We start from the raw sequence: 56,982 nt of genomic DNA on the forward strand, positions 1-56,982 counted from the left end.
GCCGTTGTCCGTAAAAATCTGGAAAAGCCGGAAAACAGGTGCTCTTTTTGCCCAGCGTCGATTAATTCAACAACGCCACGGTGGGACTGACTTCCTCGCGTTCAATCTTGCTGATCGTGGCCTTCGAGACGCCCGCCCGCTCGGCCAGTTGCGCCAGCGACCAGCCGCGCGCATCGCGCTCGAGCCGTATGCGCTCGGCAATCTGCCTACCTGTTTTGTCGATTGTTTGAATCACCCTTCTACTATAATTGATTCTGCCGCTATTGCCATCGAGGGACGCTCGCCGATCTGCTGGCGCCACATGGCGTAATACAAACCGCGCAGCTCGACCAGGTCGTCATGAGTGCCCTGCTCCACGATGCGACCTTTTTCCAGCACGAAGATCGTGTTCGCGTGCATCACCGTCGACAAACGGTGCGCGATCAGGATCGTGATCTGGCTCTTGCCCTCCGAAATGCTGCGCACGGTGCTCGTCACTTGTTCTTCGGTCAACGAATCAAGGGCCGACGTGGCTTCGTCGAAAATCAGCAGCGGCGGCTTGCGGATCAGCGCGCGCGCAATCGACAGGCGCTGGCGCTCGCCGCCAGACAACTTCATGCCCATTTCGCCGATGACCGTGTCCAGACCTTCGGGCGACTTGTCGAGCAAATAGGCGCAGGCCGCCTGTTGCATCGCCGCGATGATCTCGGCGTCAAGCGCGTCCGGCTTCACAAAACTAATGTTTTCGCGAATCGTGCCGGCGAACAAGTGGGTCTGCTTCGTCACCAGGCCAATCTGCCGGCGCGCCATGTTGTAGCGGAAATCGTCGGTCGATATATCGTTGTAAAACACGCCGGCGCCATCCGGCGTGTACAAGCCCACCAGCAATTTGACCAGCGTCGACTTGCCCGATCCGGAAGGCCCGACAAAGGCAATCGTATCGCCCAGCGTGGCGCCAAAGGACACGCCACGGACGGCATCGTCATGCGCTCCCTTGTGGCGAAAGGTCACGTTGTCAAGGCGCACCGTGGTCACCGCGCCGATATCGACCGGCTCGGCCGGGCGCCGCTCGACCGGTTTGGCCATCAGAACCGCAAAATTGTTCAGCGACGCGTCAGCCTCGCGGTAAGCGATGATGATATTGCCCAGCTCTTGCAGCGGCGCAAAAATCGCAACGGAAATAAACTGCATCGCGATCAGTTCGCCGGTGCTGAGCACATTGCGGAAAATGAGCCACAGCAATGCAAACAGAATCGACAACTTCAACAGGCTCAGCGTAGTGCCCTGCAAGAACGACAGCATGCGGATGCGCCGCACTTTCTGCATTTCCAGCTCAAAAATTGCCTCGGTCTGCGCCTGCAGGCGGCGAATTTCCGGATACGTCAATCCCAGGCTCTTGATCAGTTCCACATTACGAAACGATTCCGTGATAAAGCCGGCATTGCGATTGGTCTCGCGCATGATCGAGCGCTGCTGCCCCTTGATTTCGCGGCTAAGCATGCCGGTCAGTCCGCCCATGACCAGCACCCCGACCAGGAACACCGGCACCAGCAACCAGTGGCGCGCCAGCGCATACCAGATCAAAAAACTGATGCCCACCAGCGCCGCGAACAAGGTGTTGATAAAGGCATTGATGACCCGTTCGCAATCGGCGCGCACCTTTTGCAGCAGCGACAGCGTCTCGCCGCTGCGCAAATCCTCGAATTCCTGGAACTTGAGCCGCGGCACCTGGCGCACGCCGTCATTGAACATTTGCGTGCCCAGCTTTTGCACCATCAGGCGCGTCACGTATTCCTGCACGGCCTTGGCCAGGCGCGAGAGCACCGCCACCAGCACCGCCAGGCCCAGCAAACGCAGCACGCCATGCACGAGCACGTCGTCGCTCTTGTTGCCGCGCCCGATCGCGTAGTTGTCGATGATATTACCGAAAATGATAGGGTCAACCAGCGCCAGCACCTGACTCGCGCACGCGAGCAACAAGGCGAGCACACCAAGGCGCCAATGCGGCCGTAAATAGGTCCAGAGAATGTGCATGTCGCCGCCGCAGAAATAATGTGTCTGAAATTTTTTTGATGTTATCAAATAACTTTCCCATCCATCACACGCGACGGCGCAAGTGTTAACATGGCAAAGTTGCCCTTTTCCGGAGTTTGCATGTCTTCAACCCAAGCATTTTCGCCTGACGAATGGTCCTTCCTCTCCACGCTGCTCGCACTGGTCGCCGAGCAATTTTCGTACAAGTCGTGCAGCAACTATCCGCTCGACGCAACGGCCGAGAACAAGGCACTGGCCGCGGCCGTCATTGAACGCGCGGGCCTGTCCGGCGACTGGGGCGACGAAGACGCCAGCTGGGAAGACTACGTGGCCGACGTCATGGCGCAAGAAGACCAGATCGTCACCTTCATGGACTGGGTGGCGGCCCATCTTGCCGCCCGCTGCCGCCAGCTGGCCGACGGTACCGGCCAGATAATGACGGGCGCTGAACAGGCGGCCATGGCCGACCTGCTCGGCGTGGCGCTCGACGACCATGACGAAGCCGAAGCAATCGGCATCGTCCCCTACGCGATCGACATGGACGCGGACAACCGCGCCGTGCTGGCGCACGTCTCGCCCGAGGCGACACGAGCGCCGGAACAAGCGGCGAGCGTGCCGCTCAAAGCCGTACTCATTCATTTTGCGCAGCGCGCCGCAGCGGCGTAACGCGCTCCAACCAGGATATTCATCATGCCCCATTCGATCATCTGCACCTCGCTGCGCCTGTCCGTCATTGCCGCCGCCCTGCTGGCCGGCGCCGTGCACGCGGCCCCCGCTCCCGCCACGCCAGAGCCGCTTGCCAGCACCCCCGCACCAGCCCAAAAACAGCTCGACCAGCTGGCCGCCGCTTTTTATCACGAGCGCTCCAGCTTTGATCCCATGTACGCCACCGCCAACGGCGACGGGCGTTACAACGACCAGATCGGCATGATGATCTCGCCCAAGCGCCGCGCGGCCCACTTCGCGGCCTACCGCAAGCTGCAACAGCAGCTCGCAGCCCTGCCGCGCCAGCGCCTCTCGCCCGCCGACGCGCTCACCTACGACATGCTGGCCTTTGAATTTGACAGCGGCCTGGCGCTGGCGAGCTTTCCCGAACACCTGCTGCCGCTCAATCACTTTGAGCACATCCCCGGCCTCTTGGCCAATTACGCCAGCGGCACGGCGTCGCAGCCGCTGGCCACCGTCAAGCAGCAGTACGACTACCTGGCGCGGCTCAATGCGCTGCCGGCGTGGATCGACCAGGCGATCGTCAACATGAAGGAAGGCGTGCGCACCGGGGTGGTTCAACCGCGGCCCATCATCGCGGCGATGCTGCCCCAGTTCAAGCAGCTGCGCAGCGACACGCTTGAGGCGAGCATCTACTATTCGCCCGTGAGGAACTTCCCGGCCTCGTTCTCAAGCGCGGACAAGCAAAAGCTCACCGCCGCCTACCGCGCCACCGTCGCCAACAAGCTGATGCCCGCGCTCGACCGCCTGGCGCGCTACCTCGAAAACGCGTATCTGCCGGCCGGACGCACCAGCACCGGCCTGTCCGCGCTGCCCAATGGCGCCGCCTGGTACCAGGCCCTGGTCAAGGACCGCACCACGCTCTCGCTCACGCCCGACCAGATCCACGCCAACGGCTTGCGGGAAGTGGCGCGCATCGAGCAGGAATGGGTGACGCTCGGCCCCAAGCTGGGCTACACGGGCGCGCCGAACCTGCTGGCGCAGTGGGTCACGGCGCAGCCCAAATTCAAGTCCTTCACGACCGAAGCCGAGGTACTCGACGCCTACCGCGCGATCGACGCCAAGGTCAAGACGCGCCTGCCGGCGATGTTCTCGCTGCTGCCCAAGGCGCAGATCGAACTGCAGCTCGAACCGGAACTGACGCGCGCCAGCGCGTCGGACCACTACACGCCGCCGGCGGCCGACGGCTCGCATCCGGGCGTGTTCTGGGCGGTGGTCAACGACCCCAAGGCGTACAGCCGCACCGGCATGGTCACGCTGTTTTTGCATGAAGGCCAGCCCGGCCACCACTTGCATGCAGCGCTGCTCAAGGAACTGGACTTGCCCGACTTTCGCAAGTTCAACAGCGAAAACCTGAACATCGCGGCCTACACCGAAGGCTGGGCGCTGTACGCCGAAACGCTGGGCCACGAAATGGGATTGTTCGACGACCCGGAAGCGTATTTCGGCCACCTGAACGCGGAGCTGATGCGCGCCGTGCGGCTGGTGGTCGACACCGGCATCCACGCCAAAGGCTGGACGCGCGAGCAAGCCATCGCCTACATGGCCAAGGAGCTTGGCTGGAGCGAGGCGCGCGCCAGAAACCAGATCGAACGCTACATGGTCTGGCCAGCGCAGGCGCTGTCGTACAAGAGCGGCTCGCTCAAGATCCTCGAGCTGCGCGCGCGCGCCCGCAGCGCATTGGGCGAAAAATTCACGCTGACCAAATTCCATGAAGTTGTGCTGGGCGACGGCACCTTGCCGCTATCGATACTCGAGCGGCGCGTGGACGCGTGGATCGCTTCGGCGAAGTAAGTGCCTGGCCGCTCTGCCAAGGTGCGCTCAGGTGCCAGGCACCGCATTGGCGCACGGCGTGCCATTCACGTAGCAGGCCAGGTTGCCCAAGGTGGTCTGGGCGATCTCGCGCATCGCCTCCACGGTAAAAAATCCCTGGTGCCCGGTCACGAGTACATTGGGAAACGTGAGCAGGCGCTGGAATACATCGTCGCCGATGATCTCGGCCGAGTGATCGTGGAAGAACAGTTCGCTTTCCTGTTCATACACGTCGATGGCCAGGCTGCCCAACTGGCGCGACTTGAGCGCGTCGATCACGGCGCAGGTATCGATCAGGGCGCCGCGCGAGGTATTGACCAGCATCGCGCCCGGCTTCATGACGCTCAATGCCGCAGCATCGATCATGTGCAGCGTTGACGCCATTAACGGGCAGTGCAGCGAGACGATGTCGGAGCGCGGCAGCAACGCTGCCAGCGGCGTCAGCTCGCCCATGGCGGCAAACTCCGGCGGCGGGGCAGGGTCGCTCCCCAGCACATGGCACCCGAAGCCCTTGAATATGCGCACGGCCGCCATGCCGATTTTCCCCAGTCCCACCACGCCGACCGTCTTGCCATGCAGGTTGCTGCCCAACAGACCATCGAGCGCGAAGTTGCCTTCCCTGATGCGCGCGTGGGCGCGGTGGGTGTTGCGGTTCAAGGTGAGAATGAGCGCCAGAGTGTGCTCGGCGACCGCCTCGGGCGAATACGCCGGCACGCGCGCAACGAACAGGCCAAGCCTGGCCGCGGCCGCGATATCGAGATTGTTAAAGCCGGCGCAGCGCAGCAGCACGGCGCGCACGCCCAGCCGCGCCAGCGCGTCGAGAACCGGCGCGTCCAGCACATCGTTGACGAACACGCATACAGCCTGGCAGCCATGCGCCAGCACGGTCGCGTTGAGCGAGAGCGCCTCGGTGAAATACACCAGCTCGATGGCGCCGTGCTTGCTGCTCTCGGCGTCAAGAAAACGCCGGTCGTACGGCTGGGCGCTAAAGACGGCGATTTTCACGGCGCTTCCTCAAGCGTCAGGCGGGCCGCACGGGCGTGCTTGCCGCGTCGCCGACCACGGTGTTCCATTGCCGCACGCGGTAGGCCGTCACCAAACCATGCGTGACATACGGATCAGCCTTGGCGAAACGCTGCGCCGCATCGGACGAGTCGCCCTGGAACACCAGCAGCGCCCCATCGGCAGGATCGGACAGCGCGCCGGCCAGCAGCAGCTCGCCCCGTTCCTGCGCCGCCCACGCCAGCGCCAGGTGCTCGTCGCGCCACTCGCCGCGGCGTTCCAGGTAGTCGGCGGCCAGATCATAAGACAATAGATAATGCATGCAAATTCCTGAAAATATTATTTGCGCAGCACGACAGTGCCGGCCAAAAAATCGTGCAAGGCGCGCCGCTTGTCATTTGCCAGCACCGTGATCAGGTTGCCCCATACCCAAACCTGCATCAGGGCGCCGACCCAGAAAATGTACGGCGATTGCTCACTGAGCGCCACCGAGCGTTCAGTATACGACAGCGCCGCGTAGTCCGCCTCGGACATGCCCATCGCCGCACTGAGCGTCATGGCCGCCGACGCCAGGCCAAACACCCACAGCACGCTGTAGCGCAGCGCGGCCTCTTTCAAGGTCGCGGGGGAGCCGTCGAGCTTGGCAATGCGCAAGCCAACCAGCATTTTCCCGGGCGAGCCGCCGTGCTTGACCACCATGTACACATGCATGGTCAGGGTCAATATCTGTACCGGCACCAGCAAGTACAGCTGGAACAAGCGCGTTTCGCCGCCGAAGAAAAAGTTCAGGCCCATCAACGGCAGCGCGATCAAAAAATCGATCAGCGCCGCGCCGACCCGGTCCCAAAAACGGGAATAGCGCTGGCCGCTATCCTTGGCGTACTGCTCGGAAGGGGTCAGACCGCCCAGGGAGGATTGGGGCGGCGAATACGGATCGGTTTGGGACATGCGGTTCTCAATCTACATTGTGAAGTGAAGATTTATTATAAATTGAGCAACGCTGTAAAGCTAGAAATAAAGCCAGCGAACCCTACAAAAACCGGTCCAGTATCAGCCGCGTCTTTTTATCGATCGTATACATATCGCGAATCAGAAAATTGATCCCGTGATTGTCCGACACCAGCAGCGACGTGGCGCCGATGCGGCGAATGTCTTCTTCGCCCTTGAGCGTAAATTCAGTGTCGCCGCGGTCGGTTGCCACATACCAGGTGCATGGCGTGGCAAAGCTGCTCACGTCCTTGACGCTCAAAATCTCGGGCATGAATTCGCGCCCTTCCAGTTCATCCATCACCAGCTCGCGCACCTGCAGCGGCAGGCCGGCAATGTCGTCGATCCAGCCAACTTCCTTGCCGTCGCCCAGCACCATCGAAATACCCTTGTCCGGCGACTGGATCGGGAACGCGCGCACCGGCGAGACGCCCTCGTGCACGTCGCCCTCGTGCGTGGTCAAAACCAGTTTGCCGAAGCTGTTGCGGCTCAGTTGAAATTGCGTGCTTGCCATGGCTTAGTCCCCGTCCTTGTCATCCATGTCGGTGTCGACATTGCGCGCCTGCGCTTCGTACAGGCGGAAGTAGGCGCCTTCGCGCGCCATCAATTCATCGTGACTGCCCTCTTCCATCACCACGCCACGGTCGAGCACCACCAGCCGGTCGGCGCGGTGCAGCGTCGAGAGGCGGTGCGCGATGGCGATCGTGGTGCGGCCCTGGACCAGGTTGTCGAGCGCCTTCTGGATCTCTTTCTCGGTTTCCGAGTCGACCGAGGACGTGGCCTCGTCCATGATCAGGATGCGCGGGTCGATCAGTAGCGCGCGCGCGATCGAGATGCGCTGGCGCTCGCCGCCCGACAAACCCTGCCCCCGTTCGCCCACCATCGAGTCGTAGCCGTGCGGCAGGCGCAGGATGAATTCGTGGGCATGCGCGGCGCGCGCCGAGGCGATGATGTCTTCACGCGAGGCGTCCGGCTTGCCGTAGGCGATGTTCTCGGCGATCGTCCCGAAGAACAGGAACGGCTCTTGCAGCACCAGGCCGATATTGCGGCGGTAGTCGGCAATGGCGAACGAGCGGATGTCCACGCCGTCGAGCAAAATCGCGCCTTCCGTCACGTCATAAAAGCGGCAGATCAGGTTCACCAGCGTGCTCTTGCCCGAGCCGCTGTGACCGACCAGGCCGACGAATTCACCGGCCTTGATATTGAGCGTGATGCCGCGGTTGACAGCCCGGTTGCCGTACCTGAAACCGACTTCGCGCAGGTCGATGCGTCCTTCGATTTTATCCAGGCTGACCGGGTTGGCCGGTTCCGGCACGCTCGATACGTGATCCAGGATGTCGAAAATGCGCTTGGTCGCCGATGCCGTTTTCTGCGTGACCGACACGATCCGGCTCATCGAATCGAGCCTGCCGTAAAAGCGCGCGCTGTAGGTAATGAACAAGGTCAGTGTGCCGACCGAGATCTGCCCGCGCGACACCTGCCAGATGCCAAACACCCACACCACCAACAGACCGAGTTCGGTCAGGAACGACACCGTCGGCGAGAAAATCGACCACACTTTATTGAGCTTGTCATTGGCCGCCAGGTTGTGCCGGTTGGCCTCGCGAAAACGGGCCGCCTCGCGCTTTTCCTGGGCAAATGCCTTGACCACCCGCACGCCGGGAATAGTATCGGCCAGCACGTTGGTCACTTCGCCCCACACGCGGTCGATCTTTTCAAAGCCCGTGCGCAGGCGGTCGCGCACGATGTGGATGGTCCAGGCGATGAAAGGCAGCGGCCCCAGGGTGATCAGGGCCAGCATCGCGTCTTCGCGCACCAGGATGATGCCGGTGATGATGATCATCAGGACGTCGGAGGCAAAATCGAGCAGGTGCAGCGACAGGTACACGCAAATGCGGTCGCTGCCGCTGCCGATGCGCGACATCAGGTCGCCGGTGCGTTTGCCGCCGAAAAACTCGAGCGAGAGCTTCATCAAGTGTTCGTATGTAGCCGAGCGCAGGTCGGCGCCCATGCGCTCGGAGATCAAGGCCAGCACATAGGTCTTCCACCAGCCCAGCACATAGGCAAGCAAGGCGGCGCCGAGCAGGCCCGTCATGTACAGCCACACCAGGCTGGTGTCGACCGCCTTTTTGTTCTGGAACGGGATCAGCACGTTGTCCATCAGCGGCTTGGTCAGGTACGGCGGGATCATGTGCGCGCAGGTACTGGCCAGCATCAGGAAAAAGCCCAGCGCCAGTTCGCCCCGGTACGGCTTGGCAAAGCGCCACAGCCGAAACAGCGTCCAGGTGGACGGCGGCGTGTACAGCACCTTGGTGCAGATCGGGCACTCGTCCTGGTCCGGCTCCAGCGGCGCCTTGCAGCTCGGGCAGATATTGTGTTCGGCGCCCAGCACCGGCTGGCCACTCAGGTGGCTTTCCAACTGCTCGCGGAAATGGTCCATCACGCGGATCGCGTGCAGGTTCTGGCCCAGCGTAAAACGCCAGGCGCCCAGGCGCCCCTGCTCGTCGAACAGTTCCAGGTGGCCCACGCCCGCATGGTCATGATGGCGCAGCACCAGGCCGGGCCGGTAGCTAAAGCTGCGCCACGCATTGTCTTCCGGCGCGCGCACCAGCAAACGGCGCCCAGTCACCGCGACCATGCCTTTTTTGAAACGCAGGCGCGCATCCAGGTCAACCTCGACGCCCGCCAGAACGTTTTCCCCGGTGGCAAGTTGTTTCTCTACCTCACCTTGCCACGCGCCAGGTAATGAAATTGCCGGGGCGGCAAATATCGGTTGAGAAGGAAGTTGTGTAGAAGTCATTGTAGAGGGAAAAGTAAGCCGGGTTCTCGATAGAGGTTTCGAAGAATCGAGACTGGCAGAAATCGGTTTGGCGCGGTAAGCTTCGGTAGGGCAAGTATACAACATGATAGGCTGCAATTTGGCCTCGCCAGGATCGTCAGGCGTTTTCAACGCCTGGCCTGGTACTCAGCAATTATGCAAGAAACGATGAAATGACAAAGAAAAGAGCAATCGATTTTCTCCGCGTAACGCACCTGCGTGGGCCGAACATCTGGACCTATCGCCCCGTGATCGAAGCGTGGCTCGATATCGGTGCGCTTGAAGAGTTCCCATCGAACACCCTGCCCGGCCTGTACGAACGCTTGCTGGCCTGGCTTCCCGGCCTGGTCGAGCACCGCTGCGGCGTGGGCGAACGCGGCGGCTTTCTGGAGCGCCTGCGCGAAGGCACCTGGTCCGGCCACATCCTCGAGCATGTCGTGCTCGAACTGCAAAACCTGGCCGGCATGCGCACCGGCTTTGGCAAAACCCGTTCCACCGGCCAGGTCGGCGTCTACAAGATGGCTTTTCGCACCCGCCAGGAACAGGTCGGCCTGGCCGCGCTGGACACCGGGCGCGCCCTGCTGATGGCCGCCATCGACGACACGCCCTTTGACCTGGCCGCGGCGGTTGCCGCCCTCAAGGACATCGTCGACGAACACTGCCTCGGGCCCTCCACCGCGCACATCGTGGAAGCGGCCACGGAGCGCAAGATACCCCACATTCGTCTCACCGACGGCAACCTGGTGCAGCTTGGCCATGGCGCCGCGCAGCGCCGCATCTGGACCGCCGAAACCGACCGCACCAGCGCGATCGCCGAGAGCATCGCCAGCGACAAGGACTTGACCAAATCGCTGCTGCAGTCGTGCGGCGTGCCGGTGCCGGAAGGCGCGCTGGTCAAAAGCGCGGCCGAGGCCTGGGAAGAAGCGCAGGACATCGGCCTGCCGGTCGTGGTCAAACCATACGACGGCAATCACGGGCGCGGCGTCTCGCTCAACCTGATGACCCAGGCCGACGTTGAAGCGGCCTATCACCTGGCCAGCCGCAAGGGCGACAGCGAAAGCGTGCTGGTCGAGCGCTACATCACCGGCGACGAGCATCGCCTGCTGATCGTCGGCACCCAGCTCGTGGCCGCCGCCAAGGGCGAGTCGCTGTGGGTCACCGGCGACGGCGTTGCCAACGTCATCGCCCTGGTCGACAGCCAGATCAACACCGACCCGCGCCGCGGCACCGGCGAAGACTCGCCGCTCAATGCGCTGGCGCCTGAAAACGGCGCCGAAATCATCCTCGAACTTGAACGCCAGGGCATGACGGCGTACTCGGTCCCGCTGGCCGGCCAGAAGGTGCTGATCCAGCCCAACGGCAACGTCGCCTTTGACGTCACCGACAAGGTCCATCCATCGGTGGCGCACGCCGCCGCGCTGGCTGCGCGCGTGGTCGGCCTCGATATCGCCGGCGTCGACCTGGTGTGCGAAGACATATCGCGTCCGCTCGACGAGCAGCGCGGCGCCATCATTGAAGTGAACGCCAGCCCGGGCCTGCTGGCCCACCTGAAACCGGCCGACGGCCAGGCGCGCCCGGTTGGCACAGCCATCGTCAATCACCTGTTCGGCGCCCTTGAGACTGGCCGCATTCCGATTGTCGGCGTGACCGGCTCCAAAGGCGCGAGCCTGGTTGCCAGGCTGGTCGGCTGCCTGCTGCACCTGACCGGCAAGCATACTGGCGTGGTCAGCTCCGAAGGGTTGTTCCTCGACCAGCGCCTGGTCTCCGGCGCCAATGCCGTCACCTGGGAGGCGGGCCAGCGCCTGCTGATCAACCGCACCGTGCAAGCTGCCGTTTTCGAGAGCAATGCACGCATGATCCTGACCGACGGCCTGGCCTACGACAAGTGCGCCGTCGGCGTGGTCACGGACATGGACGGCCATGAGGGATTGGGCGAGTTCCACATCAACGGCCTTGATGCCATGGCCAACGTGGTGCGCACGCAGGTGGACGTCATCCTACCCGACGGCGTGGCGGTGCTCAACGCGGCCAACCCGGCGGTGGCGGAGTTGGCCGAGCTGTGCGACGGCGAAGTGATTTTTTACGGGCTCGATCCGTCGCAGGACGTCATTGCCAACCATCTGGCGGCCGGCAAGCGCGCCGTCGTCATGCGCGGCGGGAAAATCGTGATGGCCGAAGGCAGCATGGAAAATACCTTCTTGAGCGTGGCCGCCCTCAAGGCCGGTGCCGGCGACGACCCGGAAAGCCTGCTCGCCGCCGTCGCCGCAACCTGGGCCCTGGGTCTGCCGGCCGACCTGATAGGCGCGGGCCTGCGAGCATTCGATCCACGGCCCAAACGGCCGACGCATTGATCACGACTAACTGACAGCGACTCATTGATAACAGCGCGCACGGCCACTATCGCCGTGCGTTGCGCCCTACCCTCTTAGGATGAACGGTTTATGGAAGTATCTCGCATACGCGCCCTGCGTGGTCCCAATCTCTGGAGCCACCACACGTCGGTCGAAGCGATCGTCACCTGCACGCCGATCGAGAGCTGCGTCGGCAACATGCCCGGTTTCGAGGCGCGCCTGCGCGCCCTGTTCCCGGAAATGAGCCCGTTCCAGCCCACCGGCCACGACGACAAGATCCCGATGGCGCACGTGCTCGAACTGGCCGCGCTCGGCTTGCAGGCGCAGGCCGGCTGCCCCGTCACCTTCAGCCGCACCACCGCCACGCTGGAAGAAGGCGTGTACCAGGTTGTCGTTGAATACTCCGAAGAAGAAGTCGGCCGCCTGGCCATGGTGTTGGCGAGCCAACTGTGCGCCGCCGCCGCGCTGGACGCCGCCTTCGACTTGCCCGCCGCCTTGCTCGCCTTGCGCGAGCTGGACGAAGACGTGCGCCTGGGTCCTTCGACCGGCGCCATCGTGCAGGCCGCCGTAGCGCGCAATATCCCGTTTCGGCGCCTGACCCAGGGCAGCCTGGTGATGTTCGGCTGGGGCAGCCGCCAGCGCAAGATCCAGGCGGCCGAAATCGACAGCACGGGCGCGATTGCCGAAGCCATCGCGCAGGACAAGGAGCTGACCAAAAAGCTGCTGCATGCGGCCGGCGTGCCGGTGCCGATGGGTCGCGTGGTGGCCGATCAGGACGACGCCTGGGCTGCGGCCCAGGAAATCGGCCTGCCGGTCGTGATCAAGCCGAAGGACGGCAACCAGGGCAAGGGCGTGACGGTCAACATCACCACCCGCGAACAGCTCGACGCCGGCTACCTGGCCGCGGCCGAATTTCGCGACGATATTCTGGTCGAGCGCTATTTACCCGGCAATGACTTCCGCCTGCTCGTGATCGGCAACAAGCTCGTTGCCGCCGCGCGGCGCGACCCGCCGATCGTGGTCGGCGACGGCGTGCACAGCGTGCGTGAACTGGTCGAACTGGTCAACCTCGATCCGCGCCGCGGCAACGGGCACGCCACGCCGTTGACCAAGATCCGCTTCGACGACATTGCGCTGGCCAGCCTGGCCAACCAGGGTTACATGGCCGAATCGGTCCCGCCCAAGGGCCAGCGCGTCATTTTGCGCAATAACGCCAACCTGTCGACCGGGGGCGCGGCCACCGACGTCACCGACGACGTGCATCCGGAAGTGGCGGCACGCGCAATTGCCGCCGCCCACATGGTGGGGCTGGACATTTGCGGCGTCGACCTGGTGTGCGACAGCGTATTGAAGCCGATCGAAGAACAGAACGGCGGCATCGTTGAAGTGAACGCCGCGCCGGGCCTGCGCATGCACCTGTCGCCCTCGTTCGGCAAGGGCCGCGCGGTGGGCGAGGCGATCGTCGCGTCGCTGTTCGGGGACGACGACGACGGCCGCATCCCGGTGGTGGCCGTCACCGGCACCAACGGCAAGACCACCACCGTGCGCCTGATCGCCCACCTGCTCACCGCCGGCGGCCTGCGCACCGGCATGACCAATACCGACGGCGTGTACATCGAAGGCCGGCGCATCGACAGCGGCGACTGCAGCGGCCCGCGCAGCGCGCGCAATGTGCTGCTCCATCCGGACGTCGACGCCGCCGTCTTTGAAACGGCGCGCGGCGGCATGCTGCGCGAAGGACTGGCCTTTGACCGCTGCCAGGTGGCGGTGGTGACCAACATCGGCTCGGGCGACCACCTGGGACTGAACTACATCACCACGCTGGAAGACCTGGCCGTGCTCAAGCGCGTGATCGTGCAAAACGTGGCCGTAGGCGGCACGGCGGTGCTCAATGCCGCCGACCCTATCGTCGCGGCCATGGCGCACAACTGCCGCGGCAGCGTCACCTTCTTTGCGCTCGACGTCGAGCACCCCGTCATGTCCACCCACCGCGCCCAGGGGCAGCGCGTGGTGTACGTCGAAGACGGCATGCTCGTGGCCTCCCAGGGCAAGACCCGCCACAGCGTCGCGCTGGCCGACATTCCCGTCACCCGCGGCGGGGCGATCGGCTTCCAGGTCGAGAACGTGATGGCCTCGGTCGCTGCCGCGTGGGCGGTCGGCACCGCGTGGGAGCGCATCTGCGCCGGCCTGCAATCGTTCATGGGCGAGAGCGACAATGCGCCTGGCCGCTTCAATGTGTTCAACTATCGCGGCGCAACCGTGATCGCCGACTACGGGCACAATCCGGATGCGATTCTGGCCCTGGTTGGCGCGGTGGAGAACATGCCGGCCAAGCGCCGCTCGGTCGTCATCAGCGGCGCCGGCGACCGGCGCGACATCGACATCACGCAGCAGACCGAGATCCTGGGCGCCGCGTTCGACGACGTGCTGCTGTACCAGGACCAGTGCCAGCGCGGACGGGCCGACGGTGAAGTGGTCGGCCTGCTGCGGCGCGGCTTGAGCGGCGCCCGGCGCACCACCCATATCGACGAGATCAACGGCGAATTTTTGGCCATCGACACGGCGCTCGCGCGCCTGGGCGAAGGCGACCTGTGCCTGATCCTGATCGACCAGGTCGAGGAAGCGCTGGCCCATATCGCCCGGCGCGTCGCGGAAAACTGACCGGCCGGGGCTGCAATTGCCGCCATTGTGCATGGAGTGCGCAATGGCGGCAATTGCCCGCAGTCCATCGTGCTTCTCTCGAAACCGGGTTGGCGGAATCGACGTTCCCCCAGGGAAATCCGTATCCCATCGATCACTTGCTGGACGCCCGCTTTTTCCCCTGACCGAACGTTAGCCAATCAGGTGTCGCAGGCGCTCTACGGACACGACCTCGATACAGCGATACCCCAGCTCGATCATCCCTTCGTCAGCGAGCAAGCGCAATTGCGTCGACAAAGTCTGGCGCGTCATCCCCAGCATCATCGCCAATCCTTCCTGCGACACCGGCACGCGCGCACGCGGACCGGGCGACAGCGCCGCGTCGCCCCGGGCCAGCAACAGCAAGCGGCGCGCCACGCGGGCGCGCGTCGAGCGCAGCGTCGCGTCTTCCACGATGCCGTATAAAAGCCGGATGCGCGCTGCCAGCAGCGCGGCGATGGCACCCGCAAAATCGGCGCGCTGCATCAGCGTGTCGAACACACTGCGCGGCAGCAGCAGCGCCTCCACCTTGCCAACGGCCGTGGCGTCATGGGTGCGCGGCTGGTCGTCGATCAGCGAAATCTCGCCGAACCAGACGCCCGCTTCGATCACCGCCAGAATCGCCTCCTTGCCGTCTTCGCGCAGCGTGGACATCTTGAGCGTGCCGGCAACCAGGGCATACAAACCGGACGCCGCATCGCCCTGGCGAAACAGCATCTCCCCGCGCCGCAGGCGGACCGGCTCGGCCTGACCAACCATGTGCGCGCGCACCTCGACCGGCAGCGAGGCGAACCACGGATTGACCGACAAGGCGGCCAGCAAGGCTGGGCAATCGTGCATGACTATCTCACCAATTGTAAAAATTTTGACAGTTTCCATTGTAGTCCCGCGCTATCGTCTACGACAACAACACAAGGAGACACGCACATGAATATCCCTTCCCTCAAGGACGTCGTCAACGCCGACGAGTGGCAGACCCGCATCGACCTGGCCGCCTGCTACCGGCTGGTGGCCATGTACGGCTGGAGCGACCTGGTGTTCACCCACATCAGCGCCCGCGTTCCCGGCCCCGAGCACCACTTCCTGATCAACCCTTACGGCTTGATGTTCGATGAGATCACCGCCTCGTCGCTGGTCAAGGTCGACCAGCAGTGCAACAAGGTGATCGACTCGCCGTTCCCGGTGAACCCGGCCGGCTTCGTGATCCACAGCGCAGTGCACCAAGCGCGCGCTGACGCGCAGTGCGTGATCCACACGCATACGCGCGCCGGGGTGGCGGTGAGCGCGCAAAAGTGCGGCGTTCTGCCCATTTCGCAGCAGTCCACCTTCGTGCTCGCGTCGCTCGCCTATCACGGCTATGAGGGCGTGGCCTTTCGCGACGACGAAAAGCCGCGCCTGCAGGCCGACCTGGGACAGGCCACGTTCATGGTGCTGCGCAATCACGGCTTGCTGGTGGCCAGCCGCAGCATCCCTGACGCCTTTCTCTCGATGTACACGTTTGAAGCGGCCTGCCAAATCCAGCTCGCCGCGCAGGCCGGGGGCGAACTGATCGAAGTCGATCCGCGCATCGTGCAAGGCGTGGGCGAAGCAATGCGGGTGCAGACGGGCGGCATGGGCGGCGCCTTTGCCTGGCCGGCGCTGATGCGCAAACTCGACAAGCTCGATCCGGGCTATGCCGCTTGAGCGGACCAGCTGCAGGCGGGCGCAGGCGCGTGCAGGCAAAAAGGTTAACATTGCCGATTAATTAAAAAGCAACTACACTGGGGCCGCCTACATCTCGAGAAACGCCGCACGCATGATGGACCACGCATGACACATCCCGACGAGTCGGACCGCAGGCCGATCACTGTGCGCAGCGCCAACTGGGCGCAAGGGCTGGCCCGCTCGCTGGCCGGCATGGGCATCACCCCCAACCAAATTTCGGTCCTGAGCATTGTTTTTGCCGCACTGGGCGCGGGGGCCTTGTACCTGGGCGGCTGGTACCTGATCGGCGCGGCGCTGTGCATCCAGGGCCGGCTGCTGTGCAATCTGTTTGACGGCATGGTCGCCGTTGAACACAAGCAGGCCACCGCGCTCGGACCGGTCTACAACGAGTTTCCCGACCGGATTGCCGACTCGCTGCTGCTGGTGGCGGCCGGCTATGCGTGCGTCAGGCCCGAACTGGGCTGGCTGGCCGCCCTGGCCGCCGCGTTGACCGCGTACGTGCGGGTGTATGGCGCCTCGTGCGGACTCGGTCACGATTTTCGCGGGCCGATGGCCAAGCAGCACCGCATGGCGGTACTGACGGTCGCCTGCGTGGCCACGCCCTTGCTGCCGTTCGGGCTCATGCCGCTGGCCATTGCGATGGCGATCATCGCAGCACTCAGTCTGGTCACCTGCGCCACCCGCACGCTGGCGCTGTGCCGCCTGCTCCAGCAAAAGGACATGCCATGAACGCCTTTTACCGTATGCAGCGCGACGCGCTGCTGGGCTTGCAGCGGCTGATCGTCGGCGGCGCCGCCTTCTTTGACGTGCCGCCCGCGCATCCGTGCATCTTTTTTGCCAATCACACCAGCCACCTCGACACCACGGGCCTGCTGGCCGCGCTGCCGGGAACCATGCGCGAGCGCACGCGGCCGGTGGCGGGCGCCGACTACTGGGGCGCCTCGGCCACCCGCCGCTACATTGCGCACAAGCTGCTCAACGTCGTCATGGTCGACCGCGCCAAGGGCGGCGCCGACGCGCTCATTCCGCTGGCCGCCGCGCTCGACCGGCAGGACTCGCTGATTGTTTTCCCGGAAGGGACGCGCAACGCCGCCAAGCTGCCCAGCGCCTTCAAGTCCGGCCTGTATTACCTGACCAAAGAGCGCCCCACGCTGGCCCTGGTCCCGGTGTACCAGGAAAACCTGCACCGCGCGCTTCCCAAGGGCGCCCCGGTCCCGCTGCCGCTGCTGTGCCGCGCGCACTTCGGCGCGCCGATTTTCAATGACCGCGGCGAAGACAAGGAAACGTTTTTGATCCGCGCCAACCAGGCCGTGTGCGACCTGGCCGACACCTTCTGACAGCGGCGCATTGATGACACCCCAATTTCTCCTCACCGGTCGCATCCTGCTGGCGATCCTGGTCGCCGCGTCCCTGACCGGCTTCGTGCTGAAGCTGAAAAACCCGGCCAGCGACACCATCCATAACCTGAACGCGCGCATCAAGGCCTGGTGGGTCATGGTGTTCGTGCTGTTTTCCGCCTTTGTGCTGGGCCCTTACGCGACCATTGTCGTCTTCGGCTTCGCGTCGCTCATGGCGCTGCGCGAATTTCTCACGCTCACGCCGACGCGCAAGAGCGACTACTGGCCGCTGTTCATCGCTTTTTTCATTGCGCTGCCGGTGCAGTACTGGCTGCTGGCGATCAAATGGTATGGGCTGTTTTCGATCATGATCCCGGTCTACATCTTCTTCCTGATCTCGGCGGCCAGCGCCATGAGCCAGGACACCGACGACTTCTTGTCGCGCAATGCGCGCATCATTTTTGCGGTGATGATCTGCGTGTATGGCGTGAGCCACGCACCGGCGCTGCTGATGCTGGAGATTCCGAATTTTGAAGGGCACAATGCGCAGCTGCTGTTCTTCTTTACCTTCATTGTGCAGATCAGCGACGTGCTGCAGTACGTGTTTGGCAAACTGTTCGGCAAACACAAGATGGCGCCCAAGCTCAGCCCGGCCAAGACCTGGGAAGGCTTGATCGGCGGCGGCCTTGCCACCATGCTCATTGGCGGTACGCTGGCGTTCGTCACGCCCTTCAATGCTTACGAAGCGGCCGGCATGTCGGCGCTGATCGTGATCTGCGGCGCCTTGGGCGGGCTGGTAATGTCGGGCGTGAAGCGCTCGCTCGGCGCCAAGGACTGGGGCACCGGCATTGCAGGACACGGCGGCTACATGGACCGGCTCGACTCGCTCGGCTTTGCCGCGCCCGTGTTCTTCCATATCGTGCGCTGGCACTGGACGCCGTAAGCGGGCCTGCCGGTGCCGACCATCATCACCCATGCCGCGATCCCGCTGGCCATCGGCCTGGGACTGGGCTCAAGCGTCGTTTCACGGCGCCTGCTGCTGGCCGGCGTGGCTGCGTCGATGCTGCCCGACGCCGACGTACTCGGGTTTCATCTGGGGGTCCCCTACGGTCACGCGCTCGGTCACCGCGGTGTTAGCCACGCCCTCGTGTCCGCCGTGCTGATGGGCTTGACGGCAGCGCTGGGTGCGCCCTGGATCAAGAGCACGCGCTTGAAGGCGTTCCTGTTCGTTGCCATCTGCATGGCATCGCACGGGGTACTCGACATGCTGACCGATGGCGGCAAAGGCGTCGCCCTTTTCTGGCCCTTCAGCGAGCAGCGCCACTTCTTTCCCTGGCGCCCGGTCGCAGTATCGCCCCTGGGGCTGGACCGGATCCTGAGCCGGCGCGGCCTCGAGGTTGCCTTGTCCGAACTGCGCTGGGTCTGGCTGCCCGCACTGACCGCCTGCGCGACCATGTACTTCGGGGTCAGACCACTTTCGCGAAATAGTTTTTTAATTGGGGTCAGACCTCAAGATCCTGGCAATTAAGTTCGTCGCAGCAACGATTGTGGCGTTTCGGACGCCTTTCGCCACTGCGGTTCCGCCCGCCCCCTCCGTTTATCAAAAAAAACACCGTGTTATTGCCACTTCACCGAGGTCTGACCCCAGTTTTGCAATTATTTTTAAATGGAGGTTTGACCCCGGTGTATTTACTCTCAGTCCTTATTGCCAAAGAGAAAATGTATATTTAGGAGAAACAGAGAAAAGAGAAAATGATGTGTAGTAATATTACATGCAGGGGATCTTCATTCCCAGCGGCGGCGTCACAAAAACGATGAATTAAGGACAGGGCGCCGTTCGCCAATCACTCTTCCAGGAGTCGCATATGCGTAGTCTACGTAGTATTACTTCACATCTGAAGCTAGCCGTTGCCATGGCTACAGGTGCAGCTTTTCTTTCCGCTTGCGGTGGCAATGCCGCCGATTCTTCCTCACCTCCACCTAAGCAGCAGCCGCGTGTCATGGCAACGTTCGCCGCGTCGGTCCAGGCACCGGCCAGCGTGCGTATGCACTTCCGGCGCGCACAGCACGATGAAGCCCAATGGGGCGTCTATTCGTGGTGGGGTCCCGTCAATCCGAGTCCGGCCTGGATCAGCGGCCGCTTCATGCTGACGGGCACCGACAACTTCGGCGGCTTCGTCGATATTCCCATCGACACCGCCAAGACCAGCATCTGGTTCCTGGTTACCGACGGCGACGGCAACAAGAACTGCGGGAACGACCAGGGCCTCGATTTCGCCGCCGATATCGCCACCAAAGGCCAGCAGATGTGGATGCTCGAAGGCGACTGCAAAATCTACAGCACACAGCCTGCCATCACCCTGGGCAACCTGGGCGAGGCCAAAGCGCACTGGCTCGCGCCGAACACGCTGGTCTGGCCGGGCACGCCCGCCACCGGCAGCTACAAGCTGTATTACGCGGCCAACGGCGGCCTGAGCTCGTCCCCTGAGGGCGTGACGGGCGCCGATGGCAGCATCGATCTGCTCACGGCAGGCAAGCTCTCGCCGGCGCTGGCCGCCAAGTTCCCGCATCTGGCGTCGAACACCGCGCTGGTCATGGCGCAAAGCGCCGTCGCGAGCCTGCCGGCAAAGGTCAGCAGTCAGTTCGCCATCGCCCAGTTCAACGCCGCCGGCGCCCTGGTGCAGGTAACGTCGCTGCAATCGGCCGGCATGCTCGACGCGCTCTTCGCCAGTGCAGCGGCAAGCGCCAAGCTGGGGCCGAGTTTTAACGCGGCCGGCGTGCCGACCTTCCGCGTCTGGGCGCCGACGGCCAAATCGGTCGCGCTCAATGTGTATGCCGATGCGGCAGCGAGCACGACGACCAGCGTACCGATGACGCGCGACGCGGCCAGCGGCGTGTGGTCGTACGCTGCGCCCGACGCCAGCTGGACCAACCGCGCCTACTATACCTACACGGTCAAGGTGCTCTCGCGCTGGGCCGCCAATGGCGTGGTGAGTAATGTCGTCACCGACCCCTACTCGCTCAGCCTGGACACCAATAGCGCGCGCAGCTTCGTCGCCAACCTCGACAGCGCAGCGCTCAAGCCAGCAGGCTGGGACCGCCACGACATTCCCAAGCTCGAGCACCCGACCGATATCTCGCTTTACGAACTGCAGGTGCGCGATTTTAGCGTGGCCGACCTGACCGTGCCGCTTGAGCACCGCGGCAAGTTCATGGCCTTTACCGATGTTGAATCGAACAGCATGCGCCACCTGCGCGCGCTGCAAAAAGCGGGCCTGAGCCACATCCACCTGCTGCCAAGCTTTGACACGGCCAGCGTGAATGAAGCGGGCTGCAGCAACCCGATCATCCCTGCCGATGGACCGAATTCGCCAACCCAGCAAGCCGCCGTGGCCGCGTCCGAAAACAGCGACTGCTTCAACTGGGGCTACGATCCGGTCCACTACAGCGCTCCCGATGGCAGCTTTTCCAGCAACGCGGCCGACGGCGCCGTGCGCGTGCGCGAATTTCGCTCCATGGTCCAGTCGCTGCACGAAAACGGCTTGCGCGTCGTGATGGACGTGGTCTACAACCACACCACGTCGGCAGCGCAAAATCCGCTGTCGGTGCTCGACAAGATCGTGCCGACCTATTACTACCGCCTTAACAACAGCGGCGGCATCACCAACGACAGCTGCTGCGTCGACACCGCCGCCGAAAACGCGATGATGGCCAAGCTGATGATCGACTCGGTCTCGACCTGGGCGCGCGACTACAAGGTGGACAGCTTCCGCTTCGACATCATGGGCATGGCGCCGCTGGCGGTAATCACCCAGCTCAAGGCCGACGTGGCCAAGGCGGCCGGGCGCGACATCTACCTGTATGGCGAAGCCTGGAACTTCGGCGTCGTCGCCAACGACGCGCGCTTCGTCCAGGCGCGCCAGGCCAATATGTTCGGCACCGGCGTAGGTTCGTTCAACGACCGCCTGCGCGACACCATCCGCGGCGGCGGCTGCTGCGACAGCGGCCCTTCACTGATCAGCGAGCAGGGCTTCATCAACGGCGCCTGGTTCGACCCGAGCGCCACCAGCAAGCAGACCAAGGACGACCTGCTGCGCCTGGGCGACCTGGTCAAGGTGGGCCTGTCGGGCACCCTGCGCGACTACAGCTTCACCGACCGTTTCGGCGCGCTGCGCAAGAACGCGCAGATCGATTACTTCGGTCAGCAAGCCGGCTTTGCCGCCAGCCCGCAGGAAACCATCAACTACGTGGAAGCGCACGACAACCAGACCCTGTTCGACCTGAACGCCTTCAAGCTGCCGCAGTCGACCAGCCTGGCCGACCGGGTGCGCGTGCAAAACCTGGGCGCGGCAATCAACATGTTCTCGCAGGGCGTGCCGTTTTTCCACGCGGGCCAGGAAATCCTGCGCTCCAAATCGATGGACCGCGACAGCTACAACGCCGGCGACTGGTTCAACAAGCTCGATTACACCTACCAGTCGAACAACTTCGGCGTGGGCTTGCCGATGCAGGGCGTGAACGGCAGTAACTGGGCTCTGATGTCGCCGATCCTGGCCAATCCGCTGATCAAGCCAGATCGCGCGGCAATCGTCAGCGCGCGCGACTACTTCCTGGACCTGCTCGAGATCCGCGCCGACTCGTCGCTGTTCCGCCTGCGCACCGCCCAAGACGTGATTGAGCGCGTCAAGTTTCATAACACCGGGCCCCAGCAAGTGGCCGGCGTGATCGCCATGACCATCGACGGGCGCGGCTACCAGCACGCCAAGTACAGCAAGCTGGCCGTGTTCTTCAACGTCGACAAACTGGCGCGCGAGGTCAACGTGGACGAGCTGAAAGGGCACAATCTGTCGATTCACAAGGTACAGCGCAAATCGTCCAGCGATGCGCTGGCGAAAACGGCGACCTTCGATCGCGCCAGCGGTGTCTTTACCATTCCGCCGCGCAGCACCGTGGTGTTCGTGGAGCAGTCGGCGGCGGCGGCCAACGCCAACTGAGAATTTGCAGAGCAGCAAGCGAAGCCACCCGCCATCCGGGTGGCTTTTTTTATGGCGTAAAACCAACACTACTGCCCTGCGTTTGCATACATCGCGGCAGGACACTGTTACCATAAGTCAACATTTGTGTTCATAAGCGCTTGTTTTCATGTGACATGTGCCCTACAAGCCCCCTAAACGCGTTGTGACATATCAAAATAAATATCGGTATGCCGAAAAACATGATTGGAGCGTTTTGTGATGTCCACCTACCATTTGCTGGTGGTTGCGAAAGAGTTACAACACATACTTCAAAAAAATAGATCGGAGACTTATGGAACATCATCAAATTGAGCGCGGCTACTCCCGGCAAGTGCGTCCGGTAGTCCTCAAGGCCCTGGTTGCATCGCTGATCGGCGCCGGCGTGATCAGTGCCGCACCCGTATCAGCACAGGAAGCGCAAACCGTGACCGTGACCGGACAGCGCAAGGCTGCGCAAAGTGCCCAGACGCTTAAGAAAAATGCGGACCAAGTGGTCGACTCGATCGTCGCCGATGACATCGGCAAATTCCCTGATAAAAACGTCGCCGAGATCCTCCAGCGCGTCACCGGCGTGCAAGTCATCCGCGGCGGCGGCGAAGCCGGCACCGTCATCATCCGCGGCCTGGGCGGCATTACCACGCTGCTGAACGGCCGTGAATTTTTCTCCGATTCCGGCCGCAGCCTGTACCTGTCGGACGTGCCGGCCACGATGCTGCAGCGGATCGACGTCTACAAGACCCAGGGCGGCGACCTGCCGGAAGGCGGCACCGCCGGCGTGATCGACGTGCGCACCAACCGTCCATTCGACTTCAAGGGCGCCACCTTCAATGCCAACGCCCGCGTTGAAAACCGAGACAAGGCCGGCACCAACAATCCCGACGTCAGCGCCATGGCCAGCAACCGCTGGAAAACCAGCATCGGCGAAGTGGGCGCCTTAGTCGGCCTGTCCTACCAGCGCGGGCGCTATGCCGATGAAGTGGCGTTCGCAGGCGAACCGGCGGTAATCGACAGAGGCATTATCGGCACCAATTTCTTTGGCCGCTTCATGGGCAATGGCGACCGCAAGCGCGAGGCGCTCAATTTCGCATTGCAGTGGCGTCCAAACTCCGCGCTCAGCCTGTATGCCGAGGGCTTTCGCACCAATATCGACCATCGCTTTCAGAACAACTTCATGCTGGGCTTTCCGCCCAACTTCCGCGGCGCGGCCATCACCACCAAGTCAGGCACCAATTACCTCGACACCATCACGCTGCTGAACCAGGACCACGGCGGCTTCACCTCGACCCAGGCTTTCCAGCACGACGTCACCAACCAGCAGTACGCCCTTGGCGGTGCGTGGGACGTGACGCCGACAGTGCGGGTGACGAGTGAACTGGCCAGCACCAAGTCCGACTTCGCCGAACGCCGCGTGATCGTCGACTTCGACTACACCGCCCACGGCTTTTCGGGCGCGGTGCGCTCCGGCGGCGGCTATGTCGACTTCCCCGGCACGAACATGCAAGACCCGGTCAATGCCAACTTCCGTATCGCCGGCGGCAAAGATATCGCCGACACCCGCGGCGGCAAGTCGACCGACTGGCGCGCCGACGTGATCTGGGATACCAGCGACAATGGTGTGGCCAGCTTTATCGAGGAAGTCTCAGGCGGAGTCCGCCTGGCCGAACGCAAGGCCTACTCCCAGGCCAACCGCGACATGTGGTGGAATTTCGGCCCCAACCAAGGCCGCAACGTCAGTAACTTCCCTGGCCTGTACACCCTGTCGGCACCGACCGCCGGCAACTACGGCGTGAACCAATACATCGTCGCCGACAAGAACTACCTGCTGGACCACACGGCCGACGTGCGCAATATCCTGACCGGCTCCAGCGCCGCGCTGGGCGCCGATCCACTGAGCTATTACGACGACGTCGAGAAAACGTCCGCCATCTACCTCAAGACCAAGTTCAAGTTCCAGGCGGGCGTGCCGATCAGCGGCGTGCTGTCGAGCCGTCTGGTGCGCACCGAGCAGGTCCTGTCGGGCAACTCGCGCATTGGCACAGTGGTCGCGCCGCTGACGGTCGATACCAGCCGCACTGACGTGCTGCCAAGCCTGGCGCTGCGTGCCGACTTCACGCCGAAACTGGTGGGCCGCCTGATCGCGGGCAAGGCCATCGAACGGCCGGCCTTCACCGACTACAATCCGGCGCTGCGGCTTGACAATGGCACCCAGGTCGAAGGCCAGACCGGCGGCGTGCCAGGTTCCGGCACGGCAGGCAACCCCTTGCTGCGCCCTACCCGCTCGAAGAATATCGACATCGCGCTGGAATGGTATTTTGCGCCGACAGGCTCGGTGACCGGGACTATCTTCCAGCACAAGTTCACCGACCGCCTGGCCGACAAGAGCAATCTGGAGGTGATCAACGGCCGAACCTACAACGTCACCCGCCGCTACAACCTGAGCAAGGCGAACCTGGAAGGCGCAGAACTAAGCTACCGCCAGTTCTACGACGGCCTGCCCGGGCTGCTCGGCGGGCTTGGGCTGGAAGCAAACTTCACCTACATGACCGGTACCCAGGTCAACCCGGATGGCAGCGAATCGCCGTTCCTTGGCCAGTCGAAAACCTCGTATAACCTGGTCGGCTTGTATGAACGCGGTCCCGTGTCGGCGCGCCTGGCCTACAACTGGCGCTCGAAGTTCTTGGCCGAGGCCAAGTACCGCGGCAATGCGAACCTGGACTTGTATGTGGCGCCGTTGAAGTCGCTGGACGGCTCGATATCGTATCGGATCAACAAGCAGATCACGGTTACCCTGGACGGCAACAACCTGCTGGACCAGCCATACCATGACTACTTCAACCAGGATACGGGCCTGGTGCGCGACACGCGCCGCTATGACCGGGCGATCGGGGTGGCGATGCACTACAAGTACTGATCGGGGAAACTTTCTCGAAACACCGCCCTCGCGCAAGCGTGGGCGGTTTTTTGCATCTGGGCGGCGTGATTGTGCAGTCATTGTGTACTGATTGTGTACCGATTGTGTCGCGATTGATGAACTGCCTGTCGCCCAGGCACAAGACCGGGTTCGGACGCGATGATAAGCTTGCGTTTTCCTTTCCAAGCTGAGCGCGCCATGAAACAGAACTATATCAACGGGGCCTGGGTCGACGGCGCCTCGTCGTCCGCCAACATCAACCCATCGAACACCGCCGACATCGTCGGCCACTACGCGCAGGCCGACGCGCAGCAGGCGCTGCTCGCGATCGCCGCCGCCGCCGCCGCCGCGCCCGCGTGGGCGCTGTCGAACATCCAGCTGCGCGCCGATGCGCTGGACAAAATCGGCACCGAAATCATCGCGCGCAAGGAAGAACTGGGCACGCTGCTCTCGCGCGAAGAAGGCAAGACGCGCGTCGAAGGCATCGGCGAAGCGGCACGCGCCGGCGCCATCTTCAAGTATTTTGCGCAGGAGTGCCTGCGCCTGCGCGGCGACAAGCTCGCCTCGGTGCGGCCCAACCTGGACGTGGAAGTCACGCGCGAGCCGGTCGGCGTGGTCGGCATCATCACGCCGTGGAACTTCCCGATTGCAATCCCGGCCTGGAAGATCGCCCCGGCCCTCGCCTACGGCAACTGCGTGCTGATCAAACCGGCCGAACTGGTGCCGGCCAGCGCCTGGGCGCTGGCCGAAATCATCAGCCGCGCCGGCCTGCCGAACGGCGTATTCAACCTAGTCATGGGGCGCGGCAGCGTCGTCGGCCAGGCCTTCCTGAACGACCGGCGCGTGAACGCCATCAGTTTTACCGGCTCGGTGAGCACCGGCGCCAAGGTGGCGCAGGCGGCCATCGGGCGCATGGCCAAGGTGCAAATTGAAATGGGCGGCAAGAACCCGCTGGTGATCCTGGGCGACGCCGACCTGGCCACCGCCGTCAACTGCGCCGTGCAAGGCTCGTTCTTTTCCACCGGCCAGCGCTGCACGGCGTCGAGCCGGATCATTGTGGAAAAGGCGATTTATCCGGCATTCGTGGCGGCAGTGCGCGAAAAGCTGGCCACGCTGACGGTCGGCGACGCGCTCGGCGCGGGGGTCGACATTGGGCCCGTGGTCGACCAGAACCAGCTGGACCAGGATCTGGACTACATCCGCATCGGGCAGGACGAAGGCGCCACGCTCGCTTTCGGCGGCCAGCGCGTGCGCTGCGCCACCGAAGGCTTCTTTTTGCAGCCGGCGCTGTTTACCGATTGCAGCAACGACATGCGCATCAGCCGCGAAGAGATCTTCGGGCCCGTGGCCAGCGTGATCCCGGCCGACAGTTACGAGCACGCGCTGGCGCTGGCCAACGATAGCGAGTTTGGCTTGTCGAGCGGGATCGTGACCACGTCGCTCAAGTTTGCGACGCACTTCAAGCGTCATGCGCAGGCGGGCATGGTCATGGTCAACGTGCCGACGGCGGGCGTGGATTATCACGTGCCGTTCGGCGGCAGCAAGGGCTCGAGCTACGGGTCGCGCGAACAGGGTGCGTATGCGGCCGAATTTTTCACGACGGTGAAGACGGCTTATTGCGCGGTGTAAGCACGCCGCCCCCGTCGCCACAACTTTCTTCAGGGCTCCAGCAGCGCCAGCAAGCGCGCCTCGATGAGCGCGTACTGCTCGCCAAGCGCCGCGCTCGCCAAGCGGATGGCCGCCCCGTCGCCGTTCAGCGACGCCTTCTCCAGCGCCTTGCACCGATCCGACATGGCCAGCGCCCCCACGGCGCTGGCACTGCCGGCCAGTGTGTGCGAAATCTCGGCCAGCCTGGCGCCATCGGCCGTGTTTAACGCTGCGGCCAGCGCCGCCATCCGGGGTGGCGTGTCGTCCAAAAACAGACGCGCCAATTCGGCAAATTTTTCGCCAAAAAGCCTTCTCGCCGCCTCCACCGGGTCGCCCTCGACCGCTTCGTCACCAGCGTCGCACGGACCAGCGCCAGGCGTGAGCCAGCACGCCAGCTTGTCGCGCAGCGCCGCCGCGCGCAGCGGCTTGGTCAAAAAATCATCCATGCCGGCGTTGATGCACTTTTCGCGTTCGCCTTCGAGCGCGTGCGCCGTCAGCGCAATGACAGGGATGCGGCGCTGTCCGGTGGGCCCTTGCGCGGTCACCATCGCGCTTTCCAGGTGGCGAATTTCGGCCACCGCCTGGTAGCCGTCCAGTTCGGGCATCTGGCAGTCCATCAGGATCGCCGCATACGGCTTGGCCAGGAACATGTGCACGGCAATGCGCCCGTTCTCGGCCAGGTCAACCTCGGCGCCCAGGCGTTCGAGCATGTGGCTGACCACCTGCAGGTTGACCGGGTTGTCGTCCACCGCCAGGATGCGGTGACCGGCCAGGGGCGGCGGCGCCGCCGGCGCGACGGCAATGACCGCCGGCGGGCTGCTGAAGTTCATGAACGGCAGCGCAATGCCGATCGAGAGCGAGGTACGCAGCGCCTTGAGCGTGTCGATCAAGGCTTGCTGCGGCACCGGTTTGGAGAGCAACGCCGCATAGCCCGCATGCGCGTAGCGGCCACTGTCGGCAGCGTCCGACAGCGCGCCGACAATCACCAGCAGCGCGTTCGAATAGCGCCGGTCGGCCTTGATCATCGCACCCAGCGTTTCGGGATCGATGTCCGGCTGCTGATGGTCGATCAGCACCACCGCATACGGCTGCTGGGCGGCGGCGGCGATCGCCAGCGCATCGAGGCCGGCGCGTCCGCTGTCGACGCTGTCGGCCAGGATGCCGTGCTCGACGAACTGCTCGCGCCGCGCCGCGCACTGGGCGTCGTGGCTGTCGATGCACAGCACGCGCAGGCCCGCCAGCGAGCCTGGTTCAATGGCAGGACGCGTCACGCCCGCCAGCGCCAGGTCGAGCTCGAACCAGAAGGTGCTGCCCTTGCCCTGCGCGCTGTGGGCGCCGATCGTCCCGCCCATCATCTCGACCAGCAGTTTGCAGATCGACAGCCCCAGCCCGGTGCCGCCGAAGCGGCGCGTGGTGCTGGGGTCAGCCTGGGTAAATTTGTCGAAGATGGTCTCCAGGTGTTCGTTCGCCAGCCCGATCCCGGTATCGGTGACGGCGATGCGCAGGCGGCAGTGCTGCGGCCATTGGCCAACCAGGCGCACGTCCAGCAGCACATAGCCGGCCGCCGTGAACTTGATGGCGTTGCTGAGCAGGTTGGCCACCACCTGGCCGATGCGGCACGGGTCGCCCACCAGCATCTGCGGCAGGTGCGCCGGATAATTGACCACCAGGTCCAACCCGCGCGCTTGCGCCGCCAGCGCCTGGCCGCTGGCGAGCGTTTCAAGTTCATGCAGCAGATCGAAGGGAATCGCTTCAAGATCGAGCTTGCCCGCCTCGATCTTGGAAAAGTCGAGGATGTCGTTGATCAGCGACAGCAGGCTCTCGGCGCTGGTGTGGGCCACGCTGGCGAACTGGCGCTGGCTTTCCGCCAACTCGGTGTCGAGCAGCAGCTCGAGCATGCCGATCACGCCATTCATCGGGGTGCGGATCTCGTGGCTCATGTTGGCCAGGAAGGTGCCTTTGGCCACGTTCGATTCGTCGGCCATGACCTTGGCGCGCACCGCTTCGTTGCGCTCGGCCTCGCGCTGGCGCAGCGCCACGATGGTGGTGCCGATGGCGTCGCGGATGGTGGCCACTTCGCGGTCGGCCGGGCCGTCGCCGACGCTGGCGTCAAAGTCGCCCTCGGCGATGCGGGCCAGCGCTTCTTGCAAGTTGTGCAGCGGACGCAGCGCGTTGCGCATGCGCCCGATGATGGCCGACATAGCGGCCAGCAGCACCAGCGACAGCACGCCCAGCGTCACCAGGGCGCCCCCATACACGGCGTTGCGCGACGGCGCAAAGTCCATGCCGATTTCGATGAAGCCGACCGTCTCGCTGGTTTCGGCGTGCGGCGCCATGCCGTAGTCGAGCAGCTCGCTGCGCTGGATCACCTGGCGAATTGGCGCGAACGCCTGGATCGAGCGGCCCACGCCAAGCAAGCGCTCGACGCGGCTGATGGCCGCGCCGTGCGCGCTCATGCTGGCGGCGCGAGCGGGATCGAGCCGCTCAAAGGCGGGCGAGCCGCTCTTGTGATATTCGGCCAGCACCGCCAGGTTGCGCCGGTCGTACACGCGCACCAGGCCAATGTCCGGGATGCGCGCGGCGTAGCTGCTGATGCGCGAACGCGCGCTGCTCTCGGGCGAGAGCAGCACCTGCACCGAGAGGTCGTCGAACATCGGCAACAGCTGGCGCGCCTGCTGGTCGAGGTTACGCTCGATCAGATAATTGGCGCCTGCCACCATCGACACCAGCGTGATGACATACGCCAGCACCGCGGCGAACCACAGCATGGCGGCCATGCGCCGCACCAGGCTTGGCCGCTGCATGGCGTCACTGGACATTGACCTGCTCCTTGAGCTTGGGCGTAATGGTCAGGCCAAAGCGCGCTGCGGCGGCTGCGTTGATGGTGATGTGCGCTTCTCCCAGCGCTTCGAGCGGCTCCCCGGCAACCTCGCTGGCGCTTGAGCGGCGCAGCCGTTCGAGCGTGACGCTGGCAATTTCGCCGGTGTCGGCGGTGGCCGAGAGCAGCGCGCCCTCGCGCAGCAGCGCCGGCGAAAAGGCCAGCACCGGCAGGTTGTGGCGCACGCTGAAGGCCATCACGTCGAAGATGGTGCGCTGGCTGAGGATGGTGCTGTCGGGCGCCAGCCACAGGCCCTGGATGCGCCGCTCGCGCAGCTCCTGCAGCGCCGGCAGCACGGCGCGGTCGGAAGCAACGGCCACGTGGTCCAGTTCCAGGCCCAGGCTGCGCGCCGCCATCTGCGCCTCGGCCACCATGTAGCTCGCGTGGCGCCCGGTGATCAGGCCGATCTTGCGCAGTCCCGGGTCAAGCGCCTTCCAGGCGGCGAACTGCTTGGTCAGCGAAGGAATGCCGCTCACCCCCTTCATCCAGGGCGCAATCAGTGAAAATTCCTCAACATTGAGCACCTGGCAAAACACCACCTGCTTTTCGTCCAGGCGCCGGCGCGCCACCTGCGCGGCCAGCAGCCCCACGGCCACCACCTGGCGCACCGGGGAGGCGTTGATGGCCTTGACGACGTCGGTTTCGCGCGCGCGGCTGCCGCCCAGGTTATAGGTCGTGATGCGGGCGCCGTAGGCCGCCTGCAGCGCGCCGGTCGCCGCCGCCACCGCGCCCTTGTCGTCGGAGGCGAGCACGATGATGTCGGCGCGCGCCAGCGGCGCGAGCAGCAGCGCCAGCAGCGACAGCAGCAGCGATAGCAGCACTGGGAGCAGGCGCATGGCAGGCGCCATTAAAAGTCGCGCTGCAGTTGGAGGGAAAAGCGGCGAGCGTCGGCAGGCACCCGTTTGAGCGGGTGCAGTTCGCGCGAGGCGACGGTTGCGTAATGGCGGTCGAGCAGGTTGTCGATGCGCAGCGAGGCGCGCCAGCCGTCGCCCAGGCGCGCGGCATTGAACACCGCTCCCACCAGCAGGGCCGACGGTACGCGGTCGCGCACGGCGCTGTCGTCATCGAACCGGCCCAGCACGCTGCTGGTGTATTGCGTCTCGAGCGCGGCGTCGACGTCGGGCCATGGCAGCTCGCGGCTGATGCCGGCCTTGAACTGCTGGCGCGGTGAACTGGTCAGGTCGCCCAGTTTGTCGCTGCCGCGCTGCAGCACCAGCGAGGCATAGAAGTCGCCGCGGTCGCCCTGGCGCACCCGCACGGCCACTTCGGCCCCGGCCACGCTTTGCGGCGGCAGCGCATTGCGGTACTGGATGCAGCCTGTGGGGCCAAGCCCGCAGTCGATGCCCTGGTACTGCGGGGTCGCCACCTGCACCGGGGTGTCGCGCAGATTCTTGAAAAAGGCCGACAGGCGCCACTGCACGCCGCTGGCGGACTGCGCGATGAGCAGCGCTTCGAGTGAGCGCGACCATTCCGGGCGCAGCGCCCCATTGGCCCAGATGGTGGAAGCGGCCGGCATGCCGTCCTGGTAGCGCGATTCATAGACCGTCGGCGCGCGGTAGGCTTCGCCGTAAATGAGTTTGGCGCTCACGCCGGGCGCCAGTTCCTGCACGTAGGCCACGCGCGGCGACAGGCGCGAGCTGACACCGTCCGAAAAGCCGTGGTAGCTGTCCAGGCGCGCACCGAGGAACATGGTGCCGGGGCCCAAGCGCATCTCGTCCTGCGCGAACAGGGCCCACTGCATGTAGCTCTCGTGGCGGTCGACGCTGAACACGCCGCTGCGCTGCGTGCCCGGCTGGTCGCCGACCTGGTGGGTGAAACCGATATGCTTCATTTCGATCCCGGCCAGCAGGTGGTGGCCGCGCGCGATGAAGCGGTCATAGCGCAATTCGGCGCCCAGCTGGCGGCTGGCCAGGTCGGAGACGTTGATGTACACCGGCGTTGCGCCACGCTCGCCGGCGCGCGCATATGGATAGTCGCCCCGTTCGGTGGCGGTGAACGAATAGACGCGCGCATTGAGCTGGCCGCCCACGCCCAGCTCGCGCGTAAAGCCAGCTTCAAGCGCGGCGAGCGACTCGCGCAGCATCAGGCGGCCATTGAAGGCCGACGCATAGCTGGCCAGCGGATCGCGCTTGCTGCCGGCCACCAGCAGCGCCTGCAGCCAGGCCGGCCCGGACGTCATGCGGGCGAACAGGCGCGCCGTGCGCGCCGCGTCGTTGCCGGACGAGACGCCCTTGAAGCGCGCGCTATTGAAGGCGGGGGTGTCCAGCTCCGGCAGGTACAGGTCGCGCCCCGCGCTATAGGCGGCGCTGGCGGCGACAAAACTGTTGACGCGCGCCCCGGCCGCGCCGCGCGTGAAATACAGCTTGGCCGCGCGGTGGCTGGCCGCTACCAGGCCGGCGCTGGCGGCGGCGCCCTCCTTGTCGCTGTGGGTGATCAGGTTGACCAGTCCCATGACCGCGCCGCTGCCGTACAGCGCCGAACCGGGTCCCTTGACAAACTCGATGCGCTCGATGCTTTCGATATCGAGGTACTCGAGGAAGAAGCCGCCGTAGGTCGGCTCGTAGACCGGCATGCCATTGACCAGGTACAGGATGCGCGAGCCGAAGTCGCCCGGCACTGCCACCCCGGACACGCCCAGCGCCGGCCACTGGCTGGCCGCGTCGTAGACACCGGGCAGCGACTTGAGCGCGTCGGCCACGCTGCGGTAGCCGTAACGGCGGATGTCGTCGCGGCTGATGACCGAGACATTGGCCGGCGTTTCGGCAATCGTCTGCGCATAGCGCGCGGCCGAGTACACGATGTTTTCCTGGGCCAGCAAGTCCAGTTCATCGGCCGCCGACGGCGCTGCCTGCGCGCGCACCGCGCCGCTGGCAAGCAAAGCCGCCATGGCGATTATCCGGCAGGCCTGCCTTGTCGTTGCTGCGCTCATGTCCCCAATCGTGATCGTACTTACAATTTTTCCTGCAAGTATCCCTGAATTTGAGGAATCAATCAATTGGGCCTGCGATTGCTACAACAGTGGCGTGCGCCGCACTTGACTATCGTGCAAACTTGCCAGCCGTTTCAGACAATCGGGTCAGGCAAGCAGTGTCAGGCGAACGCAATGTGCTTGTTGAGCGGCAGCTCGCGAATGCGCTGGCCTGTGGCGTGAAAGATGGCGTTGGCCAGGGCCGGCGCCGCCGGCGGCACGCCGGTCTCGCCCACGCCGCGAATCGGCCCGCCGCCCTCGAGCACGCGCACCGTGATCTGCGGCGACTGCGCCATGCGCAGCGCCTGGTACTGGTGAAAGTTGGTTTGCTGGGCGGCGCCCCCGGCAAAAGTGACTTGCCCGAACATAGCCGCGCTCAGCGCGAAAATAAGCGCCGACTGCAGCTGCGCCTCGACATTGCGCGGGTCGAGCGCGGTGCCGACGTCGGCGGCGATAAAGGCGCGCTCGAGCGTGATGCCATCCTTGCCCATCGTGACCTCGAGCACATGCGCGGTCGGCACGCCGAACGAATCGTGAAAGGCCACGCCGCCGCCCCTTTCTGAGCGTCTGGACCTTCTGCTTGGGGTCCGCCTCGCTCAGCGCCTTGGCGATGGCGGTAGCTTCTCCTTGTCCACATCGGGCCAAGCCGCGAGCGCCTCGACGGCGGCGGGCTCGGTCGCCGCCGACAATCCGGCGAGCAGCGTTCCGACCTTGGTCTTCGTCTTCGCCAGTTCGCCGAACGGCGCGATGTCGGGGACGCTGTCGCCATGCTCCTTGACGGCCTTGGTCTTCAATTCGCCACAAACCTCCACCAGCCGCTTCAAGACGTCCAAGCCGGCGGGGACATAGGCGAAGTCGCCATGGTTGTCCACGTAGGCGCGGGCGCAGTGCCAGTCAAAGATCGAGACGGCTGATAACTGCTCGGGGGCGACCTTGCCCGACAGCCAATGAACGTCCTGCGCGGCGCCATCGACCATCAACTCAAATTCGGCCCGCGCTGGGCCGGCCTTGCCGGGCTCCTCGTTGGCGTTGGGGTGGATGGACTCGCGCTGGTCGCGCGCGCGGCACGCCTGCTTGAAGACGCGGGTGTAGCCGGACTTTCCCGAGCCATTTCCCCCAAAGATGCCCGTGAGGCCGGCAAAAAATGATGGGACCGACGGCAACTCCGTTTGAGTCCTGTGGGAATTTGCCGACTATAATCGACCGCTCTTCAATGATCCATCCGAGGAATCGCAAGGGCTCCTTTTCAAGGAGCCCTTGCGATTCGAGTCCGTTCGTAACGGGAACGCTTCATCCACAAAGAGATGAACGGCCGCCCACAAGGTCCACGTCGCGACGAACATCGCCGAGGCCGCAGCCACGGCATGGGGGAACGCCGCGGCGTCCTCGCCAAAAATCCCGTTCACTTCGACGACCGCCCTTCCGTGCGCGACATAAGTTCCCAAGGCGAACAACCCCGCGGCGAAAAGCTTGGCGGATCGGAATTCCGCGAAGTGCCGGTCGAGGAATCGGGTGGCTTGGGTGGCCAGCACGAGCATGCCCAACGCCGCCCCGGTCAGCAGCGCGGCGACAGTGGCCGCAGGCGAGAGCAATCCATATGACGAGAGCAACGCGTTGCCGGACACGATGAAGACGTGGCGAGGGACATGCCGATCAGCTTGGTTCGCAATCGAAAATGGCGGACCTTCGAAAGGTGGCGCAGCCGCAAGCGCTGCGCACGCAAGCGCGCCCGCGATCGCAATGTCGCCCGCCGCCGACGCGGGTCCTCGCCGCATTCCAAAAGGTTCATATCGCGCCCTCTTTCGGATCACCCCGGTTTGATCGCGTGCGTGTTGCATCTCGCGCCAATACATCGCAAAGCATTGATCTAGCGCAAACCGTTCGATTGACAGATTTCGACACCGCAATCACCATTTGGCAACATTACGAAATAGGAACGCCCATGCAGCCATTCATCGTGCAAGGCGACAAGACGAGCCATGGCGGCACGGTCCTCACCGGATCGCCCTTTTCCGACTGCGACGGCAAGCCGATCGCGCGAGTCGGTGACATGTGCTCGTGCCCGAAATGCAAAGGGATATTTCCCATCGCGCAAGGGGATCAATCGAACATCATCGACGGCGCGCCGGTCGCCTACCACGGCTGCAAGACGGCGTGCGGAGCCTCGCTGGTATCGAGCCAGATCCGAACGCTGACGGAGCCATCGTCCGGCGCGGCGCCGGGAGCGGGCGACGGCGGCGCCGATGGCGAAGTCTCCAATGGATTCGGATCGGTCGGCGCGGGCATGGCGGCCGCCTATCAAGACGAGCCGCACGAGTCCGATTCAGAGCGCTTCCAAGGCCGTTTCCGACTGGTGAGCGTCGACACTGGCGAGCCCATTGCCGGAAGGGCGGTCCGCGTTCGGTCCACTGGCGGACAATATTTGACGGCCACGACCGACGAGCAGGGATACACGCAGTGGGTCGAACGAGAAGCCGCGGAATCCTTGGCCTTCGACCTCCAGGAGCAGTCCGCGTGAGCGCCCCTCCCCCGCTGGCCACAGGAGGGATGTCGCCCGGTGGCACGACCACGGTCGTCCGCATCAATGGCGTGAAGATCGACCCCGTGGACAAGAAAATTCTCTGCTCGGCGATGTGCAAGTGCGACAAGCAGCCGAACATCGGCAAGGACGGAAAGCAACTGAAACAGGGCTGCGTCAGCGCGCATCTAAAGGGGCTCGACAATGCTCTCGATTTTCGCTCGAATTTCAAGCAGGAGCTCAACTACGATATGACCCAGACCCCTCCGTCCCCCATCACGGACAGCGGCGTGGACACGAAGGGTCATGATTTTCTGCCGGGCTGGATTGGAAAATATTGGGGCTCCAAGCCCGAGCATTCGCCAACCTACAAGGCCGGCATTGGACTCATACGCCGGCCAGACGTCGTTGTCGTAAAAGATGCCTCAAAACCCCCGACGCAGGACAACATCAAGCAGATCGTGGAGATGAAATTTCCCCCCGACACTCTCAAAACCGAGCAGAGAGACGCCTACATTAGAATAGCCGGGGACGAAAAGAAACTGGCGAAGCTGGAACCGGGCGACTGCGACTGCCAGAGCGAGGAGCCCAAAGGGCCCAACATACCCGTCGAGGAGCTTGGCGCCGCTGCTGCGGTCGCGGCATGGGTCGCGTATATTCTGTCGCGAGGCAAAATGCCGCGCCCGCCGTTGAGACCGATCCCCGGCCTTGTCCCCGCTTTTTGAGAGAATAGAACAATGGCAAAACCAAATGCGGACGCTTTCATGGCCGAGTGGACCAAGACACACGGTCCTCTCGACATGCCTGGGGCGATGCTGATGAAATATGGCCCCGAGGATTACGTCGGGGCGACGATCGCGGTCAGAGGCACGCTTTATTTCAAAGGCTCGCATACGCCCGAAGGTCGAGAAGCGTTGTGCAAGTGCTTCGACGCCTACAAGGCGATCGCGAACGATCATTTGAAGTGGCTATGGCGCGACGAACCGCCATCCGGGCCGGACAAATACCCCTACGCCAAGGCTCCGCAACTTCGCGAGATGGTCAAAAAAATGGACGAGGAAGACCATTTCGGGTTCACTTATACCGGAGGCGAGAAGCCGCACGACGCGAGCGCGTGGATGTTCAGCACTTTCGGGCGTCGCGCATGGCAAGCCAGAATGGGAACGTGGGGTCCGGACTCCCTTATTTTTTCCGTTCCCAAAGAGGTCGTGGAGGCGAATCCGACACTTTTCCAGAAGCTCTTTGTCGAGTTTTGCAAGCTTCTCAAAGCAGAGCATGGCCATGGCGGGTTCGCGCTAAATCTTTCGGCCGTGCGCGGGGAACCGAACGAGCCCACCGAGGCAGTCATGGTTTCGAAGATGGCGGGATTGGACGCCGGCACTGGCCACTTGATCGGAGGGCTTCCCGGCAGGGACGTCGAGCACCATCTAGTGACCGTGGGGTGGCTGACCGCCATCAACCATGCGATGGTGGAGAAAGTGGGCGGACTCTCTTCGCTCCGCTCCGAACTGCCCGCGAGCTGGTTCGCGAAATACGACTACGGCAATGGCATCGTCATCCAAGCAGGACCCGAGCCGGAAATCGCCCCGGTGGAACTTGATCCAAAACCTGCCATCTACGTGCTGCCTGCGATAGCATTGAAGGAAGTGCGGTTGATGGCCGATCTCTCGCTCCACTACGGCTCAAAAGATGGCGAGCCGAGGCTCACCGGCCTGGCGGCGAAGGAATGGCTTACCCGCTTCGACGTGCCGGAGGATGAACTGATGCGCTACAAGACGAAGCTCTTGAATGAACCGAAGCTGTCCAAGGAAACAACGCTCCCCGACAGTTTGTGACGAGCCACATTAGGCCCGCAAGACATCGAGCGCAACGCCCGCCGCCAACGCCTTTCTGAACCAAGCGGGTCGTGGGCCGATGCTGGCCCAAGTGTTCGCCGGGTCGGACGGGTCCCGATACTTTTGCCTCTCGCGGCGCGGTTTCGCAGGCTTTACCCCACGCGCATCGAAAATCCTGTTCAACGGCATCCCCAATCCATAGGCGACGGCATAGATTTCCTCGATGGCGGCCTCGCGGCGCTTCGATTCTTCCCGAGATATCTACCCTTGGCGCCAAACCAAGCTGCGTCGCGGCTTCATGACTACGTTTTTGGCGGCCGAGGACGCGCCGGCCTAGCGGATGAAGCGTCCGTTTGCTCAATACCGGCGCCGTTCGCTCTCCAAGCACTTTACGAAATTATTGAATGCAGCCTCAACGAGGCCTTCATGCGTGGGCGAAGAGAAGAAAGCCGCCGCCAGGCTGTGGCACGAATTGGACGACCCAGCCGTCCTGCGTTCGATAGTCTTGGCGATCTGGTAGAGGTTGTTGCGTCGCCGCTTGCTGTCCGCCGCCTGGTGGACGATCAGCGACGACAGCGAGATGGTCGCCACAAGGATCGAAAGCGAGATCGCCCCCTCGCCAGCCTTGCGGACGGCCATGAAGTAGAGCCAGCAGACGAGGCTCGCGACAAAGATCGGAGCGAGCGCCAGCCACAAGGCCCATGTCGCGACGAACATCGCCGAGGCCGCAGCCACGGCATGGGGGAACGCCGCGGCGTCCTCCCCAAATATCCCATTCACCTCGACGAGCGCCCTTCCATGCGCCACGTAGGTTCCCAAGGCGAACAATCCCGCGGCGAAAAGCTTGGCGGATCGAAATTGCGCCAAATGCCGGTCGAGGAATTGGTTGGCCTGGGTTGCCAGCACCAGCATTCCCAACGCCGCCCCGATCAGCATCCCGGCGACGGTGGCCGATGGCGATAGCAATCCATATGACGAGAAGAGCGCGGTGCCGGCCATGACGACGACGCTCGCGCCGGACACGGCGATCAGCTTCGACCGCAGGCCCAAGGCGCGAGGCTTGAAGACAGCGCGCAGCTTTGGACGCAACAAGCGCATGCGCGCGCGCAGTGGCGGCCTTCCGGCCCGCTCCTCCGTATCCCGATTTCGTTCGCCTGTGTCCATGCCGCGCTCCCCTCCCATTGATCGACACCGTTGGAGTGGGCGCGACGGGAGAAGTGCGGCGGTGACTTGCGAGGGTTGAGCGAGCGCAATGAAGTCGATTGGCATTTTTTCAACGCGGCAGACTAGAAGTCCGCTCCGTTGACCAGACAGGGAACGGGCATACATCGATCCTGGCAAGCAGCCGTCGTAGCCTCAGTGCGCCCTTCGATGAGCGAGGCCGATGCGCCCTAGGCGAGGCGAAGCGTAAGGCGTTTGAATCACCAGACGACGGGAAACGCCACCGAACTGAGCCGCGCGGCTGTTATCTGCCCGCGGCTTTCGCGTCGGCAGGCCGCGAATCAATCGCCGAAGTCCGTTGAAGCGACTTGGGCCGGACACCCGTCGACCACGCCGGCCCCAAGAACGAGCCGTCGAGATCGCCCGTCCAGGCGCATCGCTATCGGCATTCAACAATCTGAAATTCGGTCGGGACTTGGACCTGGGGCACGAGCGAGCTGAATCCTCCCCGGCTCAAAATGTCGACTCTTGGAGGCGCGACGATCGCCCGCTTTTGGTCCGGCCCGATGAAGACCACGCCCTCCGACGCCGCGGGCACTCCCTCGCAATTCGAGCGCTTGTTGAAGTCCATGGCCAACGCGATCCGGTAGATATTGCTTTGCCGGCGGACGTCCGGAGCGGCTTGGTGGCCCACGACCGCGCTCCAAGTCACGCCGGCGAAAAAAATGGCCGCCGTGATCGTGGCGTCGCCCCATCGCAACGCCGACGCGCATCGGATCAGCCAGGCGCCGCTCGCGACGGTTGCAGGAATCAAGACCGCCCAAAAGAGCCACGCGCCGATTGCCATCGCCGAAGCCGCCGTGGTCGCGTGCGGCAGCGACGACGCGTCGATGTGGAAGATGTTGTTCACCTCGCCGACCGCTTGGCCGTGGGCGACAAAAGTCGCCAGCGCGAACAATCCGAAACCGAAGAGCTTCGCCGACTTGAAGCGCGAGAAGTGCCGATCCAAAAACCGATGGGCGACCGCGCCGAGCACAAGCGCGCCCAACACGGCCCCGGCCAAGACAAGAACCCAAGCCCATCCGCTGATCGAGGACGCCCCGTTTCCAAGAGCCCGGGCCAGCAAGACGCAAGCCGCGCTTGCTCCCGACATGGCGATGACTTTGAAGCGGAAGGAAAATTGGGAGCGGACGGAAAGCGGGGGGTGGCGCCGAAAGCGGCTCTTGCGTCGCCGCCCCCATGGCAAGAGGGCTCGCGACGCGGCGAAGCCATCAAAGGCCGAAAGTTTTTTCTTGTTCATGATCGCCCTTGATCGGCAAGCAGGGGGAGCCCAAGCGGCCGCCTACCTGGCGGCTCGCGATTCCAAGAAGGCATGCGGAGACTTGGCTCATTTGACGACGGGAACAAGGGCGGGGTCGCGCTTTTTCTTTTCCTCGAGCAGGCGCCACTTCTCGGCGACCTCCGGCTCGAACAACGGGACGAACACGACCCAAACGCGCGCGTATTTTTTTGCCACCGAGCGCCTGCAGAACACTTCCACGCCGGGCTGGTCATGCTCGACCGACTTGCGCGCCCAACGGGCCCTCAGTGGGACGACGCATCGGGGAACGGCGACCCGAATATCCGGATCCATCGCCTCGTAAGCCGCTTTCCTCCCGACGCTTTCCTTGATCAAAAACGCTCTGGCCGCCTCGCGAACTTCGTAAAGGCCATGGAATTGGGCGTTCCCCCGATATCCCAAAAGCGGATCTCCGTGAGCGTCCGGCTCCGCGGCCGCGGCGATGGAAAAGATCAGCGCGAGGCCGGCCGCGGCGGCGACTCTACTCGATCGTGACGGTTCCCACATATTTCCCCTCCTTGTCGGACCTGTTCTTGATCAAATACGCGTAGAGCGAGTTCCACATGGACAGCTCATACATCGTCACGCAACCTTCCGAAATATTCCCCACATGGACAAAATTGCTGTTGAGCGTCGCGGCATATTCGATCGGGAACCAGACCGTATCATATTTCAAGTCCGGGTAACCGCCCGGGTTGGTGGCGTAGAAGCCAGTGCTCTCGGGGCTCTTGGGGTTTTGCGGCGCCAAGATTCGGTATGTCCCCTTGGGCAAAGGTTTGGAATGCTTCATTTTTTTGTAATCGGGACTGGCGACGTTGGTCTCCGGATAGTCGACATCCGAATCCAAGGAAATCGTCGCGGTTTTTCCGTCGAAGGACAGCGTGGCCATCAACTGGTTGTGGCTGTCGCCGCCATGGGGTATGGACATCAGCCATTTTCGGCCTATCTGCTTGGCGACGAGCTTCGCGCCGTTGCCGCGCGTCGCGGCGATCAAGCACTTGGCCGCGTTGGCTTTGGACAGGCTGGCTTTGAGCCCCTTGTTGGTGCCTTCGAGGATGAGGAAATGCGTCCTTTCGCCCTCGTCCGAGATGGCCACCTTGACGAACTCGCACAGGTAGCCGCTCTCGCCGGACGGCTCCAGCTTCACCCGCAGCCAGCCCGTGGTGTCGGCGGACTTCGTGTAGCGGATCTTCACGTCGATCGGGTGGACGCTTCCGGGCCTCGGGTTAGTCGGGGCGACTGCGATGGGTTGGCTCATGCTTGGCGATGCCCCAAATAGACTTCGATCGGTTGCGCGCCGTCGGTGGCGTAGCGCTTGGTGCAGCCTTCCGCGTCGGTGACGCCCTGCTCGTAGGCACCCGATTGCAGCTTGACCGTGTAGGGGATGTCGGGCATGGGTTGCTTCTGGTCGTCGAGGAGCGCGAACTGCTCGTCGAAGGCCGCGTCCTTCGCAGGCGAGGCTGCTTTGCTCAATCCCCCCGCCGCGGAGGCCGCCGCGGACGCAGCTTCCGCCGCGACGAGGGCCTTAGCCGCCTTGGCCGCGGTCGTGGCGCCCGCGCTTCCCGAGCTCCACTCCACGGTGTCCGTGAACTGAGTGGCGACCAGCGTCGCGCCGCACGCCGTCTTCATGCCGGCGACGGCCACCCCTTTGCCATAGAACGTCGTCGTGAGGACGCCCTCGATGATGGGGAACGCTCCTTTGCACTGCGGGCATTGGACCTTGTGGCCGATGTAGGCGATGGGCTGCCCCATGCAAATGTCCGTCAACGAGCCTTCCAACACGACGCCGCCGTGGCTGGTCGGATCGCCCTTCCTGATGATTTCGCCCGCCATGCGCGCCCCCCGATTTTAAGTTTTTCACAACATTGTAACTTAAATATTCGAGGGCGCGCTGCGCATTCTCTATCTCCGATTATGCGCGCAGAATTTCATTACGCGAGGGGCGCTCGCATACAAGAAACTGGCGGCGAGCAACGCCTGCCAAATTGTTCGACCAATTCATAAATATCTTGATAGCCAGCCGCCGGCGCTCCTGCCGCCTCGCTCCGCGAGCTTAGGGAGTCGGCCGTGAATGGCGGCCGTGTGGAGCGAGGCGAGCGGGAACAAAGGGGACGAGGCGTCAGTTTGACTTCGCGACCGTGGCGGCCTTAGCGTCTCCTTCATAGTGGACGATCATCTCGTCGTGGTCGGCGATCTGGCCCACCGCGATTTTGATGTTGTTCGCCAGCAGGGTCATGCTATGCAGGCCAAACGCGTTGCCGGTCACGCCGGGGAAAACCACGCGGTAGTCGCGTCGAGAATTCCTGGGCATGTTGAACTTGGTCGACACCTTCCTCACAAACGACAAAGCCTCCCCATCCATATAGATGCGCGAGATGTCGGGATCTGCCGTCGCCACGAGATCCCGGCGGTTGAGGTAGAACCATCCGGTGGCTGGGCTTGGGTCGAAAGCGACCGTTTTCCGCACGTCGCACGCGTTGCTAAAGAAGGCCAAGTGCTGGGCCAGGCCACCACCTAGGGAATGCCCCACCAAGTCAATGGGCGCTTGGGAGTCTTTGGCACGCCCGGGGATCTTCGAACAGGTTGCCGAGTTTGGCACTTTGGGCAGGACCCGGGCGAGCCCGATGATTAATCGGGAACCTTCCGTTCGCGCATCGGCGAATTGCGGATTGTCCCCCAGGCCAAAGTCGACATTGCTGAAATTGGCGATCCAATCGTCTGCCCATTGGTATTTGGTGTTTTCGGTGCCACGGAAGGAGATCGCGGCTTGTATCGGGGATCCCAAGTCGTCGAGCTGGACATAGGTTTCGTAGTCGAGCCCCTTCCCGCTCCGGCAAGGAATGAGCGGGGCGCCCGCGCGCTCGCCGCTCTCCAGGCCAAGCTTGTCGATCAGCGCTCGGTCGAGTCGGCGCCAACCCACTGGAAGTCCAAGACGCAGAATCGAATCGGAACCGGACGACACATAGTCGCATCCATGCTTCATCCGATCCTTGGGGTTTTTGTTGAAATCGCGACGATATACTGATTCCGCCATGTCGGCATAGGACGACACGTCGCGCATCAACGCCGCGACTTCCTCCTGCGACAAAGTTTTATCTTGGACCCCGTCGCTTGTGCGCGCGGATTCGAAGATCATCGGCGTGCGGACAGTTGCGCAAGCGGCTAGCAACCCTGTGGCGGAAAGCAAGGTGGCGTATTTGATAATGTTCATCTGGTCTCCGGAAAAGTGAATAGGTCCAATCAAACGTCGCCAAGGCCGCGTGGCGCCGCCTATCGCGGGACCTTCTTTCCATCGATCCCTGCCCGAGATTACCACGCCGGAAATGTCGTCTTGAAATGTTTTTTTGACATTTTGACGGATGCGTTTAATTCCACTCAATCGGATCGGAGGTCGGCGAGGCTTGCGGCGCTTGCCCCACCCGGAAGTCGCTGAGGATCGCGCCTCCATCCGAGGGAGACGACGCGCATCCGAGAGAGTCCTTGGGTTCGGCGCATCTATTTTTCGAGCGCCTTCTGACCGCCAATAGTCCGCGATCGGCCCAGCACGTCGACGCCAATGGCGTCGATACGCTGGCTACAACGTTTTGTCGAGGTTGCGGCCCTTCCGCCTTGGCTTGCGAACTTCAGAGTAAGCCGAGGCATCGCGTCTGTAAAGTTTGGCCCTGGCGCGCAGCTCAACCACCGATTTGATATTGACCTCCACGATGGGAACGTGTCCGTCCGCCATCGAAGTGAATATGATTCGGAACGGCTGGCGGGCCTCCTCGCCTTCCGGGGACACCATCGAAAAGGTCGCGGACACCACTTGTCTATCATCGAACCTTTCTATCGCCTTCCTGCGCAATTCTTCAAGCGGCATGCCGCGCGCTGGCTCGAAGCGATGGAAGCAGACGATCGAAGTTGCGAAATCCAAAGCGGCTCGGACGGTATTTCCATGGGGCGAGTAGGCGCGGTTAATTCGTTTGTATTTTTGGATGTCCATCGAACAACTCCAAGATGAAAGTCTGGATTTTACTAAAGTCGACGCGGGCGCCTCGCAATCGAAGGGGCCGCCGCAGAATCTAATTCGGCACGCTCCAATTCGCTGACGGCTTGCGCGAGGATGGCCGCGGTCTCGGGGGAGCATTGGTCGAAGCAGTCGCGCCATGGCCGACCCGACTCCATGACGGCCCTGGGATTGAATGTCTTGGATGCGAGAAGATGCGCGAGCACGACTTGATCGCACGGGTCCAGCACTGCGCACAAGATCGCGTCTTCGGTGATCAGGGCGCCAGCCGCTTCCAACACCTTGAGGCATTCCAACTGGCCACGCCTGGCGGCCGTCTCGATCAAAGTCCAAGGGCCGGGACCCTCGCTTCTATGGTGGAACATGGAATCCGGATTCAATCCGGAAGCCAAATGCCGCCGCAATGTGTTGGCGTGGCCACGTTCGATCGCGTAGCTCGCCAAGCGAGCCAGCCGATCGGCCTCGGCCGCCGCGCCGCCGCGGGCTCCCCTGTGGCCATTGTTGATCTTTCCGCTGGACTGCATTCCTTGATCATCTCAAAAACGCAATGGCCACTCAAGCCGCCAGTCGAGAAACGGATGGCGTGGTTGGACCCATGCGCGGCGCCGATGCAAGCGCCGCTATGTCTGTTGTTGCCGTGTCGCCACGCTGCTCAGTCTTTATCGCGAGTATCCGAATTATCACTTGCGCAATAAAGTTGAATCATGTTTATATATAAATATAACAATATAATGATTCTCCCTTACCTGAAAGGTCCACATGAACCAAATCGCCATGCTCGCCTTGATTTCTTTATTCGCACTGTCCGGATGCGCTGAGATGAGAGAGCGCACCATGCCGCCCGAGAAGAATTTGCTAAGCGGCGCTGGGATCATCATGCAGCGCGAGAATGCGGAACAGATCGACGTGGAGAAGCTCATAAAGGAAATGGATTTGGCCAATGCAACCGTCATCGAAAAAGAAGGACCCGTTTCGGAAATGTGGAAATACCGACGCAACGAATTGCAGAGCAAGCTCATCATGGCGTCCAACCAACGATGCGGACTCTACTTGCGCGAAATCACCGCGGCCAAAGCGCAGACTAACATGGCGTGGGGTGGCCTATCCCTGCTTCTGACCGGCGCTGCCACCGTCGTGACCCACGTGCCCACCGTCAAGGCCCTGGCTGCCGGAGCCGGCGCGGCAACCGCGACGAATGCGCTTTACGATCAAAGCTATTTCAACAACCTCGCCGTGGGAGTCATCTCGGCGGGCATCGCGAAGCAGCGGGAAGGAATTCTCATCCAAATGGGAAACAAGAGCAAAATGAGCTTGGTAGAATATCCGGTGCATCGCGCAGTCGCCGACGCGCTGCAGTATCACTCGGCATGCAACGTAATCAGCGGATTGGAAACCGCCGCCGTCGCCACGAAACTCGCGCCGACGCAACCGCGTGTCGACAGTAGCGTTCCCCCGGCGACGCCGCCAGTGGCGCCTCCGGTGGCGCCACCTCAAGTCGCTCCTCAGATCTAACGGCGCGAACGGACGAGCAGTAGCCGTCAGAGGTCATGGCATCTCAGATGCCGACGCGGCCAAGCGGCGACATAGCCAAAGGCCTGGCCATCGCAATCACGAGCGCCGCCGGGAACTCGGGCGACAGGGTCGAAAAAAATGCCGCGGATTTCGCGGCATTTTCCGTTGGATCCGAACTGAGTTAGTTCGTCGCGTCCTTGATGGCTTCCTTTAGATCGCCGACCTTTTCTTGCGTCTTGCCTTCGACCTGGTTCGCCAGGCCTTTGGCCTGCTGCTTGTCGCTGCCGACGACCTTGCCGGCCTCTTCCTGAATTTTGCCGCCGATGTCTTGCAGCTTGCCTTCGACTTGGTCTTTGTTCATGGTGATCTCCCTTGATGCGCAGGCCGGATGGCCATGTCGTGCAAGCATGATGCGCTGCGGAAGCTTGGCGGTCTGTTCGGCGCCGCACGAAAGCAACGGCAAGGCCGCTCAGTCGGCCGGCCCCTTCGCAGGCCGCACCCTCCGCATCGATTTGGCTATCCACGACGACGCAACCGACGTTGAAGTCCTCGCCTAAAAAGGGTCTGCCAAGTGTCGCGCGCATCTCTCGTCGTCAGCGGCTCTGTGGAAATGGCAGCGGTGGGACTGCCGTTCGCTCGTGGCCTGGTCCGCTGCGTGGCGGGAGCCAAGGCCGAAAGTATGCGGACACAACATTGCCATCCCTTGATATTTCGCAAATAGGAGGTTCGTTGCGCCAATCACCATCGTGAAACATTGACGAAAATTGAAACGCCATGCAGCCGTTCATTGTTCAAGGCGACAGGACAAGCCATGGGGGGATGGTCCTGGCGGGATCCCCGTTCTCCGACTGCGACGGCAAGCCGATTGCCCGCTTGGGCGACATGTGCTCGTGCCCAAAGTGCAAAGGCGTGTTCCCGATCGCTCAGGGGGACCAGTCCAACATCATCGACGGCGCGCCAGTGGCATACCACGGGTGCAAGACCGCCTGCGGCGCCTCGCTGATATCGAGCCAGATCCGCACGCTGACGGAGCCATCCTCCGGCGCCGCGCCGGGATCCAGAGATGGCGGCGCAGATGGACAGGCCGCCGACGGATTCGGATCCGTAGGCGCGGGCATGGCCGCCGCCTACCACGACGAGCCCCACCAGTCGGATTCTGAGCGCTTCCAAGGCCGCTTCCAGCTGGTGAGAATCGACACTGGCGAACCCATCGCGGGAAAGGCCGTCCGCGTGCGCTCGACAAGTGGCCAATACTTGACTGGCTCGACCGACGCGGAAGGCTTCACGCAGTGGGTGGAGCGCGAAGCCTCCGAGGCTCTGGCTTTCGATCTGGTGGAGGGCAAGGCGTGAGCAGCGTTCCCCCACTGGCGACAGGGGGCATGTCGCGCGAGGGCACCACGACCGTCGTGCGGCTCAACCGGGTAAAAGTTGATCCGGTGGACAAAAAAGTTCTGTGCGCGGCGATGTGCCAGTGCGACAAGACCCCGAACATTGGAAAGGACGGCAAAGAACTGAAGCAAGTGTGTGTTGCTGAAAATCTCAAGTCCTTCGACAAGCTGCTCGGGCATAAAAGTTTTTACAAAGAAGAGCTCAACTTTGATATGACGCAGACGCCGCCGTCTCCCATCATGGATAGCGGTATTATCACCAAGGGCCATGAGTATTTAAAGGGATGGATCAACAAATACTGGGGCACGAAACCCGAGCACGGACCGACCTTCGTGCCGCGATCGGGACTGATTCGCCGTCCCGACGTGGTGATCGTCCATGACCCGTCGAAGCCCCCGACGCAAGACAACAACAAGCAGATCGTGGAGATGAAATTCCCGCCCGACTCAATCAGCGATGAGCAGGAAAGGGCATACGTCGATATCGCCGGGGGCGCGTCCAAACTTGCAGTCCTGGAACCGGGCGACTGCGATTGCGACGCGCCGGAACCCGACGGACCACGCATTCCGATCAAGGAGCTTGGGTTCGCGGCGGGCGTCGCGGCTTGGCTCGCGTTTATTCTGACAAGAGGGAAGACGCCGCGTCCACCCCTCGTCCCCGTTTTTTAAGAAAGCTGAATGATGGAAAAACCAGATACGGACGAATTTATGGCGGAGTGGAGCAAGACCCACAGCCACTTTGAAATGCCCGGCGCGATGTTGACGAAGAATGGGCCGCAGCCCTATGTAGGCGCCACTCTAGCGGTGAGGGGAACTCTCTTCTATCGGGGAGCTTCCACCCCGGAAGTTCGCGAGGCGCTGTGCAAATGCTTCGACGCCTATGCGGCCGTCGCGGGCGATCACTTGCAATGGCTTTGGCGCGACTCGCCGCCGTCGGGACCGGACAAGTTCGCGTTTGCGAAAGCCCCCGAGCTTCGCTCGATGGTCAAGAAGATGGGCGCGGACGACCACTTCGGCTTTTCATATATCGGGGGAGACCAGCCACATGATGCGAGCCCGTGGTATTTCAACACCTTCGGCCTGCGCGGCTGGGCGGCGCGGATCGGAACGAAAGGGCTCGACACCCTCCGGTTCTCTCTTCCCAAAGAAGTGGTCGAGCAAAACCCAACGCTGTTTCAAAAGCTCTTCGTCGAGTTCTGCAGGCTCTTGAAAGCGGAGCATGGGCACGGCGGCTTTGCGATGAACCTTTCGGCGCCACGTCGCAAACCCAACGAGCCGATGGAGGCCTACATGGTCTCCAAATTTGCGGGGCTCGATGCTGGATCGGCCCACTTGATTGCGGGATGGCCCGGCAAGGACGTTGACCACCATGTCGTCAACGTAGGCTGGCTGACGGCGATTAATCATGCGATGGTCGAAAAGGTTGGCGGCATATCGGCCCTTCGGTCAGAACTCCCCGCATCTTGGTTTGCGAAATACGACTACGGCAATGGCCTGGTCATTCAGGCGGGGCCAGAGCCGGAAATTGCCCCTTTCGAGTTGGACCCGAAGCCGGCGATGTATGTGCTGCCCGCGATGGCGCTGAAGGACGTTCGGCTCTTCGACACCGACGATCTTCACTACGGATCCAAAGACGGCGAGCCAAGGCTGACCGGGTTGGCGGCGAAAGAATGGTTCACCCGCTTCGATGTGCCCGAGGAAGAATTGATGCGCTACAAGACAAAGCTATTGAACGAGCCCAAATTGACGAAGGAAACGACACTGCCCGGCGGGCTATGAGTCCGCGTCGGGGTTGCGATTGGAGGTCGATTCACAATCGCATTCCAACAACCGGCGGCCCGCGGCACCCACCTGCTGGAGTTCGCGCGCTAGCTCTGGGAGCGCCGGCCGACGATCCCGCCGCCCTCTGGGCATCCCGAGCTTGGCGAAGCGCCCGCAAGGCGCCTCTTTGGGATTCCATGCCCGTGTTCGAAGGCAGTTTCGCGGCCACGGCAACGGACGGCAAGCCGGCCATCGCGCTGGCCGGGATCGCGTTGCCGTCGAGCGACCCGGGCCATTTCGAGCTAGGCTAGGCGTTAAGGCGCTGGCCGGCCCGCATTTCCATCGCGTGGCGAACGGCGTTCCTTCCGCTCCTCTTCGCCTCGAACAGCGCCGCGTCCGCCGCCTCCACCATGGCCGTCATGTCGGAATCCCGGGTCGGGGACAGCGACGCCACCCCGAACGACATCGTGACGGGCGACCTGAGCCCGGACGAGCTTTCGCCTTGGGCAAGGCCCTCCACGCGCATGCGGCACCCCTCGGCGACGAGCAGCGCCCCCGCCTGGTCGGTGTCGGGGAGGATGATCGCGAACTCCTCGCCGCCATAGCGGGACAGCTTGTCCGACGGCCTCCGGAGTTGCTCGGTGAGCGCCGCGGCGATCCTCTTGATGCAAAAATCCCCCGCCACGTGCCCAAACGCGTCGTTGTATCGCTTGAATAGGTCGATGTCGCACATCACCAGCGACAGCGGCTTGGACTGCCGCTGCGCGCGGCTCCACTCGGCCGCCATGGCGGCGTCGAAGCTCCGCCGGTTTCCGACGCCGGTGAGCTCGTCGATGCCGTTGAGCTTGGCGAGCAGGACGTTCGCCGCCGCGAGCTCCCGCTGGCTGACCATGAGCAGATGGAACGCTTGGTCGCGCTCCGTCCGGGAGATGCAGGCCCCCGAGTGGTATCGAATCCGCGCCACCAATTCGATCGTCTCCGGCAGCTTGACGAGGTAGTCGTTGGCTCCGAGGAGGAAGCAACGCTCCTTGGCGACCGCGTCGTCGTGCGCCGACAAGATGACCACGGGGACATGCGCCAGCTCCTCCGCCTCGCGGTAGCGCGCCAGGAGCTCGTATCCGTCGATGCCGGGCATGATCAAGTCTTGGAGGATGACCGTCGGCCTGAAGCTTCGCGCGGCTTCCACGGCTTCCTCGGCGCGGCTCGCGACATGGAGGACGATGTCGGAATGCGCGCCCAACACAAGGCGCAGCTTTTCGAGGACCATCGGCTGGTCGTCCACGATCATGACGCGGGCTTGGGGTTGTTTTTCGGTCATGTCGAATGCGCGGGCTGATGAGGAAGGCGCATCTTACCGAATCAAAAGCTTTGCCCGCGCACCGGACGTTGCGCGATGGCATTTCGCCGCCTCACTCCGAGTAGACGACGCGGCTCGGAGCGCCTTGCTTCGACGGCTGAGAAGCGGCGCGACGAGCGCCTTTAAACATCCGGATTTCGGGATCCAAGCCCGATCGCAAGTTTGATTGACGGGCGTCACATGGCGCGTGGCAAAATTTTGGGCGGCAGGGTTTGTAATGGCCACGCCTCTCCATTCGTTCACGTGAACGAAAGTTTAGCCCGCCCAAGCGGGCGTTTTTTTGCTAGGCGCATCGAAGGACGTGCAGGGGTTAAGTCGCTGTCGGACAAAACCAAGCAACACCCGTCGAGCTTGCCCCCCATGGAGCAAATCCGGCGTCGATGATCAGGGCGGAGTCCTTGGAGTTTTTTCCCGTCGTGTAGCTGAACTGCTGCATGGGCTGGATCGCCATCCGGTGGAGCGTGTCCTTCCATCCTTTCAAATTCGTCGTCCAGTCGCCGTATGCCCGCTTCACGCTGGCGACGCCATGCCGAGACACTTCCGCTAACAGCTCTTGGATGATCGAGAATTGGGCGTTATCGGCGTCGATCAGGACCGCGAACTTTGATTGAGTAGCTTTTCACCGTTGGACGATGCCATTGATTATCCAAGAATGAGAACACGAAAAGAACAACGTAATTCCCGGCCGCAGCTGACCGGGATCGGGGTCTTGACTTCCCCTTAGATTAAGAGAGGATGTTCTTTTCTGGAGGCACGCCTTGGACGACAAACAAAAATCGAAACAGGATGGAGCGCCTATCGACGTCCCACGAATAATAATGTCGCTGACAATTGGGACTTTTGCTTTTGCCATCCTTTTCCTGGCAGCCAAAGATCTTCTGCGATTCTGACTATTGAAGAGCGATGACGAACCTCTCATCGGCAAGGACTTGAAGAGACACCCCTATGAGAAAAAGCGTAACTCCGATACAGCAGTGACGGGAGGCCGACGCGAACGTATCGGTCACGTGTTTTTCCAGAGCGGCGAGATCCGTGGCTTTCTTCGTCGGACGCACGTAGATAACCCCAGCGATAATCCAAACGGTCCCAGAAAGATTAAAAATCAGGCCCAACCATTTTAGAAGGCTTGCCAGTCTCAAGCTTGCAAACCCATATTTCAACCCGAAAAGCAATATGCAGTAGAGAAGACCCCAAATAACCACGATCGCTATCGCATGCAATTCGTTCGCCGGAGCGCTGTCAAACGAAACGTAATTTTTCCGGAAAATATTTGGGAACAGAGACCGGTATTCATACTTGCGTAATTTGGCTGCAATGAGGGGACCCACCTTCAAAAAATTATTCATATTCAGCTCTCCGTTCCGACTCGCCGAGCAGCAATTCAATTGAGAGCTCCGTGGCTTCCAGACGGGCAAGCGCGCCGCGCTTCTCAGCGTCCAAGACTAGATTGAACTCGCCCACCATCGTCCGATGAGATTCGACGCTGGTCCAGCGTTCGCGGACCGCGTCTCGCGGCGACAGCCAGGCGACACGGACGAGGCCTTCAACCGCTTGCGAGAAGAGCTCTGGCCACTGCTCGTCGTTTTGATCTAGCGCGGGACCGATCACGCGATGTTGGAGATCCGTCCAGAACGGTTCGATAGCGCTGACCCAGCCAAGCAGGCCTTGACGCTTCGCCACTTCCATATTGCTGGAGGCCGACATGGATTGGCGCCACTTCCGAAGCTCCCCCATGGCGTAGCAAACCGGTTGATTTCGGCCGATAGAGCGGAGCGTGTCAAACTATTTGAGACCGGTTTCGCAATTAGTTTAGGGAGCTTTTTTCAGTCTGTACGTCTCCCAGGATTGTCGCTTTTGGCATATTGATGCCGGCTTCGGTCGGCAGTGCCGGGGGCCGTGGGTTGATGTTCTTGAAGCGATTTGGATGTCGCGAGAAGGCGTTTTGCAGGATCTGATCGCGTTGCTCGTAGATGATCTTTGCCACGTCGTTGTGCACGGCGGCCGGGGTCATGTAGCCGATTCCAGAGTGCCGATGGTCATAGTTATACCAAGCAAAGAACCTCTGGCAGAAGGCACGCGCTTCGTCCAACGAATGGAACCGCTCGGGGAAGCCTGGCCGATACTTCATCGTCTTGAATTGCGCTTCAGAGTACGGGTTATCATCGGACGTATAAGGGCGGCTATGGCTTTTGACGACATCGAGATCGACGAGCAAATCGGCGACCAGCTTGGAGCGCATCGCGGCGCCCCGGTCCGCGTGCAACGTCAGCTGACCAGGTACGATCCCCTCCTTGTCGCAGGTGTGCCCGATGAGCGCTTCCGCGAGCAGGTCCGATTCACGATCGGCGATCATCCAGCCGACCACGTAGCGGCTAAAAATATCGAGTATGACGTACAGATGGAAGTGCGCCGACTTGACCGGCCCCTTCAACTTGGTGATATCCCACGACCACACCTCACAGGCCCGCGTGGCGAGCAGCTCGGGCCGCGTATAGGCCGGGTGCACCAGCTCGTCGCGGCGTCCACGCGTGCCGCTGCAGGCACGCAGGATACGGTAGAAGGTCGACACCGAGGCCAGGAATATCCCTGCATCGAGCAGCATCGCATACGCCGTGCGCGGTGCAACGTCGACATACTCGGGCGAATGAAGGACGTCGATGACCTCCTTGCGTTCACCCTCGCTCAGCGCAAGCGGCGAGCGACGAGGACGGCGTACCGTATGCAGCGCCTGGCGCGTTTCTCGGCGGGCACGGTAGTAGCTGCCGCGCGCCAGACCCATGCCGGCGCAGGCGGCGCGCACGCCCATTTCCGCCACGAGTTCCGAGGTCGCCTCCATCACAGTGAATCCTCTTCCGGTGGCAAACCCAGGAGATTGCAAAGTTTTTTTTGGGCCGCGATAATGAGCTTGGCCCGCTCAAGCTGTTTGGTGAGCTTTTCATTGGTCAGCTCAAGATTGGCGACGCGCCTGTCCACCGCTTTGGCCGCATCCGGCTTCGGTCCGCGCTTCGTGTTCGGTATGGCCGCATCGCTTGCCGCGATCAGCAGCCGCCACTTGCTCAGATGTGAGCTGTACAGGCCCTCGCGGCGCAACAGCGCTCCGATGGCGCCTGGCGCCGTGCACGCGTCGGCCTCACGCACAATGCGCTGCATATACGCGGTCGTGAACTTGCGGCGCCTCGCTACAGCGACCACCTCTGCACTTGATGCCGGTTCCGTAATGCCTGATGGGTGTTCTGCTGCTGGTGTCATGTTCAATTCCATATGTGTGCCAACTTCCTTAATTAGACTGATGAAGTTGTCTCACAACAGTTTGACACAGGGGGGAGTTCGCCTCGGTCGGCTTGATGAACTTTGGGCCGCCGTCCTTGGCGCGGAGCTCGCCGAGCTTCTTGGCCGACATGCAAAGATACAGGGCCGCGAGATCCTCCTCGACCGCCGTTTCATCCTCCAACGCCGAGAGTTCGTTTCGAGCCCGAGCCATCCGCAGTCGTTCGTCAAGAGTGTCCAAGCTACGCCCTTTTGATGTCGCCGGCGTCGCGAGCGGACCCAGCCTTAGTCATCGCATTATATCCAAATGGCGCGAAGTCTCGGCTGGATATTCAGGACGCGAGATCGGCCCCTTTCGCGGATCGTTAGGCTGTGGCGACGGGCCGCAGAGCCGCCAGCGCGACGGGGTAGGTTCCGAGGATGGCCTCCTCCAAGCGTTCCATGCGCTCAGCTAGGCGAGGCCACGACTGCTCCGAGTAGCTGACCGTGGAGTCGGCCATGCGGACGTGATTGAGAAGGCGTTGGATGGTCGAATACGGGAATCCTAGGTCCTCAGCGATGCGGCCGAACGTGCGCCGCAGGTCGTGTGGACGCAGCACGTCGATGCCCGCTTCCTCGCGCACATATTTGAGCAGCGAATTGCAGTCGGAGTAGTGGCCTGTCGCGCTGCGAGACGAGCGCGCCGGAAAGACCCACTTCGACACGCGTCCGGGCCCCTCCTCGTCGCGCCGGCGCAGCAGCTCCAGGGCGCACGGCGCGATGGGCAGCTCATGGTCGGAACGGTTCTTAGGGTCGAACAGGTAGACCTTCCTCTTGGCCAGATCGACCCAAGAGCTCTGAGCGGCTTCGGCCGCGTCGATGCGATGGCGCCACTTGACCTGGCTGGCCTCGGTCTTTCGCATCCCCCAAAGCAGCGTCAACAGCAAAAAGTCGGCGCCGGTGGGGTTGGCCGCCTTCTTGTTCCACACCGCTTGGACCCACTTGCCAAGGTTGTCCATGGGGTCCATGGGATTGCGTATGCCCTTGCGCTTGTAGTCCTGCGCGAGCTGCGCGCGAGTGCGATACATCTCCTGGGTCTTGAGCGTGATGAACGGATTGTATTCGAGCGTCGGGTCGCGGCGCTGGCTCTTGGCCTGCTCGGCCTCGACCTTGATGGCGCGGTTGACCGCGGCGTTGGCCCATCGGCATGCGGCTTCGGCGGCCGTGCGCCCGGCGGGAACCAAGGCGTCGAAGCGGTCGACAATCATCTTAGACGACAGCGAGGTCACCTTGCGGTCGTCCCAATCCTTGAACTTCGAGCGCCCCTTCGCCATCGACAGCAGGGAGTTTTCCTTGGCCGGAGGATTGCGCTTGACCAAAAAGCTCCTGTAGTCGTCGAAGCACTCGCCCAAGGTCAGCTCGTTGGCGGCGCGCTCGCGCTCGACCTTCGTGGGCGTGACGCCGTGCTTGATCGAGATCTGGATGCCCTCGCGGGCCTTCTCGCGCGCCTCGTCGATGGTGAGGTCGCCGACCTTGCCGACCACCCATTTGGTGACCTTCCCGTTGATCGCTCGCTGCACGATGTAGGACTTGCCGGTCTTGCCGACTCGGACGCCGAAACCCCTAGGCGAATTCTGGCTCGAATCGTAGGTGATGTATTCGCCGCCATCAAAGGGGGCATATACAATAGAGGTTTTCCCGCTCGCGGACGCTTTATGCTCGGGCCTTCGCGACAAGCTCATTTTCAGAACGACATCCTGATTCAGGGGGACCTTCATGGCGCGCTTTCTTGGTTTTAGCCGGGAAGGGCCAGTATGCTCCCATTTTGGCCAGCGCGGCTAGCCGGCGGCTAAAGACACAGGTGCCTGAAAGGGAGCGAAACGGGTCGCAACGGATTGCTGGAGGTCGCTTGGAAGTCGGTAAGTCATTGAAAAATATACAAATTAGTTTGCCGCAGGATGGCGGTGGCAAGGTCACGCCAATGATGCAGCAATACCTGCGCATCAAGGCCGATTACCCAACCATGCTGGTGTTCTACCGCATGGGCGACTTTTACGAGCTGTTCCACGAGGACGCCGAAAAAGCGGCGCGCATCCTGGGCATCACGCTCACCGCGCGCGGCGCCTCGAACGGCAATCCGATCAAGATGTGCGGCATCCCCTTCCACTCGCTCGACCCATATTTGGCCAAGCTGGTCAAGCTGGGCGAGTCGTGCGCCATCTGCGAGCAGATCGGCGACCCGGCCACCAGCAAGGGCCCGGTCGAGCGCAAGGTCCTGCGCGTGGTCACCCCCGGCACCCTGACCGACGCCGACCTGCTGCCAGAAAAAGCCGAACGCCCCTTGCTGGCCGTGTGCATCATCAGCCAGCGCAAGGTTGCCACTGCCGGTCTGGCCTGGTTGTCGCTGGCCAGCGGCGGCCTGAAACTGATGGAGTTTTCGGGCGACAGCCGCACCGTCGGCCTGCGCCTGCAGCAGGAACTCGAACGCATTGCCCCGGCCGAAATCCTGCGCGCTGACGGCGCCGACCTGTTCGAAGACGACGCTGCGGTCCACACCCAGCGCGTGCCGGACTGGCACTTCGACGTCGTGGGCGGCCACAAGGCCCTGCTCGACCAGCTTGGCGTTGCCACCCTCACCGGCTTTGGCGCCGACGGCCTGGGCGCGGCCTTTGGCGCGGCCGGCGCGCTGCTGCGCTACGCCCAGTCAACCCAGGGCCGGGGCCTGCAGCACGTGCTCTCGCTTACCACCGAAACCGAAAACGAATTCATCGGCCTGGACGCCGCCACCCGGCGCAACCTGGAACTGACCGAAACCATCCGCGGCCAGGAGTCGCCCACGCTGTTCTCCTTGCTCGACCACTGCCGCACGGCGATGGGTTCGCGCCTGCTGCGCCACTGGCTGCACCATGCGCGGCGCGACCAGGGCGTGGCGCGGTCGCGCCATGCTGCCATCGCTTCGCTGGCCCAGAGCGACGCGGCCGGCGCGCTGGCGGCCACGCTCTCGCAAGTGCCAGACATCGAACGCATCACCACCCGCATCGCCCTGCTGTCGGCGCGCCCGCGCGACCTGGCCAGCCTGCGCGACGGCTTGCAGCAGTTGCCCGCGCTGCGCAACTGCGTGCAGCGCAGCTTCATCGCAGGCGAGCCTTCGCTGCTGGCATCCATTTACGACGCCATCGCCACGCCCGGGCCATGCCTGGACCTGCTGGTGCGCGCGGTGGCGCAGGAACCTGCCGCCATGGTGCGCGACGGCGGCGTGTTCGCGCGCGGCTTTGACGCCGAACTGGACGAACTGCGCGGCCTGTCCGAGAACGCGGGCCAGTTCCTGCTCGACCTGGAAATCCGCGAGCGCGCCCGCACCGGCATTGCCAACCTGCGCGTCGAATACAACAAGGTGCACGGCTTTTATATTGAAGTGACGCACGGCCAGACCGACAAGGTGCCCGACGACTACCGCCGGCGCCAGACCCTGAAGAACGCGGAGCGCTACATCACGCCCGAACTGAAGGTGTTCGAGGACAAAGCCCTGTCGGCGCAAGACAAGGCGCTGGTGCGCGAAAAGCAGCTCTACGACGTGCTGCTCGCCGACCTCGCGCCCCACATCGCGTGCCTGCAGACCATCTCGCAAGGCCTGGCGCAGCTCGACACGCTCACCGCGCTCACGCACCACGCGCTGCAGCACAACTGGAATGCGCCGCAGCTGGTCAGCGAGCCTTGCCTGAATATCTGCGAAGGCCGCCATCCGGTGGTTGAAAACCAGATCGAGCGCTTCATCGCCAACGACTGCCAGTTCCGCGACGAGCGCCGCCTGCTGTTGATTACCGGCCCGAACATGGGCGGCAAATCGACCTTCATGCGCCAGGTGGCGCTGATTACGCTGCTGGCCTACGTGGGCAGCTACGTGCCGGCCAAAAGCGCCGTGATCGGGCCGATCGACCGCATCTTCACCCGCATCGGCGCCACCGACGACCTGGCCGGAGGACGCTCCACCTTCATGGTCGAGATGACCGA

General features: G+C 62.9%; 53 protein-coding genes (1 of these 53 only partly in view). 21 read left to right on the forward strand and 32 right to left on the reverse strand.

Annotated elements, in window-relative coordinates; translation table 11 throughout:
- Positions 1–61: 61 nt before the first annotated feature.
- Together ACP7BV_RS16655 and ACP7BV_RS16660 are read right to left on the reverse strand one after the other, a co-directional pair.
- Positions 62–235 (reverse strand): helix-turn-helix domain-containing protein, encoded by a 174-nt coding sequence (locus ACP7BV_RS16655; RefSeq protein WP_426105400.1) that lies wholly within the window; start codon positions 233–235, stop codon positions 62–64.
- On the reverse strand, positions 232–2,013 hold the full coding sequence (locus ACP7BV_RS16660) for an ABC transporter ATP-binding protein (protein ID WP_426105401.1): 1,782 nt from the start codon (positions 2,011–2,013) through the stop codon (positions 232–234). The genes ACP7BV_RS16655 and ACP7BV_RS16660 overlap by 4 nt, the downstream gene beginning before the upstream one ends.
- A gap of 120 nt (positions 2,014–2,133) precedes the next feature.
- On the opposite strand from ACP7BV_RS16660, the gene ACP7BV_RS16665 reads away from it, so the two are divergent.
- Positions 2,134–2,679: a hypothetical protein gene (locus ACP7BV_RS16665; protein WP_426105402.1), complete on the forward strand. Its 546-nt coding sequence runs from the start codon at positions 2,134–2,136 to the stop codon at positions 2,677–2,679.
- Positions 2,680–2,703: 24 nt separating this feature from the next.
- Positions 2,704–4,533 carry a DUF885 domain-containing protein gene (locus ACP7BV_RS16670; protein WP_426105403.1) on the forward strand — a complete coding sequence of 610 codons (1,830 nt, stop codon included), beginning with the start codon at positions 2,704–2,706 and terminating at the stop codon, positions 4,531–4,533.
- 27 nt (positions 4,534–4,560) lie between these two features.
- On the opposite strand, the gene ACP7BV_RS16675 is transcribed toward ACP7BV_RS16670, so the two are convergent.
- The 5 genes from ACP7BV_RS16675 to ACP7BV_RS16695 all read right to left on the reverse strand — a co-directional run bounded on the left by ACP7BV_RS16675 (position 4,561) and on the right by ACP7BV_RS16695 (position 9,340).
- The gene (locus ACP7BV_RS16675) at positions 4,561–5,556 is read right to left on the reverse strand and encodes a 2-hydroxyacid dehydrogenase (protein WP_426105404.1); all 996 of its coding nucleotides are present in this window, start codon (positions 5,554–5,556) and stop codon (positions 4,561–4,563) included.
- Between the two features lie 16 nt (positions 5,557–5,572).
- Positions 5,573–5,875: a YciI-like protein gene (locus tag ACP7BV_RS16680; RefSeq protein WP_426105405.1), complete on the reverse strand. Its 303-nt coding sequence runs from the start codon at positions 5,873–5,875 to the stop codon at positions 5,573–5,575.
- Between the two features lie 17 nt (positions 5,876–5,892).
- Entirely contained in the window at positions 5,893–6,501 is a 609-nt protein-coding gene (locus ACP7BV_RS16685; RefSeq protein ID WP_426105407.1) for an RDD family protein, read from the reverse strand.
- Positions 6,502–6,583: 82 nt separating this feature from the next.
- Positions 6,584–7,054, reverse strand: coding sequence for a DUF1854 domain-containing protein (locus tag ACP7BV_RS16690; RefSeq protein WP_426105408.1), 471 nt, complete (start codon positions 7,052–7,054; stop codon positions 6,584–6,586).
- 3 nt (positions 7,055–7,057) lie between these two features.
- Positions 7,058–9,340 (reverse strand): ABC transporter ATP-binding protein, encoded by a 2,283-nt coding sequence (locus tag ACP7BV_RS16695; RefSeq protein WP_426105409.1) that lies wholly within the window; start codon positions 9,338–9,340, stop codon positions 7,058–7,060.
- 191 nt (positions 9,341–9,531) lie between these two features.
- Here ACP7BV_RS16695 and cphA (ACP7BV_RS16700) point away from each other — a divergent pair, with 191 nt between their 5' ends.
- Both cphA (ACP7BV_RS16700) and cphA (ACP7BV_RS16705) read left to right on the forward strand, forming a co-directional pair.
- Positions 9,532–11,709, forward strand: coding sequence for a cyanophycin synthetase (gene cphA, locus ACP7BV_RS16700; RefSeq protein ID WP_426105410.1), 2,178 nt, complete (start codon positions 9,532–9,534; stop codon positions 11,707–11,709).
- A gap of 90 nt (positions 11,710–11,799) precedes the next feature.
- Positions 11,800–14,370, forward strand: a complete 2,571-nt coding sequence (cphA, locus tag ACP7BV_RS16705; RefSeq protein ID WP_426105411.1) for a cyanophycin synthetase — start codon at positions 11,800–11,802, stop codon at positions 14,368–14,370.
- A gap of 171 nt (positions 14,371–14,541) precedes the next feature.
- On the opposite strand, the gene ACP7BV_RS16710 is transcribed toward cphA (ACP7BV_RS16705), so the two are convergent.
- Complete coding sequence (locus ACP7BV_RS16710; protein ID WP_426105412.1) at positions 14,542–15,228, reverse strand: Crp/Fnr family transcriptional regulator; 687 nt, start codon at positions 15,226–15,228, stop codon at positions 14,542–14,544.
- A gap of 87 nt (positions 15,229–15,315) precedes the next feature.
- Here ACP7BV_RS16710 and ACP7BV_RS16715 point away from each other — a divergent pair, with 87 nt between their 5' ends.
- From ACP7BV_RS16715 to ACP7BV_RS16750, 8 genes are all read left to right on the forward strand, one after another.
- Positions 15,316–16,071, forward strand: coding sequence for a class II aldolase/adducin family protein (locus ACP7BV_RS16715; RefSeq protein WP_426105413.1), 756 nt, complete (start codon positions 15,316–15,318; stop codon positions 16,069–16,071).
- Positions 16,072–16,197: 126 nt separating this feature from the next.
- Entirely contained in the window at positions 16,198–16,821 is a 624-nt protein-coding gene (locus ACP7BV_RS16720) for a CDP-alcohol phosphatidyltransferase family protein (RefSeq protein ID WP_426105414.1), read from the forward strand.
- Positions 16,818–17,429, forward strand: coding sequence for a lysophospholipid acyltransferase family protein (locus ACP7BV_RS16725; RefSeq protein WP_426105415.1), 612 nt, complete (start codon positions 16,818–16,820; stop codon positions 17,427–17,429). The genes ACP7BV_RS16720 and ACP7BV_RS16725 overlap by 4 nt, the downstream gene beginning before the upstream one ends.
- Positions 17,430–17,442: 13 nt before the next feature.
- Entirely contained in the window at positions 17,443–18,372 is a 930-nt protein-coding gene (locus ACP7BV_RS16730; protein WP_426105416.1) for a phosphatidate cytidylyltransferase, read from the forward strand.
- Between the two features lie 12 nt (positions 18,373–18,384).
- Positions 18,385–18,957: a metal-dependent hydrolase gene (locus ACP7BV_RS16735; protein WP_426105417.1), complete on the forward strand. Its 573-nt coding sequence runs from the start codon at positions 18,385–18,387 to the stop codon at positions 18,955–18,957.
- Positions 18,958–19,342: 385 nt separating this feature from the next.
- Positions 19,343–22,423 carry an alpha-1,6-glucosidase domain-containing protein gene (locus ACP7BV_RS16740; RefSeq protein ID WP_426105419.1) on the forward strand — a complete coding sequence of 1,027 codons (3,081 nt, stop codon included), beginning with the start codon at positions 19,343–19,345 and terminating at the stop codon, positions 22,421–22,423.
- A gap of 313 nt (positions 22,424–22,736) precedes the next feature.
- Positions 22,737–25,355, forward strand: coding sequence for a TonB-dependent receptor (locus ACP7BV_RS16745; RefSeq protein WP_426105421.1), 2,619 nt, complete (start codon positions 22,737–22,739; stop codon positions 25,353–25,355).
- A gap of 198 nt (positions 25,356–25,553) precedes the next feature.
- Entirely contained in the window at positions 25,554–26,984 is a 1,431-nt protein-coding gene (locus tag ACP7BV_RS16750) for an aldehyde dehydrogenase family protein (protein WP_426105422.1), read from the forward strand.
- Positions 26,985–27,013: 29 nt separating this feature from the next.
- On the opposite strand, the gene ACP7BV_RS16755 is transcribed toward ACP7BV_RS16750, so the two are convergent.
- The 6 genes from ACP7BV_RS16755 to ACP7BV_RS16780 form a co-directional block, all read right to left on the reverse strand.
- Positions 27,014–29,821: a response regulator gene (locus ACP7BV_RS16755; protein ID WP_426105423.1), complete on the reverse strand. Its 2,808-nt coding sequence runs from the start codon at positions 29,819–29,821 to the stop codon at positions 27,014–27,016.
- Complete coding sequence (locus tag ACP7BV_RS16760; RefSeq protein ID WP_426105425.1) at positions 29,811–30,716, reverse strand: ABC transporter substrate-binding protein; 906 nt, start codon at positions 30,714–30,716, stop codon at positions 29,811–29,813. The genes ACP7BV_RS16755 and ACP7BV_RS16760 overlap by 11 nt, the downstream gene beginning before the upstream one ends.
- Before the next feature lie 11 nt (positions 30,717–30,727).
- Entirely contained in the window at positions 30,728–32,767 is a 2,040-nt protein-coding gene (locus ACP7BV_RS16765; protein ID WP_426105427.1) for a TonB-dependent receptor plug domain-containing protein, read from the reverse strand.
- A gap of 203 nt (positions 32,768–32,970) precedes the next feature.
- The gene (locus tag ACP7BV_RS16770; RefSeq protein ID WP_426105429.1) at positions 32,971–33,393 is read right to left on the reverse strand and encodes a molybdopterin cofactor-binding domain-containing protein; all 423 of its coding nucleotides are present in this window, start codon (positions 33,391–33,393) and stop codon (positions 32,971–32,973) included.
- Positions 33,394–33,444: 51 nt separating this feature from the next.
- Positions 33,445–34,011, reverse strand: coding sequence for a hypothetical protein (locus ACP7BV_RS16775; RefSeq protein WP_426105431.1), 567 nt, complete (start codon positions 34,009–34,011; stop codon positions 33,445–33,447).
- A 30-nt stretch (positions 34,012–34,041) separates the two neighbouring features.
- On the reverse strand, positions 34,042–34,686 hold the full coding sequence (locus tag ACP7BV_RS16780) for a hypothetical protein (RefSeq protein ID WP_426105432.1): 645 nt from the start codon (positions 34,684–34,686) through the stop codon (positions 34,042–34,044).
- 104 nt (positions 34,687–34,790) lie between these two features.
- Between ACP7BV_RS16780 and ACP7BV_RS16785 the strand changes: the two genes are divergently transcribed.
- Genes ACP7BV_RS16785 through ACP7BV_RS16795 form a run of 3 tightly spaced genes read left to right on the forward strand, consistent with a single transcriptional unit; the run spans position 34,791 to position 37,201 of the window.
- Complete coding sequence (locus ACP7BV_RS16785; protein ID WP_426105433.1) at positions 34,791–35,366, forward strand: PAAR domain-containing protein; 576 nt, start codon at positions 34,791–34,793, stop codon at positions 35,364–35,366.
- Positions 35,363–36,091: a VRR-NUC domain-containing protein gene (locus ACP7BV_RS16790; protein WP_426105435.1), complete on the forward strand. Its 729-nt coding sequence runs from the start codon at positions 35,363–35,365 to the stop codon at positions 36,089–36,091. The genes ACP7BV_RS16785 and ACP7BV_RS16790 overlap by 4 nt, the downstream gene beginning before the upstream one ends.
- Positions 36,092–36,103: 12 nt before the next feature.
- Positions 36,104–37,201: a type VI immunity family protein gene (locus ACP7BV_RS16795; protein WP_426105437.1), complete on the forward strand. Its 1,098-nt coding sequence runs from the start codon at positions 36,104–36,106 to the stop codon at positions 37,199–37,201.
- 9 nt (positions 37,202–37,210) lie between these two features.
- Here ACP7BV_RS16795 and ACP7BV_RS16800 read toward each other — a convergent pair whose 3' ends face one another.
- From ACP7BV_RS16800 to ACP7BV_RS16840, 9 genes are all read right to left on the reverse strand, one after another.
- Positions 37,211–37,390, reverse strand: coding sequence for an H-NS family nucleoid-associated regulatory protein (locus ACP7BV_RS16800; protein ID WP_426105439.1), 180 nt, complete (start codon positions 37,388–37,390; stop codon positions 37,211–37,213).
- Positions 37,391–37,558: 168 nt separating this feature from the next.
- Entirely contained in the window at positions 37,559–38,365 is an 807-nt protein-coding gene (locus ACP7BV_RS16805; protein ID WP_426105441.1) for a hypothetical protein, read from the reverse strand.
- A gap of 436 nt (positions 38,366–38,801) precedes the next feature.
- Positions 38,802–39,662 carry a hypothetical protein gene (locus tag ACP7BV_RS16810; RefSeq protein ID WP_426105443.1) on the reverse strand — a complete coding sequence of 287 codons (861 nt, stop codon included), beginning with the start codon at positions 39,660–39,662 and terminating at the stop codon, positions 38,802–38,804.
- A gap of 87 nt (positions 39,663–39,749) precedes the next feature.
- On the reverse strand, positions 39,750–40,208 hold the full coding sequence (locus ACP7BV_RS16815; protein ID WP_426105445.1) for a hypothetical protein: 459 nt from the start codon (positions 40,206–40,208) through the stop codon (positions 39,750–39,752).
- Positions 40,183–40,959 carry a hypothetical protein gene (locus tag ACP7BV_RS16820; protein WP_426105447.1) on the reverse strand — a complete coding sequence of 259 codons (777 nt, stop codon included), beginning with the start codon at positions 40,957–40,959 and terminating at the stop codon, positions 40,183–40,185. The genes ACP7BV_RS16815 and ACP7BV_RS16820 overlap by 26 nt, the downstream gene beginning before the upstream one ends.
- Complete coding sequence (locus ACP7BV_RS16825; RefSeq protein ID WP_426105448.1) at positions 40,956–41,534, reverse strand: PAAR domain-containing protein; 579 nt, start codon at positions 41,532–41,534, stop codon at positions 40,956–40,958. Before ACP7BV_RS16825 ends, ACP7BV_RS16820 begins: the two co-directional genes overlap by 4 nt.
- Positions 41,535–41,820: 286 nt before the next feature.
- Positions 41,821–42,912 (reverse strand): hypothetical protein, encoded by a 1,092-nt coding sequence (locus ACP7BV_RS16830; RefSeq protein WP_426105450.1) that lies wholly within the window; start codon positions 42,910–42,912, stop codon positions 41,821–41,823.
- Positions 42,913–43,275: 363 nt separating this feature from the next.
- Positions 43,276–43,683 carry a hypothetical protein gene (locus ACP7BV_RS16835; RefSeq protein WP_426105451.1) on the reverse strand — a complete coding sequence of 136 codons (408 nt, stop codon included), beginning with the start codon at positions 43,681–43,683 and terminating at the stop codon, positions 43,276–43,278.
- 32 nt (positions 43,684–43,715) lie between these two features.
- Positions 43,716–44,231, reverse strand: coding sequence for a hypothetical protein (locus ACP7BV_RS16840; protein ID WP_426105452.1), 516 nt, complete (start codon positions 44,229–44,231; stop codon positions 43,716–43,718).
- A 235-nt stretch (positions 44,232–44,466) separates the two neighbouring features.
- Here ACP7BV_RS16840 and ACP7BV_RS16845 point away from each other — a divergent pair, with 235 nt between their 5' ends.
- Entirely contained in the window at positions 44,467–45,219 is a 753-nt protein-coding gene (locus ACP7BV_RS16845; protein WP_426105454.1) for a hypothetical protein, read from the forward strand.
- A gap of 181 nt (positions 45,220–45,400) precedes the next feature.
- On the opposite strand, the gene ACP7BV_RS16850 is transcribed toward ACP7BV_RS16845, so the two are convergent.
- A complete protein-coding gene (locus ACP7BV_RS16850) occupies positions 45,401–45,580 on the reverse strand; it encodes a CsbD family protein (RefSeq protein ID WP_426105455.1) in 180 nt (59 codons plus the stop codon).
- Between ACP7BV_RS16850 and ACP7BV_RS16855 the strand changes: the two genes are divergently transcribed.
- From ACP7BV_RS16855 to ACP7BV_RS16870, 4 genes are all read left to right on the forward strand, one after another.
- Positions 45,579–45,776 (forward strand): hypothetical protein, encoded by a 198-nt coding sequence (locus tag ACP7BV_RS16855; RefSeq protein WP_426105456.1) that lies wholly within the window; start codon positions 45,579–45,581, stop codon positions 45,774–45,776. The genes ACP7BV_RS16850 and ACP7BV_RS16855 overlap by 2 nt on opposite strands.
- 217 nt (positions 45,777–45,993) lie before the next feature.
- Positions 45,994–46,569, forward strand: a complete 576-nt coding sequence (locus ACP7BV_RS16860) for a PAAR domain-containing protein (protein WP_426105457.1) — start codon at positions 45,994–45,996, stop codon at positions 46,567–46,569.
- A complete protein-coding gene (locus tag ACP7BV_RS16865) occupies positions 46,566–47,276 on the forward strand; it encodes a VRR-NUC domain-containing protein (RefSeq protein ID WP_426105459.1) in 711 nt (236 codons plus the stop codon). Before ACP7BV_RS16860 ends, ACP7BV_RS16865 begins: the two co-directional genes overlap by 4 nt.
- Before the next feature lie 9 nt (positions 47,277–47,285).
- Positions 47,286–48,386 (forward strand): type VI immunity family protein, encoded by a 1,101-nt coding sequence (locus ACP7BV_RS16870; protein WP_426105461.1) that lies wholly within the window; start codon positions 47,286–47,288, stop codon positions 48,384–48,386.
- 289 nt (positions 48,387–48,675) lie between these two features.
- Here the strand turns inward: ACP7BV_RS16870 and ACP7BV_RS16875 are convergent, their stop codons facing one another.
- The 8 genes from ACP7BV_RS16875 to ACP7BV_RS16910 form a co-directional block, all read right to left on the reverse strand.
- The gene (locus tag ACP7BV_RS16875) at positions 48,676–49,686 is read right to left on the reverse strand and encodes a diguanylate cyclase (RefSeq protein ID WP_426105462.1); all 1,011 of its coding nucleotides are present in this window, start codon (positions 49,684–49,686) and stop codon (positions 48,676–48,678) included.
- Positions 49,687–50,035: 349 nt separating this feature from the next.
- Complete coding sequence (locus ACP7BV_RS16880; RefSeq protein WP_426105543.1) at positions 50,036–50,317, reverse strand: NYN domain-containing protein; 282 nt, start codon at positions 50,315–50,317, stop codon at positions 50,036–50,038.
- A gap of 298 nt (positions 50,318–50,615) precedes the next feature.
- Complete coding sequence (locus ACP7BV_RS16885; protein ID WP_426105463.1) at positions 50,616–51,071, reverse strand: hypothetical protein; 456 nt, start codon at positions 51,069–51,071, stop codon at positions 50,616–50,618.
- Positions 51,064–51,429, reverse strand: a complete 366-nt coding sequence (locus tag ACP7BV_RS16890; RefSeq protein ID WP_426105465.1) for a hypothetical protein — start codon at positions 51,427–51,429, stop codon at positions 51,064–51,066. The genes ACP7BV_RS16885 and ACP7BV_RS16890 overlap by 8 nt, the downstream gene beginning before the upstream one ends.
- Positions 51,430–51,529: 100 nt before the next feature.
- Positions 51,530–52,561, reverse strand: a complete 1,032-nt coding sequence (locus ACP7BV_RS16895; protein ID WP_426105466.1) for a transposase — start codon at positions 52,559–52,561, stop codon at positions 51,530–51,532.
- Positions 52,561–52,974, reverse strand: a complete 414-nt coding sequence (locus ACP7BV_RS16900; RefSeq protein ID WP_426105467.1) for a hypothetical protein — start codon at positions 52,972–52,974, stop codon at positions 52,561–52,563. The genes ACP7BV_RS16895 and ACP7BV_RS16900 overlap by 1 nt, the downstream gene beginning before the upstream one ends.
- Before the next feature lie 28 nt (positions 52,975–53,002).
- The gene (locus tag ACP7BV_RS16905; RefSeq protein WP_426105468.1) at positions 53,003–53,233 is read right to left on the reverse strand and encodes a hypothetical protein; all 231 of its coding nucleotides are present in this window, start codon (positions 53,231–53,233) and stop codon (positions 53,003–53,005) included.
- Between the two features lie 124 nt (positions 53,234–53,357).
- The gene (locus tag ACP7BV_RS16910; protein ID WP_426105469.1) at positions 53,358–54,749 is read right to left on the reverse strand and encodes a tyrosine-type recombinase/integrase; all 1,392 of its coding nucleotides are present in this window, start codon (positions 54,747–54,749) and stop codon (positions 53,358–53,360) included.
- 203 nt (positions 54,750–54,952) lie between these two features.
- Between ACP7BV_RS16910 and mutS the strand changes: the two genes are divergently transcribed.
- On the forward strand, positions 54,953–56,982 hold the 5' portion of the coding sequence (mutS, locus tag ACP7BV_RS16915; RefSeq protein ID WP_426105544.1) for a DNA mismatch repair protein MutS. It continues 559 nt past the right edge of the window; only the first 2,030 of its 2,589 coding nucleotides appear in the window; the start codon lies at positions 54,953–54,955; the stop codon falls past the right edge of the window.

The organism is Massilia sp. TSP1-1-2, assembly GCF_049896185.1.
Taxonomy (GTDB): domain Bacteria; phylum Pseudomonadota; class Gammaproteobacteria; order Burkholderiales; family Burkholderiaceae_D; genus Telluria_A.

What these genes read in the sequence shown, in the direction of transcription:
- ACP7BV_RS16860 (WP_426105457.1), top strand. Translation starts at nt 45,994, where the DNA reads ATGCAGCCGTTCATTGTTCAAGGCGACAGGACAAGCCATGGGGGGATG.
- ACP7BV_RS16895 (WP_426105466.1), bottom strand. Translation starts at nt 52,561, where the DNA reads ATGGAGGCGACCTCGGAACTCGTGGCGGAAATGGGCGTGCGCGCCGCC.
- ACP7BV_RS16805 (WP_426105441.1), bottom strand. Translation starts at nt 38,365, where the DNA reads ATGGACACAGGCGAACGAAATCGGGATACGGAGGAGCGGGCCGGAAGG.
- ACP7BV_RS16875 (WP_426105462.1), bottom strand. Translation starts at nt 49,686, where the DNA reads ATGACCGAAAAACAACCCCAAGCCCGCGTCATGATCGTGGACGACCAG.
- ACP7BV_RS16665 (WP_426105402.1), top strand. Translation starts at nt 2,134, where the DNA reads ATGTCTTCAACCCAAGCATTTTCGCCTGACGAATGGTCCTTCCTCTCC.
- ACP7BV_RS16855 (WP_426105456.1), top strand. Translation starts at nt 45,579, where the DNA reads ATGGTGATCTCCCTTGATGCGCAGGCCGGATGGCCATGTCGTGCAAGC.
- ACP7BV_RS16810 (WP_426105443.1), bottom strand. Translation starts at nt 39,662, where the DNA reads ATGAACAAGAAAAAACTTTCGGCCTTTGATGGCTTCGCCGCGTCGCGA.
- ACP7BV_RS16680 (WP_426105405.1), bottom strand. Translation starts at nt 5,875, where the DNA reads ATGCATTATCTATTGTCTTATGATCTGGCCGCCGACTACCTGGAACGC.
- ACP7BV_RS16760 (WP_426105425.1), bottom strand. Translation starts at nt 30,716, where the DNA reads ATGCGCCTGCTCCCAGTGCTGCTATCGCTGCTGCTGTCGCTGCTGGCG.
- ACP7BV_RS16840 (WP_426105452.1), bottom strand. Translation starts at nt 44,231, where the DNA reads ATGCAGTCCAGCGGAAAGATCAACAATGGCCACAGGGGAGCCCGCGGC.
- ACP7BV_RS16710 (WP_426105412.1), bottom strand. Translation starts at nt 15,228, where the DNA reads ATGCACGATTGCCCAGCCTTGCTGGCCGCCTTGTCGGTCAATCCGTGG.
- ACP7BV_RS16750 (WP_426105422.1), top strand. Translation starts at nt 25,554, where the DNA reads ATGAAACAGAACTATATCAACGGGGCCTGGGTCGACGGCGCCTCGTCG.
- ACP7BV_RS16800 (WP_426105439.1), bottom strand. Translation starts at nt 37,390, where the DNA reads ATGCCGTTGAACAGGATTTTCGATGCGCGTGGGGTAAAGCCTGCGAAA.
- ACP7BV_RS16725 (WP_426105415.1), top strand. Translation starts at nt 16,818, where the DNA reads ATGAACGCCTTTTACCGTATGCAGCGCGACGCGCTGCTGGGCTTGCAG.
- ACP7BV_RS16695 (WP_426105409.1), bottom strand. Translation starts at nt 9,340, where the DNA reads ATGACTTCTACACAACTTCCTTCTCAACCGATATTTGCCGCCCCGGCA.
- ACP7BV_RS16870 (WP_426105461.1), top strand. Translation starts at nt 47,286, where the DNA reads ATGATGGAAAAACCAGATACGGACGAATTTATGGCGGAGTGGAGCAAG.
- ACP7BV_RS16845 (WP_426105454.1), top strand. Translation starts at nt 44,467, where the DNA reads ATGAACCAAATCGCCATGCTCGCCTTGATTTCTTTATTCGCACTGTCC.
- ACP7BV_RS16715 (WP_426105413.1), top strand. Translation starts at nt 15,316, where the DNA reads ATGAATATCCCTTCCCTCAAGGACGTCGTCAACGCCGACGAGTGGCAG.
- ACP7BV_RS16745 (WP_426105421.1), top strand. Translation starts at nt 22,737, where the DNA reads ATGGAACATCATCAAATTGAGCGCGGCTACTCCCGGCAAGTGCGTCCG.
- ACP7BV_RS16795 (WP_426105437.1), top strand. Translation starts at nt 36,104, where the DNA reads ATGGCAAAACCAAATGCGGACGCTTTCATGGCCGAGTGGACCAAGACA.
- ACP7BV_RS16815 (WP_426105445.1), bottom strand. Translation starts at nt 40,208, where the DNA reads ATGTGGGAACCGTCACGATCGAGTAGAGTCGCCGCCGCGGCCGGCCTC.
- ACP7BV_RS16685 (WP_426105407.1), bottom strand. Translation starts at nt 6,501, where the DNA reads ATGTCCCAAACCGATCCGTATTCGCCGCCCCAATCCTCCCTGGGCGGT.
- ACP7BV_RS16765 (WP_426105427.1), bottom strand. Translation starts at nt 32,767, where the DNA reads ATGGCGGCTTTGCTTGCCAGCGGCGCGGTGCGCGCGCAGGCAGCGCCG.
- ACP7BV_RS16670 (WP_426105403.1), top strand. Translation starts at nt 2,704, where the DNA reads ATGCCCCATTCGATCATCTGCACCTCGCTGCGCCTGTCCGTCATTGCC.
- ACP7BV_RS16780 (WP_426105432.1), bottom strand. Translation starts at nt 34,686, where the DNA reads ATGCAACACGCACGCGATCAAACCGGGGTGATCCGAAAGAGGGCGCGA.
- ACP7BV_RS16885 (WP_426105463.1), bottom strand. Translation starts at nt 51,071, where the DNA reads ATGAATAATTTTTTGAAGGTGGGTCCCCTCATTGCAGCCAAATTACGC.
- ACP7BV_RS16720 (WP_426105414.1), top strand. Translation starts at nt 16,198, where the DNA reads ATGACACATCCCGACGAGTCGGACCGCAGGCCGATCACTGTGCGCAGC.
- cphA (WP_426105411.1), top strand. Translation starts at nt 11,800, where the DNA reads ATGGAAGTATCTCGCATACGCGCCCTGCGTGGTCCCAATCTCTGGAGC.
- ACP7BV_RS16730 (WP_426105416.1), top strand. Translation starts at nt 17,443, where the DNA reads ATGACACCCCAATTTCTCCTCACCGGTCGCATCCTGCTGGCGATCCTG.
- ACP7BV_RS16825 (WP_426105448.1), bottom strand. Translation starts at nt 41,534, where the DNA reads ATGGCGGGCGAAATCATCAGGAAGGGCGATCCGACCAGCCACGGCGGC.
- ACP7BV_RS16755 (WP_426105423.1), bottom strand. Translation starts at nt 29,821, where the DNA reads ATGTCCAGTGACGCCATGCAGCGGCCAAGCCTGGTGCGGCGCATGGCC.
- ACP7BV_RS16740 (WP_426105419.1), top strand. Translation starts at nt 19,343, where the DNA reads ATGGCTACAGGTGCAGCTTTTCTTTCCGCTTGCGGTGGCAATGCCGCC.
- ACP7BV_RS16910 (WP_426105469.1), bottom strand. Translation starts at nt 54,749, where the DNA reads ATGAAGGTCCCCCTGAATCAGGATGTCGTTCTGAAAATGAGCTTGTCG.
- cphA (WP_426105410.1), top strand. Translation starts at nt 9,532, where the DNA reads ATGACAAAGAAAAGAGCAATCGATTTTCTCCGCGTAACGCACCTGCGT.
- ACP7BV_RS16830 (WP_426105450.1), bottom strand. Translation starts at nt 42,912, where the DNA reads ATGAACATTATCAAATACGCCACCTTGCTTTCCGCCACAGGGTTGCTA.
- ACP7BV_RS16850 (WP_426105455.1), bottom strand. Translation starts at nt 45,580, where the DNA reads ATGAACAAAGACCAAGTCGAAGGCAAGCTGCAAGACATCGGCGGCAAA.
- ACP7BV_RS16900 (WP_426105467.1), bottom strand. Translation starts at nt 52,974, where the DNA reads ATGACACCAGCAGCAGAACACCCATCAGGCATTACGGAACCGGCATCA.
- ACP7BV_RS16690 (WP_426105408.1), bottom strand. Translation starts at nt 7,054, where the DNA reads ATGGCAAGCACGCAATTTCAACTGAGCCGCAACAGCTTCGGCAAACTG.
- ACP7BV_RS16660 (WP_426105401.1), bottom strand. Translation starts at nt 2,013, where the DNA reads ATGCACATTCTCTGGACCTATTTACGGCCGCATTGGCGCCTTGGTGTG.
- ACP7BV_RS16835 (WP_426105451.1), bottom strand. Translation starts at nt 43,683, where the DNA reads ATGGACATCCAAAAATACAAACGAATTAACCGCGCCTACTCGCCCCAT.
- ACP7BV_RS16785 (WP_426105433.1), top strand. Translation starts at nt 34,791, where the DNA reads ATGCAGCCATTCATCGTGCAAGGCGACAAGACGAGCCATGGCGGCACG.
- ACP7BV_RS16820 (WP_426105447.1), bottom strand. Translation starts at nt 40,959, where the DNA reads ATGAGCCAACCCATCGCAGTCGCCCCGACTAACCCGAGGCCCGGAAGC.
- ACP7BV_RS16890 (WP_426105465.1), bottom strand. Translation starts at nt 51,429, where the DNA reads ATGTCGGCCTCCAGCAATATGGAAGTGGCGAAGCGTCAAGGCCTGCTT.